General features: G+C 68.7%; 48 protein-coding genes, 1 pseudogene and 1 riboswitch (2 of these 50 only partly in view). Of the genes and pseudogenes, 23 read left to right on the forward strand and 26 right to left on the reverse strand.

Annotation, left to right across the window (positions count from 1 at the left end; genetic code table 11):
- A protein-coding gene (locus tag ACZ6YV_RS13665) for a hypothetical protein (RefSeq protein WP_465509874.1) crosses the window boundary here: on the reverse strand, window positions 1–465 show its 5' portion. 462 nt of this gene lie to the left of the window's left edge; the window shows 465 of its 927 coding nt (coding positions 1–465); the start codon lies at window positions 463–465; the stop codon falls past the left edge of the window.
- 238 nt (window positions 466–703) lie between these two features.
- Between ACZ6YV_RS13665 and ACZ6YV_RS13670 the strand changes: the two genes are divergently transcribed.
- Complete coding sequence (locus ACZ6YV_RS13670; RefSeq protein WP_465509875.1) at window positions 704–8992, forward strand: DUF7927 domain-containing protein; 8289 nt, start codon at window positions 704–706, stop codon at window positions 8990–8992.
- A 6-nt stretch (window positions 8993–8998) separates the two neighbouring features.
- Here the strand turns inward: ACZ6YV_RS13670 and ACZ6YV_RS13675 are convergent, their stop codons facing one another.
- Both ACZ6YV_RS13675 and ACZ6YV_RS13680 read right to left on the reverse strand, forming a co-directional pair.
- Window positions 8999–9178 (reverse strand): hypothetical protein, encoded by a 180-nt coding sequence (locus tag ACZ6YV_RS13675; RefSeq protein WP_465509876.1) that lies wholly within the window; start codon window positions 9176–9178, stop codon window positions 8999–9001.
- Complete coding sequence (locus ACZ6YV_RS13680) at window positions 9175–9591, reverse strand: RidA family protein (RefSeq protein ID WP_465509877.1); 417 nt, start codon at window positions 9589–9591, stop codon at window positions 9175–9177. The genes ACZ6YV_RS13675 and ACZ6YV_RS13680 overlap by 4 nt, the downstream gene beginning before the upstream one ends.
- A gap of 113 nt (window positions 9592–9704) precedes the next feature.
- On the opposite strand from ACZ6YV_RS13680, the gene ACZ6YV_RS13685 reads away from it, so the two are divergent.
- On the forward strand, window positions 9705–10373 hold the full coding sequence (locus tag ACZ6YV_RS13685; protein ID WP_465509878.1) for a maleylpyruvate isomerase family mycothiol-dependent enzyme: 669 nt from the start codon (window positions 9705–9707) through the stop codon (window positions 10371–10373).
- On the opposite strand, the gene ACZ6YV_RS13690 is transcribed toward ACZ6YV_RS13685, so the two are convergent.
- Window positions 10364–10735 carry a nuclear transport factor 2 family protein gene (locus ACZ6YV_RS13690; RefSeq protein WP_465509879.1) on the reverse strand — a complete coding sequence of 124 codons (372 nt, stop codon included), beginning with the start codon at window positions 10733–10735 and terminating at the stop codon, window positions 10364–10366. The genes ACZ6YV_RS13685 and ACZ6YV_RS13690 overlap by 10 nt on opposite strands.
- Window positions 10732–11277 (reverse strand): MarR family winged helix-turn-helix transcriptional regulator, encoded by a 546-nt coding sequence (locus ACZ6YV_RS13695; protein ID WP_465509880.1) that lies wholly within the window; start codon window positions 11275–11277, stop codon window positions 10732–10734. Before ACZ6YV_RS13695 ends, ACZ6YV_RS13690 begins: the two co-directional genes overlap by 4 nt.
- 96 nt (window positions 11278–11373) lie before the next feature.
- Between ACZ6YV_RS13695 and ACZ6YV_RS13700 the strand changes: the two genes are divergently transcribed.
- The 3 genes from ACZ6YV_RS13700 (at window position 11374) to ACZ6YV_RS13710 (ending at window position 15428) form a co-directional block, all read left to right on the forward strand.
- Window positions 11374–11766: a hypothetical protein gene (locus ACZ6YV_RS13700; protein WP_465509881.1), complete on the forward strand. Its 393-nt coding sequence runs from the start codon at window positions 11374–11376 to the stop codon at window positions 11764–11766.
- A gap of 93 nt (window positions 11767–11859) precedes the next feature.
- Window positions 11860–14148, forward strand: a complete 2289-nt coding sequence (secD, locus tag ACZ6YV_RS13705; protein ID WP_465509882.1) for a protein translocase subunit SecD — start codon at window positions 11860–11862, stop codon at window positions 14146–14148.
- A 92-nt stretch (window positions 14149–14240) separates the two neighbouring features.
- The gene (locus ACZ6YV_RS13710) at window positions 14241–15428 is read left to right on the forward strand and encodes a cation:proton antiporter (RefSeq protein ID WP_465509883.1); all 1188 of its coding nucleotides are present in this window, start codon (window positions 14241–14243) and stop codon (window positions 15426–15428) included.
- Window positions 15429–15794: 366 nt separating this feature from the next.
- Here the strand turns inward: ACZ6YV_RS13710 and ACZ6YV_RS13715 are convergent, their stop codons facing one another.
- On the reverse strand, window positions 15795–16109 hold the full coding sequence (locus tag ACZ6YV_RS13715; RefSeq protein WP_465509884.1) for a hypothetical protein: 315 nt from the start codon (window positions 16107–16109) through the stop codon (window positions 15795–15797).
- Window positions 16110–16311: 202 nt separating this feature from the next.
- Between ACZ6YV_RS13715 and fxsT the strand changes: the two genes are divergently transcribed.
- Window positions 16312–19281, forward strand: a complete 2970-nt coding sequence (gene fxsT / locus ACZ6YV_RS13720) for an FxSxx-COOH system tetratricopeptide repeat protein (protein ID WP_465509885.1) — start codon at window positions 16312–16314, stop codon at window positions 19279–19281.
- Here the strand turns inward: fxsT and ACZ6YV_RS13725 are convergent, their stop codons facing one another.
- Window positions 19282–19551 (reverse strand): hypothetical protein, encoded by a 270-nt coding sequence (locus ACZ6YV_RS13725; protein ID WP_465509886.1) that lies wholly within the window; start codon window positions 19549–19551, stop codon window positions 19282–19284.
- 165 nt (window positions 19552–19716) lie between these two features.
- Between ACZ6YV_RS13725 and ACZ6YV_RS13730 the strand changes: the two genes are divergently transcribed.
- Both ACZ6YV_RS13730 and ACZ6YV_RS13735 read left to right on the forward strand, forming a co-directional pair.
- Complete coding sequence (locus ACZ6YV_RS13730) at window positions 19717–20700, forward strand: LysR family transcriptional regulator (RefSeq protein ID WP_465509887.1); 984 nt, start codon at window positions 19717–19719, stop codon at window positions 20698–20700.
- Between the two features lie 133 nt (window positions 20701–20833).
- Window positions 20834–22162, forward strand: a complete 1329-nt coding sequence (locus ACZ6YV_RS13735) for a carbohydrate-binding protein (RefSeq protein ID WP_465509888.1) — start codon at window positions 20834–20836, stop codon at window positions 22160–22162.
- A 91-nt stretch (window positions 22163–22253) separates the two neighbouring features.
- Here the strand turns inward: ACZ6YV_RS13735 and ACZ6YV_RS13740 are convergent, their stop codons facing one another.
- On the reverse strand, window positions 22254–22568 hold the full coding sequence (locus ACZ6YV_RS13740) for a DMT family transporter (RefSeq protein ID WP_465509889.1): 315 nt from the start codon (window positions 22566–22568) through the stop codon (window positions 22254–22256).
- Between the two features lie 11 nt (window positions 22569–22579).
- Window positions 22580–22648: riboswitch (guanidine-III (ykkC-III) riboswitch) on the reverse strand.
- Between the two features lie 79 nt (window positions 22649–22727).
- Window positions 22728–23942, reverse strand: a complete 1215-nt coding sequence (locus ACZ6YV_RS13745) for an MFS transporter (RefSeq protein ID WP_465509890.1) — start codon at window positions 23940–23942, stop codon at window positions 22728–22730.
- Between the two features lie 83 nt (window positions 23943–24025).
- On the opposite strand from ACZ6YV_RS13745, the gene ACZ6YV_RS13750 reads away from it, so the two are divergent.
- On the forward strand, window positions 24026–24928 hold the full coding sequence (locus tag ACZ6YV_RS13750; RefSeq protein WP_465509891.1) for a LysR family transcriptional regulator: 903 nt from the start codon (window positions 24026–24028) through the stop codon (window positions 24926–24928).
- Between the two features lie 2 nt (window positions 24929–24930).
- Here the strand turns inward: ACZ6YV_RS13750 and ACZ6YV_RS13755 are convergent, their stop codons facing one another.
- Window positions 24931–25512 carry a TetR/AcrR family transcriptional regulator gene (locus ACZ6YV_RS13755; RefSeq protein ID WP_465509892.1) on the reverse strand — a complete coding sequence of 194 codons (582 nt, stop codon included), beginning with the start codon at window positions 25510–25512 and terminating at the stop codon, window positions 24931–24933.
- 73 nt (window positions 25513–25585) lie between these two features.
- Here ACZ6YV_RS13755 and ACZ6YV_RS13760 point away from each other — a divergent pair, with 73 nt between their 5' ends.
- On the forward strand, window positions 25586–26128 hold the full coding sequence (locus tag ACZ6YV_RS13760; RefSeq protein WP_465509893.1) for an SRPBCC family protein: 543 nt from the start codon (window positions 25586–25588) through the stop codon (window positions 26126–26128).
- Here the strand turns inward: ACZ6YV_RS13760 and mptB are convergent.
- Window positions 26032–27471, reverse strand: a complete 1440-nt coding sequence (gene mptB, locus ACZ6YV_RS13765) for a polyprenol phosphomannose-dependent alpha 1,6 mannosyltransferase MptB (RefSeq protein WP_465509894.1) — start codon at window positions 27469–27471, stop codon at window positions 26032–26034. The genes ACZ6YV_RS13760 and mptB overlap by 97 nt on opposite strands.
- Window positions 27472–27582: 111 nt before the next feature.
- Here mptB and ACZ6YV_RS13770 point away from each other — a divergent pair, with 111 nt between their 5' ends.
- Both ACZ6YV_RS13770 and ACZ6YV_RS13775 read left to right on the forward strand, forming a co-directional pair.
- Complete coding sequence (locus ACZ6YV_RS13770) at window positions 27583–28218, forward strand: DUF4230 domain-containing protein (protein ID WP_465510186.1); 636 nt, start codon at window positions 27583–27585, stop codon at window positions 28216–28218.
- A 95-nt stretch (window positions 28219–28313) separates the two neighbouring features.
- Entirely contained in the window at window positions 28314–28835 is a 522-nt protein-coding gene (locus ACZ6YV_RS13775) for an SRPBCC family protein (RefSeq protein WP_465509895.1), read from the forward strand.
- Window positions 28836–28856: 21 nt separating this feature from the next.
- On the opposite strand, the gene ACZ6YV_RS13780 is transcribed toward ACZ6YV_RS13775, so the two are convergent.
- Together ACZ6YV_RS13780 and ACZ6YV_RS13785 are read right to left on the reverse strand one after the other, a co-directional pair.
- Window positions 28857–30110 carry a cation:proton antiporter gene (locus ACZ6YV_RS13780; RefSeq protein WP_465509896.1) on the reverse strand — a complete coding sequence of 418 codons (1254 nt, stop codon included), beginning with the start codon at window positions 30108–30110 and terminating at the stop codon, window positions 28857–28859.
- Between the two features lie 45 nt (window positions 30111–30155).
- Entirely contained in the window at window positions 30156–31358 is a 1203-nt protein-coding gene (locus tag ACZ6YV_RS13785) for a sigma-54-dependent transcriptional regulator family protein (protein ID WP_465509897.1), read from the reverse strand.
- Between the two features lie 158 nt (window positions 31359–31516).
- On the opposite strand from ACZ6YV_RS13785, the gene ACZ6YV_RS13790 reads away from it, so the two are divergent.
- Window positions 31517–33334, forward strand: coding sequence for a flavin-containing monooxygenase (locus tag ACZ6YV_RS13790; protein ID WP_465509898.1), 1818 nt, complete (start codon window positions 31517–31519; stop codon window positions 33332–33334).
- Window positions 33335–33338: 4 nt separating this feature from the next.
- Here ACZ6YV_RS13790 and ACZ6YV_RS13795 read toward each other — a convergent pair whose 3' ends face one another.
- On the reverse strand, window positions 33339–34133 hold the full coding sequence (locus tag ACZ6YV_RS13795) for an SDR family NAD(P)-dependent oxidoreductase (protein ID WP_465509899.1): 795 nt from the start codon (window positions 34131–34133) through the stop codon (window positions 33339–33341).
- Window positions 34134–34166: 33 nt separating this feature from the next.
- Window positions 34167–35129, reverse strand: coding sequence for a helix-turn-helix transcriptional regulator (locus tag ACZ6YV_RS13800; protein WP_465509900.1), 963 nt, complete (start codon window positions 35127–35129; stop codon window positions 34167–34169).
- Window positions 35130–35221: 92 nt separating this feature from the next.
- Between ACZ6YV_RS13800 and ACZ6YV_RS13805 the strand changes: the two are divergent.
- From ACZ6YV_RS13805 to ACZ6YV_RS13820, 4 genes and pseudogenes are all read left to right on the forward strand, one after another.
- Window positions 35222–35786 (forward strand): annotated as a pseudogene (locus ACZ6YV_RS13805) (DinB family protein).
- A gap of 263 nt (window positions 35787–36049) precedes the next feature.
- On the forward strand, window positions 36050–38086 hold the full coding sequence (locus ACZ6YV_RS13810; protein ID WP_465509901.1) for an acyltransferase family protein: 2037 nt from the start codon (window positions 36050–36052) through the stop codon (window positions 38084–38086).
- A gap of 117 nt (window positions 38087–38203) precedes the next feature.
- A complete protein-coding gene (locus ACZ6YV_RS13815; RefSeq protein ID WP_465509902.1) occupies window positions 38204–38959 on the forward strand; it encodes a carbon-nitrogen hydrolase family protein in 756 nt (251 codons plus the stop codon).
- Window positions 38956–40647 (forward strand): flavin monoamine oxidase family protein, encoded by a 1692-nt coding sequence (locus tag ACZ6YV_RS13820; protein ID WP_465509903.1) that lies wholly within the window; start codon window positions 38956–38958, stop codon window positions 40645–40647. The genes ACZ6YV_RS13815 and ACZ6YV_RS13820 overlap by 4 nt, the downstream gene beginning before the upstream one ends.
- Here ACZ6YV_RS13820 and ACZ6YV_RS13825 read toward each other — a convergent pair.
- The 4 genes from ACZ6YV_RS13825 to ACZ6YV_RS13840 form a co-directional block, all read right to left on the reverse strand.
- Window positions 40611–41123, reverse strand: a complete 513-nt coding sequence (locus ACZ6YV_RS13825; protein WP_465509904.1) for a VanZ family protein — start codon at window positions 41121–41123, stop codon at window positions 40611–40613. The genes ACZ6YV_RS13820 and ACZ6YV_RS13825 overlap by 37 nt on opposite strands.
- A 49-nt stretch (window positions 41124–41172) precedes the next feature.
- Window positions 41173–42162, reverse strand: a complete 990-nt coding sequence (locus ACZ6YV_RS13830) for a TolB family protein (RefSeq protein WP_465509905.1) — start codon at window positions 42160–42162, stop codon at window positions 41173–41175.
- Window positions 42159–43418: an MFS transporter gene (locus ACZ6YV_RS13835; protein ID WP_465509906.1), complete on the reverse strand. Its 1260-nt coding sequence runs from the start codon at window positions 43416–43418 to the stop codon at window positions 42159–42161. The genes ACZ6YV_RS13830 and ACZ6YV_RS13835 overlap by 4 nt, the downstream gene beginning before the upstream one ends.
- 66 nt (window positions 43419–43484) lie before the next feature.
- Window positions 43485–44348 (reverse strand): alkaline phosphatase family protein, encoded by an 864-nt coding sequence (locus ACZ6YV_RS13840; RefSeq protein ID WP_465509907.1) that lies wholly within the window; start codon window positions 44346–44348, stop codon window positions 43485–43487.
- A 346-nt stretch (window positions 44349–44694) separates the two neighbouring features.
- Here ACZ6YV_RS13840 and ACZ6YV_RS13845 point away from each other — a divergent pair, with 346 nt between their 5' ends.
- The gene (locus tag ACZ6YV_RS13845) at window positions 44695–45330 is read left to right on the forward strand and encodes a MerR family transcriptional regulator (protein WP_465509908.1); all 636 of its coding nucleotides are present in this window, start codon (window positions 44695–44697) and stop codon (window positions 45328–45330) included.
- Here the strand turns inward: ACZ6YV_RS13845 and ACZ6YV_RS13850 are convergent.
- Window positions 45287–46093: a serine hydrolase gene (locus ACZ6YV_RS13850; RefSeq protein WP_465509909.1), complete on the reverse strand. Its 807-nt coding sequence runs from the start codon at window positions 46091–46093 to the stop codon at window positions 45287–45289. The genes ACZ6YV_RS13845 and ACZ6YV_RS13850 overlap by 44 nt on opposite strands.
- 219 nt (window positions 46094–46312) lie before the next feature.
- Window positions 46313–47914, reverse strand: a complete 1602-nt coding sequence (locus ACZ6YV_RS13855) for a purple acid phosphatase family protein (protein ID WP_465509910.1) — start codon at window positions 47912–47914, stop codon at window positions 46313–46315.
- A 194-nt stretch (window positions 47915–48108) separates the two neighbouring features.
- On the opposite strand from ACZ6YV_RS13855, the gene ACZ6YV_RS13860 reads away from it, so the two are divergent.
- On the forward strand, window positions 48109–48324 hold the full coding sequence (locus ACZ6YV_RS13860) for a hypothetical protein (RefSeq protein WP_465509911.1): 216 nt from the start codon (window positions 48109–48111) through the stop codon (window positions 48322–48324).
- Window positions 48325–48714: 390 nt separating this feature from the next.
- On the opposite strand, the gene ACZ6YV_RS13865 is transcribed toward ACZ6YV_RS13860, so the two are convergent.
- From ACZ6YV_RS13865 to ACZ6YV_RS13875, 3 genes are all read right to left on the reverse strand, one after another.
- Complete coding sequence (locus ACZ6YV_RS13865) at window positions 48715–48984, reverse strand: hypothetical protein (protein ID WP_465509912.1); 270 nt, start codon at window positions 48982–48984, stop codon at window positions 48715–48717.
- Window positions 48985–49143: 159 nt separating this feature from the next.
- Window positions 49144–51096, reverse strand: a complete 1953-nt coding sequence (gene glpK, locus ACZ6YV_RS13870) for a glycerol kinase GlpK (RefSeq protein ID WP_465509913.1) — start codon at window positions 51094–51096, stop codon at window positions 49144–49146.
- 13 nt (window positions 51097–51109) lie between these two features.
- Window positions 51110–51877 (reverse strand): IclR family transcriptional regulator, encoded by a 768-nt coding sequence (locus ACZ6YV_RS13875; protein WP_465509914.1) that lies wholly within the window; start codon window positions 51875–51877, stop codon window positions 51110–51112.
- A 151-nt stretch (window positions 51878–52028) separates the two neighbouring features.
- Here ACZ6YV_RS13875 and ACZ6YV_RS13880 point away from each other — a divergent pair, with 151 nt between their 5' ends.
- The 3 genes from ACZ6YV_RS13880 to glpD are packed head-to-tail and all read left to right on the forward strand — an operon-like array spanning window position 52029 to window position 56100.
- A complete protein-coding gene (locus ACZ6YV_RS13880; protein ID WP_465509915.1) occupies window positions 52029–52850 on the forward strand; it encodes an MIP/aquaporin family protein in 822 nt (273 codons plus the stop codon).
- A gap of 11 nt (window positions 52851–52861) precedes the next feature.
- Window positions 52862–54379: a glycerol kinase GlpK gene (glpK, locus tag ACZ6YV_RS13885; protein ID WP_465509916.1), complete on the forward strand. Its 1518-nt coding sequence runs from the start codon at window positions 52862–52864 to the stop codon at window positions 54377–54379.
- A 5-nt stretch (window positions 54380–54384) separates the two neighbouring features.
- Window positions 54385–56100 (forward strand): glycerol-3-phosphate dehydrogenase, encoded by a 1716-nt coding sequence (gene glpD, locus ACZ6YV_RS13890; protein WP_465509917.1) that lies wholly within the window; start codon window positions 54385–54387, stop codon window positions 56098–56100.
- Between the two features lie 43 nt (window positions 56101–56143).
- Here the strand turns inward: glpD and ACZ6YV_RS13895 are convergent, their stop codons facing one another.
- Window positions 56144–56575 carry a cupin domain-containing protein gene (locus tag ACZ6YV_RS13895; RefSeq protein ID WP_465509918.1) on the reverse strand — a complete coding sequence of 144 codons (432 nt, stop codon included), beginning with the start codon at window positions 56573–56575 and terminating at the stop codon, window positions 56144–56146.
- Entirely contained in the window at window positions 56572–57306 is a 735-nt protein-coding gene (locus ACZ6YV_RS13900; RefSeq protein WP_465509919.1) for an SDR family oxidoreductase, read from the reverse strand. Before ACZ6YV_RS13900 ends, ACZ6YV_RS13895 begins: the two co-directional genes overlap by 4 nt.
- A 113-nt stretch (window positions 57307–57419) precedes the next feature.
- Here ACZ6YV_RS13900 and ACZ6YV_RS13905 point away from each other — a divergent pair, with 113 nt between their 5' ends.
- Window positions 57420–57671, forward strand: partial view of an RrF2 family transcriptional regulator gene (locus ACZ6YV_RS13905; RefSeq protein ID WP_465510187.1) — the 5' portion only. It continues 222 nt past the right edge of the window; 252 of the gene's 474 nt are visible here — the first part of the coding sequence; it begins with the start codon at window positions 57420–57422; the stop codon falls past the right edge of the window.

Below are 57671 nucleotides of genomic sequence, written 5' to 3' on the forward strand. Positions count from 1 at the left end.
GGCGGCGGCGAAATCCGTCCTCGGGATCCGCGCGTACGGGTAGCCCTGCGGATCGTGGGCGGTGACGGACTCGCCGTCCGCGGCGAGCGCGACCAGGAAGTGGTCGGCACCGATCGGGCCGGTCATCCCCGGCTGGTGGCGCAGGTACCCCATCTCGACCGGCCCGATCAGGACCGGCCCGTCGGCCAGGCTTTCGGCGAGCCGGGTGAACGCGGTGTCCGGATCCGGTTCGCTCACGGTTTCCGCACGCCAGCCGAGGACGTCGAGCGCTTCGCCGATGCCGATGTCGGGATCCCAGCCGAAGGCGTCGAAGAACGGCATCGAACCGCCGACCAGCTGCATGCCGAAAGGGCTGCCTGTCACTGTTTCGAGCACACCGATTCCCGGTGCTTCGGAGCCCATCATCATCGCGAGGGAATGGGCGTAGCAATAGGGGCCGGAGCCGTCGTAAGGAAGATCGATCACGTGTTCGACGATGGCAGTTTTCGCGCCGAAACGCCACCCTCCCGGTTTCCGTCCGTTGTGGACGGTGCATCACCCGTCCGGGGGTTTCGGGGCCACTCAACGGGTTCTATCCAGGGGACACCGCCGGTACCGGTTGCCGTCGACGATCTTGCCGACACAGGATGACCGTCTATCGGACTCGCTGTCCCCGCCGTCCTGACCTGGGCCGACGGAAGCGAGGGGGTGAGGCGGAGGCGGCATGGCGGAACGTCGTGGGCGAAATCGGTGGCGCCGGGGCACAGCGCTGCTCACGGTGATCTTCGTGGCCCTGCTGATGGGTGCCCCGCTGCCCGCGAACGCCCAGACGCAGCCGCGCGGAGCGGGCACCGAACGGCCGATCGGGCCGGAACCGGTGTACTCCGGGCTGGCGCACGGCGGCATCACCATGGCCGCCAACGCCGTCGTGCAGTGTGGCTTCGGGGTGGTCTGCAACGAGTCCGCGAGCAACGCGAGCCCGGTGTCGTGGATCAAGACCGACCCGGCCGCGCCCGGCAACACCGCCTCCGCGGCGAACCTGTCCGTCCCGGCCGGGGCGAAGGTGCTCAACGCGCGGCTGTACTGGCAGTTCAACCCGGTCGCCTCCAGCGGGACCTCCGGTGACGGCTCCTTGGGCAACCAGGTCTCGCTGAAGACGCCGGGTTCGAGCACCTACCAGCGGATCACCGCCGACACCTACGACTGGTTCCCCGCGCTGGCGACGTCCGGCTTCCCGGTCCCGTACACCTACGGCGGCGCGGCGGACGTCACCGCCGCGGTGACCAAGGCCGGAGTGGGCCAGTACACCGTCGCCGACATCCAGGCCTGCCAGGGCCAGTCGATCAGCGGGAGCAATCTGGGCTGCTGGGGCGGCTGGTCGCTGGTGGTGGCCTACGAACTCCCCAGCGAACCGCTGCGCTACCTGCAGGTGTGGGACGGCCTGCAACGGGTCGCGGGCGGTGGCGCGCCGACCTCGTCGACCATCGCGCTGAGCGGCATCAAGGCTCCGACGTCACGCCAGCCGAACGTCGAACTGGGGATCGTGGCCGGCGACGGCGACGCGCCCATCTCGGGTGACTACCTCCAGGTCGGTCCGAACGCGAGCAGCCTGCAGGACATCTCCCTGCCCGGACCCGCGGGCACGGTGACGAACAACGCGTTCACCAGCCGGATCGACAAGGTCGCGGCCAACGGCTCGGGCGCGAACGTCACCACCCGCAATCCCAATCCGGTGAACAACGTCGGGTACGACGCGCGCAGCATCGACATCACCGGAAAGGTCCCCGCGGGCACCTCCGCGCTCCAGGTGAAGATCGGCACCACCGGCGACGCGCTGTATCCGCAGGTGGTCTGGCTCGTCACCGACGCGCTCGAACCGGACCTGCAGATCACCAAGGCCAACGACCCTGTCGGCAACACGAGCGACGCTCCGCCCGGCTACGTCACCAAGGGCGGCGACGTCACCTACACCTTCGACGTCGCCAACCGGCACGCCGACGGCACCACCACCGACCTCGACACCGCGACGAACGTGGTGCTCACAGACACGCTGCCGGACGGCGTCACCTTCGTGGCCGGGTCCAATCCGGACTGTTCGGCCGCCGGGCAGGTGGTCACCTGCAGACTGCGGAATCTGGCGCCGGGGCAGGCTCAGAAGGTCGCCTTCAAGGTCAAGGTCGGCGCCTCGGTGCCGGACGGCACCAAACTCGACAACACCGGCAAGCTGACCTTCCGCGGTGAGGACACCGGCCGTCCGCAGGACCGCACCTCGAACACGGTGCGGAACACGGTCGCCTCGCCCGGGTACCAGCTCACGAAGACGGTCGACCTCGCCGAGGCGATCCCGGGGGACACCCTGACCTACCAGGTGACCCTGCGGAACACCGGCGTGATCCCCGTACCCGCGCTCACGGTGCGCGACACCCTGCCGCCGGGCACGACTTACGTGTCGTCCGTTCCCTCGAAGGGCACGGCGTCCGGTACGGGGCCGATCGACTGGGCCTTGAACGGCCTCGCCATCGGGGAGACAGCCACGCTGACGGTGCGCGTGAAGGTCGACGAAGCCGCCATCGGCAAGGATCTGGTGAACCGCGCGACCGTCCCGATCGGACCGCCGCCGGTCGTCCCGCCCGACAACCGCTGCCCGGACGATCCCGCCGCGGCGTGCGCGAAGACCAAGGTGCCTCCGCCGTCGTACACGGTGACGAAGACCGCGGACAAGGAGTCCGCCAACCCCGGTGACACCGTGCGTTACACGGTCAAGGTCGCCAACACCGGGAAGGTGACCGCGGCGGACCTCAAGGTCGTCGACGATCTGACCGGCGTGCTGGACGACGCGATCTACCAGAACGACGCCACCGCGTCGCCCGGTGCCGTGGCGTATGCGGAGCCGAAGCTGACGTGGACCGGCTCGCTCGCGGTGGGGAAGAGCGCGGAGTTCACCTACACCGTCAAGGTGAAGAACCCCAACACCGGCGACAACCGGTTGAAGAACGTGGTGACGTCGGAGACGCCGGGTGGGAACTGCCCTCCGGGTTCGACGGATCCGAAGTGCGGCACGACGACGCCGGTCTCGGGTCTGTTGATCGAAAAGACGGTCGACAAAGCGTCCGCGAACCCGGGCGACACGGTGAAGTACACGGTGACCGTGCGCAACACCGGCCAGACGAAGCTGACCGGCGCGACGTTCACCGACGACCTGACGCAGGTCCTCGACGACGCGGACTACCAGAACGACGGTGCCGCGACCATCGGGGCGGTGTCCTTCGCTTCGCCGAAGTTGACGTGGACCGGTGACCTCGGCGTCGGCGCGACGTCCACGGTGACCTACACGGTCAAGGTCAAGAAGCCGAACACGGGCGACAACAAGCTCAAGAACACGGTTTCGTCGGAGACTCCGGGTGGGAACTGTCCGCCGGGATCGACGGACCCCAAGTGCGGCACGACGACTCCGGTGTCGGGTTTCAAGCTTGAGAAGTCGGTCGACAAGCAGTCGGCGAACCCGGGTGACGTCGTGAAGTACACGGTGACCGTCACGAACACGGGGCAGACCAAGATCTCCGGTGCGACCTTCACCGACGACCTCACGCAGGTCTTGGATGATGCGGACTATCAGAATGATGGTGCGGCGACGGTCGGTGCCGTGTCTTTTGCTTCGCCGAAGTTGACGTGGACTGGTGACCTTGAGATCGGTGCGACCTCCACGGTCACGTACACGGTGAAGGTCAAGAACCCCAACCCTGGTGACAAGAAGTTGTCCAATGTGGTCACTTCGGAGACGCCGGGCGGGAACTGTCCGCCGGGATCGACGGATCCGAAGTGCGGCACGACGACTCCGGTCTCGGGCTTGACGATCGAGAAGGTGGTCGACAAGCAGTCGGCGAACCCCGGTGACGTGGTGAAGTACACGGTCACGGTCACCAACTCCGGTCAGACCAAGCTGACGGGTGCGACGTTCACCGACGATCTGACACAGGTTCTCGATGACGCGGACTATCAGAATGATGGTGCGGCGACGTTCGGTGCGGTGTCTTTTGCTTCGCCGAAGTTGACGTGGACTGGTGACCTTGAGATCGGTGCGACCTCCACGGTCACGTACACGGTGAAGGTCAAGAACCCCAACACCGGTGACAACAAGCTGATCAACGTGGTGACGTCGGAGACCCCGGGTGGGAACTGTCCGCAGGGTTCGACAGACCCCAAGTGCGGCACGACCACTCCGGTGTCGGGTTTCAAGATCGAGAAGGTGGTCGACAAAGCCGCGGCGAATCCGGGCGATGTCGTGAAGTACACGGTGACTGTCACGAACACCGGGCAGACGAAGTTGACCGGTGCGACCTTCACCGATGATCTGACCCGGGTCCTGGATGACGCGGACTATCAGAATGATGGTGCGGCGACGATCGGTGCGGTGTCGTATGCGGCGCCGAAGCTGACGTGGACCGGTGATCTTGAGATCGGTGCCATCTCCACGGTGACTTACACGGTGAAGGTGAAGAGCCCGAACTCCGGCGACAACAAGCTCATCAACGCGGTGTCGTCGGAGACTCCGGGCGGCAACTGTCCTCCGGGCTCGACGGACCCGAAGTGCGGCACGACCACTCCGGTCTCGGGGCTGAAGATCGAGAAGGCCGTCGACAAGCAGTCGGCGAATCCCGGTGACGTCGTGAAGTACACGGTGACCGTCACGAACACCGGCCAGACCAAAATCTCCGGTGCGACGTTCACCGACGACCTGACGCAGGTTCTGGACGACGCGGACTATCAGAACGACGGTGCGGCAACGGTGGGTGCGGTGTCGTTCGCGTCGCCGAAGCTGACCTGGAAGGGCGACCTCGATGTCGGCGGGACTTCCACGGTGACCTACACGGTCAAGGTGAAGAGCCCGAACACCGGCGACAACAAGCTCATCAACGTGGTGACGTCGGAGACTCCGGGTGGTAACTGTCCGCCGGGTTCGACGGACCCCAAGTGCGGCACCACGACTCCGGTGTCCGGTTTCAAGATTGAAAAGTCGGTCGACAAGCAGTCGGCGAACCCGGGCGATGTCGTGAAGTACACGGTCACGGTCACGAACACCGGGCAGACGAAGTTGACCGGTGCGATGTTCACCGACGATCTGACCCGGGTCCTCGACGACGCGGACTACCAGAACGACGGCGCGGCAACAGTCGGTGCGGTGGCCTACGCGGCACCGAAGTTGACCTGGACGGGCGACCTCGAAATCGGCCAGGCGTCCACGGTGACCTACACGGTCAAGGTCAAGAACCCCAACCCTGGCGACAAAACGCTGGCCAACACGGTCACCTCGGAGACGCCTGGCGGGAACTGTCCGCCGGGTTCGACGGATCCGAAGTGTGGCACCACGACGCCGGTCTCCGGGCTGTTGATCGAAAAGACGGTCGACAAGCAGTCGGCCAATCCCGGTGATGTCGTCAAGTACACCGTGACCGTCACCAACGTCGGGCAGACGAAGCTTTCCGGCGCGACGTTCACGGATGACCTGACCCAGGTGCTGGACGACGCGGACTATCAGAACGACGGCGCGGCAACAGTCGGTGCGGTGGCCTACGCGGCACCGAAGTTGACCTGGACCGGTGACCTCGAAATCGGTGCCACCTCCACGGTCACGTACACGGTGAAGGTCAAGAACCCCAACACTGGTGACAACAAGCTGTCCAATGTGGTCACTTCGGATACGCCAGGCGGCAACTGTCCGCCGGGTTCGACGGATCCCGATTGCGGGACCAGCACACCGGTTTCGGGTCTGAAGATCGAGAAGGTTGTCGACAAGCAGGCCACGAACCCGGGCGATGTCGTCAAGTACACCGTCACGGTCACCAACACCGGACAGACCAAGCTGGCGGGTGCGACGTTCACCGATGACCTGATCCAGGTCCTCGACGACGCCGATTACCAGAACGACGGTGCGGCGACGATCGGTGCGGTGTCCTTTGCCTCGCCGAAGCTGACGTGGACCGGTGACCTCGAAATCGGTGCCACCTCCACGGTGACCTACACCGTCAAGGTCAAGAACCCGAACTCCGGCGACAACAAGCTCACCAACGTGGTGACTTCGGAAACGCCGGGCGGGAACTGCCCTCCGGGTTCGACGGACCCCAAGTGCGGCACGACCACACCGGTGTCAGGGCTGAAGATCGAGAAGGCGGTCGACAAGGCCTCGGCGAACCCGGGTGACGTCGTGAAGTACACGGTCACCGTGACCAACTCGGGGCAGACCAAGATCGCCGGTGCGACGTTCACGGACGATCTGACGCAGGTTCTCGACGACGCCGACTATCAGAACGACGGCGCGGCGACGATCGGTGCGGTGTCCTATGTGGAGCCCAAGCTGACGTGGACGGGCGACCTCGAGATCGGTGCCGCGTCCACGGTCACCTACACGGTCAAGGTCAAGAACCCCGCTTCCGGCGACAACAAGCTCATCAACACCGTCACATCTGAAACGCCGGGCGGGAACTGTCCACCGGGCTCGACGGATCCGAAGTGCGGCACCACGACCCCAGTGTCCGGCTTGAAGATCGAGAAGTCGGTCGACAAAGCCTCGGCGAACCCGGGTGACGTCGTGAAGTACACGGTCACCGTGACCAACACGGGGCAGACCAAGATCGCCGGAGCGACGTTCACTGATGACCTGACGCAGGTTCTCGACGACGCTGACTATCAGAACGACGGTGCCGCGACGATCGGTGCGGTGTCGTTCGCGTCGCCGAAGCTGACCTGGGCCGGCGATCTCGGCGTCGGTGACACGGCCACGGTGACCTACACCGTCAAGGTCAAGAACCCTAACTCCGGCGACAACAAGCTCACCAACGTGGTGACGTCGGAGACTCCGGGGGGCAACTGCCCGCCGGGTTCGACGGACCCCAAGTGCGGCACCACGACGCCGGTCTCGGGCCTGAAGATCGAGAAGTCGGTCGACAAGCAGTCGGCGAACCCCGGTGATGTCGTGAAGTACACCGTCACGGTCAAGAACACGGGCCAGACCAAGCTGACGGGAGCGACCTTCACAGACGATCTGACGCAGGTTCTCGACGACGCGGACTACCAGAACGACGGTGCCGCGACCATCGGCGCGGTGTCCTACGCGGAGCCGGAACTGACGTGGACCGGCGACCTCGGTATCGGCGAAACAGCCACGGTGACGTACTCGGTCAAGGTGAAGAACCCGAACTCCGGGGACGACAAGCTCATCAACGTGGTGACCTCGGAGACGCCAGGCGGCAACTGCCCGCCGGGTTCGACCGATCCGAAGTGCGGCACGACCACCCCGGTTTCCGGGCTGCTCATCAAGAAGACCGCCGACAAGAAGTCGGTCGATCCCGGTGACACGGTGAAGTACACGATCACCGTCACGAACACCGGGCAGACCGAACAGGACGGTGCGACCTTCACCGACGACATGACCGAGGTCCTGGACGACGCCGACTACCAGAACGACGGCGCGGCGACCATCGGCGGCGTCTCGTACGCGGCACCGAAACTGACGTGGACCGGTGACCTCGGCATCGGGCAGACCTCGACCATCACCTACACGGTCAAGATCAAGAACCCGGACACCGGCGACAAGAAACTGTCCAATGTGGTCACTTCGGAGACGCCGGGCAACAACTGCCCGCCGGGTTCGACCGACCCGAACTGCGTCGCGGACGTGCCGTCCCGCGAACTGACGGTCAAGAAGACCTCGGACAAGCAGACCGCGAACCCGGGCGACGTCGTCACTTACACCGTGACCGTCGCCAACACCGGCAAGGTCGACCTGGTCGGCGAGGACGCCGCACGGGTCACGGACGACCTGTCCGAGGTGCTGGACGACGCCGACTACTCCGGCGACGCCGCGTCGGCCCCGGTCGCCGGGACGTTCGCCTTCACCGCGCCGAACCTGGTGTGGACCGGCGATCTCCCGGTGGGGGCGTCGACCACGCTGAAGTACTCGGTGAAGGTGAAGAACCCGGTCACGGGCGATCACGAACTGCGGAACACCGTCAGCACCAGCACCCCGGGCACCTGCCCGCCGCAGTCCGGCGATCCGGCGTGTTCGACGGTCACCCCGGTGCCCGGGATCTCGCTGGAGAAGAAGGCGGACAAGGCCACGGCGAACCCGGGCGACGTCGTCAAGTACACGGTGACGGTGCGCAACACCGGCAAGACGAAGCTCGCCGGCGCGACGTTCACCGACGACCTCACCGAGGTCCTCGACGACGCCGTGTTCCAGAAGGACGGTGCGGCGACCATCGGTGCGGTGACCTACGAGGAACCGAAGCTGACCTGGACCGGTGACCTGGAGATCGGGCAGACGGCGACGGTCACCTACAGCGTCAAGGTGACCAAGACCGACGGCGACGGCAAGCTCACCAACGTGATCACCACCGACACCCCGGGCGGAAACTGCCCGCCGGGCAGCAAGGATCCGAAGTGCGGCACGACGACACCGTTGTCCAGCCTGAAGATCAAGAAGACGGTCGACAAGACGGAGGCCAAACCGGGCGAGGTCGCCACGTTCACCGTCACGGTGGAGAACACCGGACAGGCCACTGTGGACGATGCGACGTTCACCGACGACCTGAGCCAGGTGCTGGACGACGCCACCTTCGACGGCACCGCGAAGGCCAGTACGGGAACGGTCACCTACTCCGTGCCCAAGCTCACCTGGAAGGGCGAGCTCAAGCCGGGGGAGAAGGCCACCGTCACCTACGCCGTCACAGTGCGGAAGCCGGCGACCGGTGACCACCGTCTTCGCAACGTGGTCACGTCCGACACCCCGGGCGGCAACTGCCCGCCGGGTTCGGCGAACCCCGACTGCGGGACCGACACCCGGGTGCCGCCGACTCCGCAGCCGCCGGACAAGCCGAACCCGCAGCCGCCCACCCCGCGCCCGCCGGGCCTGGCTGTCACCGGTTCGCCGCTGAAGACCATGTCGATCCTGGCGCTGGGCATGCTGGCCATCGGCGCCCTGCTGCTCCTCGCCGGACGGAGGCGCCGGGAGTCCTGATCGGGCTCAGTGCGGATTGCCCATCGACGAGTTGTCGTAGCTGCCGGGTTTGGCGCGGTAGGGGTAGCGACCCTGCTTCCTGCCGCGCCGGACCCGGCTGCCCAGCAGCATCCCGACGGTGAGGAGGAGCAAGACGACCAGGAGCGCCCCGCCACCGATGAAGAGCAACGCCGTCCCCATCGTCATGAGACGAGCTTAGGCACCGCGACCAGCGCCTCGACCTCGACGACGAGTTCCGGGCGCGCCAGCGCGGCCACGACGATCAGCGACTGGGCGGGCCAGTCCGCTTCCGGGTACCAGCGGGTGAAGGTCTCGCGCGTCGCCGTGCGGAAACCGTCGAGGTGCTCGGTGCCGGACAGCATGCTGAAGATCTTGACCAGGTGTTCCGGCCCGGCGCCCGCGGCTTCGAGCAGCCGTTCGAGGTTGGCGAGCAACGCGCGGGTCTGGGACTCGGCGTCGGGCCCGGCCAGTTCGCCGTCGGGCAGCATGCCGACCTGACCGGACACGACGACGAGTTCGTGATCGGCGGGTACACGGACCAGATGGCTGTACGGCCCGATCGGTGCCGCCACGGTCTCCGGATTCCAGCGCTCGATCATCGGTCCCTCTTTCTCGGTGCACGGCGTGCTTCGCCGCCGATTATCGAGGACCGATGATTCCGTACCGCGACGGGAGTCTCCCCTTCGAAGGACGATGACCGAAGGGGCTCCGGATGACGGATTCAGGACAGAAGGCGCGCGATCGCGCCACGACCGGGGTCTGGCCGCTGATCCGCGCCGAGCGGGCGGTGCTGGCGAACGACCTCACGGGGCTCGTCGAAGAACGGTGGGAAACGCCGTCGCTGTGCGCCGGGCTGACGGTGCGCGAGGTGCTGGCGCACCTCACCGCGGGGGCGAGCCTCACGCCGGCTCGGTGGTTCGCCGGGGTGATCCGCTGCCGGTTCGATTTCGACAAGCAGGTCGCCCTGCGGCTGGCCGAACAACTGGGCGAGGACGGCGCCGAGACACTGGAGCGGTTCCGCCGTGTCGTCAGCAGTACGACGAAACCGCCACTGCCGAAGATGGCGATGCTCGGCGAGGCGATCGTGCACGCCGAGGACATCCGCCGCCCGCTCGGCCTCCGCCGGGACTACCCGATCACCGTTCTCACCGCGCTGGCCGGGTACTACCAGGGTGCCGACATGGTGGTGATGGCGAAAGGACGTATCGGCGGGCTGCGGCTCGAAGCGACCGACGGCCCCTTCGCGGTCGGGTCCGGGCCGCTCGTCTCGGGCCCGACCCTGGCGCTGATCATGGCCATGACCGGACGGGCGGCGTACCTGACCGAACTCCGCGGCGACGGCGTCCCGATCCTGCGACGGCGCGTTCCGCCTCAGGACTGAGACCCGGCCGCGGCCAGCACCGGATGCCAAGGTGTCGCGTCGAAGATCAGCGTGATGGACTCGATCCGGCCGTCCCGCAGCCGGAAATGCTCGGCGGTGCGCTGGATTCCCATCGGGAGGACGGTATGGACGTCGTAGACGAGCGTGGCCTCCGTTTCGCCGTAGAGCTCACTGATCAGGTCGACGCCGGTGACCACCTGGAGGAAACCGGGCAGCCCGGCGAGGTGCCCGTCAGCGTCGGAGGTCATCATCGGGCTCCGGAAGACGAAGGCGTCACCGAGCAGGGCGGCCGCCGCGGGCACGTCCCCCGCGAATCTCGCCCGGTGATAGGCCTGGACGGTCTCTCGTGTCGTGCCGGTCATGAACGCTCCTCCAGATAGCGGGCCAAGCGGTCCTGGTTTTCCACCACGCGCAGGCAGAGATGCCGCACCAAGGCCGTCTCGGCGGGAGTGAAGCCGCGGAAGACCGCCGCCATCGCCGCTTGGGACGGCCGCCGGAACTCGTCGAGCCAGGTCCGGCCCGCCGGGGTGATCCGGGCGAGCACGGAACGCCGGTCCTCCGGCGCGGGGACGCGTTCGGCGAGGCCGCCGCGTTCCAGCGTGTCGACCAGACCGGTCACGTTCCTCGAACTCACCCCCGCGGAGCCGGCGAGATCCTTGATGCTGACGCCGGACTCGTTGCCCGCCAAGCGGATCAGGATGTCCAGCGCGCCGGGGCTGAGCCCGCGGCTGTCGGTTCCCGTCGAGCGCAGCTTGTCCAGGCCCCGAGCCGCCGCCCGGATGGCCGCCGCCGCCTCCAAGGCGCCGAGGTCGTCGTCGCCGGCGAACTCGGCGAGCGCTGCCCGCACCCGGGGATCGAACAGCAGGTCGTCCCGATCACGGCCGAAATCATCTACGTGCTTCATAGTGAAGCACTACTTTAATACGTACTTCCGTATCTGTCACCGGCGGGGAGGGGCGTGAGACAAGTAAGGTGTCGGCGAGAACCTGGGAGTGTGTCGATGACGGTGGGGCGCCGGACGTACCGGCCTGCGAGGCAGGCCGTGCTGGTCCTGCTCGCCGCCGTGCTGACCGCACTCGGCCTGTTCCTCGCGCTCCACTCGGGCGATTCCGCTTCGGCGGACGAGTCGCGTGGGGCGAACGCGACGGTCGACTCCTCGGTCTCCAAGGCCGTGACGCCGGTGCGCGCCATGGGCAGGCTCGCCGCCGAACCTTCGCTGCTGGGTGTGCACGGTCACGGTGACCTGCCTCTCTTCGGGACCGTCCCGCACGGGCCCGCGTCCACGACGCTGCTCCGGCTCAGCGAACTCCACGACGACGTCACTCCTCCCTCGCGTACGGCGAACCGCCTCGCGCTGGGGGATCGCGCTCCTCCTCTCCCGGTAGCCGTCTGAAGCTGCCGGGCACGTCTTCGCGTGCCCGGACCGGGAATCCGCGCGCCTGCCTTTCGCTTTCCGCGCGGGTGAATTCATCGAGGAGAAACCGTCGTGCCGCGCGAAACCGCGCGGCGAGGCATGACCGGGCGAGCCGTCGTCTCGCTGGTCATCCTCGCCGCGACCGTGTACTTGTTGCTGACCACCGCCCCGCGCCTGGGGCTCGATCTGCGTGGTGGCACGCAGATCGTGCTGGAGACCAAGGATTCGCCCACCGTCACCGCCGACGCGGGGACCACCGACCGGACGCTCGAGGTGCTGCGCCGCCGGGTCGACGCGCTGGGCGTCGCCGAACCCATGCTGGCCCGCTCCGGGGACAACCGGATCATCGTCGAACTACCCGGCGTGCGCGATCCGCGCGAAGCCGTCGAGGTGATCGGCCGTACCGCGCAACTGTCCTTCCATCCGGTGGTCGGTGTCGGATCCGTCCCCGGCGAAAAACCGGACACCCGCGTCCTTCCCGACGAGAGCGGTCAGCCGATCACGCTCGGGCCCGCCGCGCTGACCGGCGAGGGCGTCGACGGGGCACGCTCGTCGATCGATTCGCAGGGTGGCGGCGGCCGGCTCGTTTCCGTCGACTTCAAAGGGGATTCGGGCCGCGCCTGGGAAGGGCTGACCGGCAAGGCGGCCTGCTCGCCGCCCGGTGACCCGGCCCGCCGGGTGGCGATCGCCCTCGACGACAAGGTGATCTCGTCGCCCCAGGTGAGCCCACAGGTCGCCTGCGGGGTCGGGATCGTCGGCGGGAGCACCCAGATCACCGGGCAGTTCTCCCCGGCCGAAGCGAAGGATCTGGCGTTGCTGATCAACGCCGGCGCGCTGCCGACACCGGTCGAGATCATCGAGCAGCGAACCGTCGGCCCCACGCTCGGCGCCGCCGCGATCGACGCCAGCGCCCGCGCCGCCGTGATCGGCCTGGCGCTGACAGCGCTGTTCCTGCTGGCGGTGTATCGCTTGGCAGGGCTGGTCGCGGTGGGTGCGCTGGTGGCGTACGCCGCCGTGTCCTACGCCGCCCTGCTCGCCGTCGGCGCGACGCTGACCTTGCCGGGGCTCGCCGGGTTCGTCCTGGCCATCGGCATGGCCGTCGACGCCACCGTGCTCGTCTTCGAAAGGGCGAGAGAGGAACACTCGGTCAAACAGGGAGGCTCGCTCCCGCGCTCGGTCAGCCGCGGGTTCAGCGGCGCGTTGTCGGCGATCGTCGATTCGAACGTGACCACCCTGCTCGCCGCGGGACTGCTGTTCTGGCTCGCGTCCGGCCCGGTGCGCGGGTTCGGGGTGACGCTGTCCATCGGTGTCATCGTGGCCCTGTTCATCTCGCTCGTGCTCACCCGCTGGCTGCTGCACCTCACGATGCGGGGCGTGGTCGCGCGCAAACCGCAGCTTTCCGGCCTCACCCACGAGGGACGCGTCCGCCAGTGGGTGAACCGGCGCGACCCGGAGTTCCTCGGCAAGCCGAAACGCTGGCTGATGGTGGCGGGCGCTGTCGTCATCGCCGCGATCGCGGGACTGTTCGTGGCCGGACCGACCCTCGGCGTCGAGTTCACCGGCGGCCGGGTGATCGAATACAGCACTTCGTCGCCCGCCGACGTCGAACAGATCCGCGACGCCGTCTCCGACGCCGGATTCCCCCGCGCCGTCGTGCAGCTGTCCGGTGAGAAGGACATCTCGGTCCGCACCGAGCCGATCGACGAAGCCGCCACCGAGCGGATCCGGACCGCTGTCGCCGGGGTCGCCGGTGACGCGACCGAGATCCGCGACGAGCAGATCGGCCCGAGCCTCGGCGTCGAACTGCGCACCAAGGCGGTGATCGCGCTCTGCCTCGCGGTGCTGGCGCAGCTGATCTACCTCGCTGTGCGGTTCGACTGGCGCCTCGGGCTGGCCACCGTGGCCGCGCTCGCCCAGGACGTCCTGATCATCCTCGGGATCTTCGCCTGGCTGGGCAAGTCCATGGACGGGGTCTTCCTCGCCGCGCTGCTCACGGTGATCGGCTACTCGGTCAACGACTCGGTGGTGGTCTTCGACCGGGTCCGGGAGGTGCGGGGACAGCACCGCAAGGAGCCGTTCGCCCGCGTCGTCGGCACGGCTGTGCTGCAGACGTTGCCGCGGACGATCAACACCGGGATCGGGGTGCTGTTCGTGCTCGGGGCGCTGCTGTTCCTCGGCGACGGTTCGCTGGCCGACTTCGCGCTCGCGCTCTTACTCGGTCTGGTCGCCGGCACAGTGTCCACTGTGGCCACCGCTGGCCCCGTGGCGATCCTGCTCGACAAGCGGTGGCCCGGAGCCGGACGTCCCGTCCGCAAGGCGTCGCGGACACCGACGCGCGAAGACAACGGCGCGGTGGTGTGATCGGCGTTCCTTTGTGGACCGCCTGGCTCCGCCCGGCCTCTATGCTCGTTCCCGGTGGCAGGGGAGTCCACCGGGAACGAGGGGCGGGGTAGATGATCCAGAGCGTGCTCGTCGGCGCTGTCGTCGTGCTGGCTTGGACGATGACGGCGGCACGGCTGGAACGGTGGCAGATCACCGCGCCGATGGCGATGGTCGCGGCGGGGCTGGCGATCGGGTTCACCACCCGCAACGATCTCGGCAACGGCCTCAACACCGAGATCGCCCTCAACGCGGCGGAACTGATCCTCGCGCTGCTGCTGTTCGTGGACGCCACCGCGGTCAAGGGCGGCTATCTCGGTCATGACGCCAAGACCGCGGTGCGGCTGCTGCTGATCGCGCTGCCGCTGACGATCCTGATCGTGATGGGCGTCGGTCTGCTGGTGCTGCCGGGCCTCGGCTGGGTGGTGATCCTGCTGATCGCCTGCATCATCGCGCCCACGGACTTCGCTCCGGCGACCTCGGTGGTGCACGACGTCCGGGTGCCCGAACGCGTGCGGCACCTGCTGAACGTCGAAAGCGGGTACAACGACGGCGTCGTCGCCCCGGTGTTCATCTTCGCGCTCACCCTCGCGGGGAGCAACCACCAGGCGAAGACGCCGGGTGAAGCGCTGCAGGCCGCTGTCCCGGCGGCGCTGCTGGCCGTGCTGGCAGGCTCCGTCATCGGCGCGGTGGCCGCCGTCGCGATGAACGTGACCGGCAGGCACGGCTGGTCGACGCGGCATTCCGCGCGGGTCGCGGCCGTCGCGCTGCCGCTGCTGACCTACACCGCCGCCGTCGCGATCGGCGGCAACGGTTTCGTCGCCGCGTTCATCTGCGGGATCGCCTACAAGACCGCCCGGCACCCCGACGAGGACGAACTCGGGCTCGCCGAGGACGTCAGCTCGCTGTGCGGGTTACTGATGTGGTTCGTCTTCGGCAGCACCGCGGTACTGGTGCTGTCCTTCGGGCTCACCTGGGGCGTGGTGATCGTCAGCGTCGTCGCGCTGACCGTCGCCCGGCTGATCCCGGTGCTGCTCACCTTGCTGCGGACGGATTTCCGGTGGCGGGACCGGATGACCATCGGTCTGTTGGCGCCGCGCGGCGCGGCGTCGATCGTGTTCGGGCTGCTGGCCTACAACTCACTCGACGGGGACGCGGCGGACGCCGCGTTGAGCGTCATGGCGGTGACCGTGCTGGCGAGCGTCGCCGCGCACGGTATCGGGGCGTCGGCTTTCCTGAACCGCAAGTCCAAGACCTCGTGAGCGGTGATTCGGGTTAGCGTGGACCGGTATTTGCCTACCTGCCGCTGACCTGCGCGAAGGTGGCGATCCCGGCGGATGCCCGATCGACGGTGAAGGATTTGGGACGTTCAACGTCCCAAATCCTTCACCGTCGCGAGGTCACCCGGCTCCGGCCACACAACCCTTGCGATCGGCAACCGAGTGGGGAAGGTTCCGGACATTCAACGTCCGAAATCTTCCCCCGTCACCTTCCACGAAGACACCGGAATCCCAGCGGGTAGGCAACTACGAATCCGTTGGAACCCGAATCGCCACTCACGACCCACTGGACCGACTCGGCCCCGCCGCCCTCATCGTCGGACCGGCCGTCCTTTCCGCTCACGAGGGTCAGGCCTTCATCGCTTTCCTGATCGCCGCTTCGAGTGCTTTCACATGCTTCGAATTCATGCCGCCGTAGGTGAAGGTGTTCATGTCCACCTTGTCGGCGTACAAGGGCACGTCCTCGACGACCGTCTTGGAGGCCCCGGGAACTTCGAAGACGAGCCGCCCCGGCTTGAACGCCGTCGGCGGAATGTTCTTGATACCAATGACCTTTTCGACGCTGAACGTATGTCTCCGGTCGCCGAGTCCTTTGACGGCCGCCTTGATCGTGATCGTCCGGCCGCTGAAGCTGATGGATCGACGTCTGGCGTGGATGCGCACGAACCCTCCCCTGGGTGCGAAAGAAGGCACCCTATGGGCAGGGAATCGACCGGACGAGCGCCGTTCCCGAACCGTTATCGCTCCGCTTCGCTCATGGTGAGGGAGAAGGCCGCGGACCTGATCATCGGCTCGTAACGGCGAGCGTCGGGCCACCGACATCCGGTGGTCGCCCGACGCAGCCGCCCCGACCGGAGGTAGGAGATTGCCCGAGATCATCGAGGTCCGGGTCCCGGAGTCGGCCGGACTGGACGTGGTCTTCCTGCACGGGCTGGACGGGGACGCGTGGAAGACGTGGGCGGGCGGTTCGCGGTCTTCGTTCTGGCCGGAGTGGCTGGCCGACGATTTCGACCGGGTGGCCGTGTGGTCGGTGGGTTACGAGGCCTGGTCGACGGGCTGGCGGGGCCGGGCGATGCCCATGCAGGACCGGGCGATCAACCTGATGGCGCGGCTGCAGAACGCCGGTATCGGCGAGCGGCCCCTGTGTTTCGTCACCCACAGCATGGGTGGCTTGCTGGCCAAGGAGATCCTGCTGCACGCGGCCGAGGGCCGCACCGGGTTCGCGACGTTCGCGACGGCCGCGCGCGGGGTGGTCTTCCTGGGGACCCCGCACACCGGATCGGGGCTGGCGGCGGTCGTCAAGGCGCTCGGACTCGTCTATCGGTCCACCGCGGCGGTGAAGGACCTCAAACGCAACGCCGCTCACCTGCGGCATCTCAACGACCGGTATCGCGATTGGGCCGACGAGTCCGGGATCCGGAACCTGGTGTTCTTCGAGGCGTACCCGACCAAAGGCGTCCGGGTGGTCGACGAAGGCTCGGCCAACCCCGGACTGCCTCGTGTCCGGCCGATCTCCGTCGACGCCGATCACGTCGGCATCTGCAAACCGGCCGATCGCGATTCCCTTGTCTACGGCCAGGTTTCGAGGTTCATCGCCGGAATTCTCGCGGAGACCGACGTCTCGCCGCCACCGCAGGCGGCCTGGAAACTGCCCTTGCGCGGCAGGGTCTTCGTCGGCCGGACCGCCGAGCTGGACCGTTTGGAGAGGACGGCCAAGGCCGCCAAGCGGGTCGCGGTGGTGGCGGTGCACGGGCTGGGCGGTATCGGCAAAAGCAGCCTGGCCGCCAGGTTCGCCGAACTGCGCTCGGCGGACTTCTCGGCCGTGTGGTGGATGACGGCGGACTCGGCCTCGGCGATCGACGACGGCTTGGCGGAGCTGGCCGTGGCGCTGTCCCCGGCGGCCGCGGAGCTGCCGTGGGAACAGCGGACCGAACAGGCCGTGAGCTGGCTGGCCTGCCATTCCGGCTGGCTGCTCGTCCTGGACAACCTGAGCGATCTCGCGCACGCGAGCGGCCTGCTGGAGCGGGTGCGGACCGGCACCGTCATCATCACCAGCAGGCGGGGCACCGGCTGGCGTGACATCAGCACCGTGTCACTGGACGTGCTGGAACCGGACGAGGCGGTCGAGCTGCTCGGCAGGACGGTCCGGGCCGAGTGGCCGGAAGCGGTGCTGGCCGACGCGGGTGAACTCTGCGCGGAACTCGGGTGGCTGCCCCTGGCTGTCGAACAGGCCGCGGCCTATCTCGCGCAGAACCGCATGGCCACGGCCCGCTACCTCGGCCTGCTCGCCAGATCCCCGGCGAGAATGTTCGCCTGGACCGCGGAGGCCGAGGACGCGGAGCGTGCCGTCGCCCGGGTCTGGCATGTCACCCTGGACAGGCTCGCGGACACCCCGCTCGCCGCGAAAGTGTTGCGACGGCTGGCCTGGCACGCTCCGGAACGCATCCCGCGATCGCTGCTGGAGTACGACGCCGACGAACCGGAGATGTCCGAAGCCCTGGGGCGGCTGGCCGCCTACAGCATGATCACCCTCGACGCCGACACGATCGAGGTCCACCGGCTCGTGCAGGCAGTGACCCGGACACCCGATCCCGCCGACCCCTACCGCCGCCCCGAGGACATCGACGAGGCGCGTGAAGCCACCTCCGCCGCGCTCGCCCGCTTGCTCGACGCGGCAGACTCCCGGCTGCCCGCGCATTGGCCCGTCTTCCAAGCCGTGCTGCCCCATGCCCGGGCGCTGCTCGACCACACCGACATCGACACCGGTCCGCTCTGTCAGCTCGCCACCAGCCTTAGCCTCTACGTCCTCGGCCAGGGCGACCCCACGACCGCCATCGTGCTCGCGGCCCGGGCGAGCGCCGGTTGCGAACGGCTCTACGGCATCGACGACCCCAACACCCTGCACGCGCGGAGCAACGCGGCATCCGCCTACCAGGCAGCCGGCGACCAGACGCGGGCGATCGCGTTGTTCGAGGCCACCTTGGAAGACTGCGAGCGGAGGCTGGGGCCCGACCACGCGCACACGTTGAGCTACCGGAACAACCTCGCGGCCGCCTGCCATGCCGCCGGTGATCTGCGGCGGGCGATCTCCCTGCACGAGGAGGCGCTGGAGGGGCGCGAACGGCTGCTGGGAAAGGAACACCCGGACACGCTGCTCTCCCGGAACAATCTGGCCATGTCGTACGAAGCGGCGGGTGACGCGGAGCGGGCGATCCCGCTGCACGAAGCCACACTCGCCGATCGCGAGCGCGTGCTGGGTTCCGACCACCCGGAGACCTTGCTCTACCGGAGCAACCTGGCCTACCTCCATTGGTCGACGGGCGATGTGAAGCGGGCGATCACCCTGTTCGAGGCGACGCTGAAGGATCGCGAGCGCGTGCTAGGGCTGGACCATCCGGACACGCTGACCTCGCGGTGCAATCTCGCGGGAGCGTGCGAGACGGCCGGTGACCTCGCCCGCGCGGTCGAACTGCACGAGCGGACACTGGCCGATCGCGAGCGCGTGCTGGGTCCCGATCACCCCGACACGTTGAAGGCGGGGAACAACTTGGCCGGGGCGTACGAATCCTCCGGTGAGCTGGCGCGGGCGATCGAGTTGTACGAAAGCACGTTGGCCGCGCGGGAGCGGCTGTTCGGACACGATCACCAGGACACGCTGAACTCGCGGAACGACCTGGCCTACGCCCGCGGCGTCGCGGGTGATCTGCCGCGCGCGATCCGGCTGTACGAAGAGGCGCATGCCGACGCCGAGCGGGCGCTGGGGCCGGACCATCGCATGACCCGGACGATCCGGGAGAACCTCGAGATCGCGATCCGCCAGCGCGACCGTTCTTGATCAGTCGTCCGAGGTCAGATCGTGCGGTTCGGTACTGTCCCACAACCGTTCCACTGTGAACACCGGTGCTGCTTCACCGTCCAGCCGTCCTTGCCCGTGACTTTGCGATATCCGGTGATCCACGACTTCCACGACGGCTTCGTCAGCCGGATCCAGGACGAGGACCCGGATTCGTCCGCCTGCTTGGAGAACCGACCGGATGTCACGGCGCATGCCCTGCGCGATCCTGGTCATCGAGTGGCCGATGAGGAGGGCGACGTCGCCCGGCACGTACAGATCCAGGTGCCGTCGGTTCCGTGGAGACCGTAGTGGTCGGCCGCCCCGCCGTGTCCGGGATTGCTGACATCGATGGCATACCGCGAACACGACGATACGAAGCCATTTGGCTCAATTGTTTGTCTGGTCCAGTCCAGTTATGTCTACTAACGTAGAGGGATGGAGCTGGAACTGCGCCACTTGCGCATCATGTGCGCGATCGCCGAACTCGGGAGCATCACCAAGGCGGCGAACACGCTCGGGATGGCGCAGCCCGCGTTGACCGCACAGCTGAAACGCATCGAACGGACGCTCGGCGGGAAGCTCTTCCTGCGTGATCACACGGGCACCCGGCCGACGGCGCTCGGTCTCCTTGTCCTTGACAGGGCGAAGATGGTGCTCCCCGCCGTGTCGTCGCTGCACGACGAGGCCGCGCGCCTCGCCCAGCACACCGGCACCGGCGAGCCGATGACCTTGCGGCTCGGCTCGGCGACCGGGCCGATGCTCGGGGCGCTCCTGCAACGCCTCGGCACCACCCATTCCGACATCCATGTCGCCACGCATACGTCGTGGTCGGCCAACAATCTCGCGGACATGACCGCCGAGGGTGCGCTGGACTTCGCCTTCGTCGGCGTCTGCGGAGACGCCGCCCCGCCGCCGGAGCCCGGTGTCCGCTGGCGGACGCTCGCGCATCATCCGGTGTTCGTGCTGATGTCGGCGCGGGACGAGCGCGCGCAGCAGGCCGAGGTCGAACTCAGTGAGCTGGCGGACGAACGGTGGTGCGCGACGCCGGGTGACGGATGTTTCGGCGAATGTTTCGCCTCCGCTTGCGCGCGGTCGGGGTTCACGCCGCGTTCCTTGTACGAGACCGATGTGCTGACCTGCATCGAGATGGTCGAATCGGGACACGCGGTGGTGTTGTGCCAGCCGCTGTTCCACGAGATCCCGGGCATCGTCGCGGTCCCGATCGCCGGGAATCCGTTGAGCTGGCGGAATCTCGTCGGCTGGTCGGAGCGGGGGGAGATGGGCCCCTTCGCCGCGGAGATGATCGCCCTGTCCCGCGCGGTGTACGGCGAACTGATCGACCGGCGGCCGACCTACTCCAAGTATCTCGAGTTGAACCCGGGTTATGGCGTGGACTACACGGACGCCGGCGTGCGCTGACCTGCACGGAAGCCGCCGAAAGGTCCAGTCCACTGGGTGGATATGACCTAAATGGTATGTACCTTTTGCAGCAGGCGCCTCGTACGGTCTGGACGAGATCTTCTTCCGGAACGTCGGTGAGGGAACGCCTGAAATGAAGCGAAAGATCGTAGCGGCCGCCGCGGCGGCCCTGACCGGGGCGGGCTTGGTCACGGCCGTCGCGCTGACCCCGAGCGCCAGCGCCGGCCAGACCGTCACGGCGGCCGACCAGGTCCAGTCGGAGATCGTCGCGGCGTTGTCGCGTGATCTGAAGATCAGCCCGGATCAGGCCAGGACCCGGATCGCCGACGAGCAGAAGGCCTCCTACACCGACAGCGCCCTCAAGACCCGGCTCGGTTCGTCGTACGCCGGCTCGTGGCTTGACGCGGCCGGGACCAAGTTGACCGTCGCGGTCACCGACGCGGCTCTGGAGAGCACCGTCCGTACGGCGGGGGCGACCCCGAAGACCGTCACGCGGAGCGTCGCCCAGCTTGACGCGGCGAAGCTGTCCTTGGACACCAAGGGAAGCACCGCGCCGAAGAACGTGCCGGGCTGGTACGTCGACGTCGTCACCAACTCGATCGTCGTCCTGTCCCACGCCGGTGGCGAGGCCGCCGCGAAGTCGTGGGCGACAGCCTCCGGTGTGCGTGCCGACGCGGTGCGGGTCGAGACCAGCACCGAAAGCCCGGTTCCGCTGATCGACGTCATCGGCGGCAACGCCTACACCTTCGGTTCGGGCCGGTGCTCGATCGGTTTCTCGGTCGAGGGCGGCTTCGTGACCGCCGGGCACTGCGGCACCACCGGTACGCGGACCTCGAACCCGAGCGGTTCCGTCGCGGGCTCCACCTTCCCCGGCAACGACTACGCGTGGGTCCGCGTCGACGCGGGCAACACCCCGCGTGGGCTGGTGAACCGCTACCCGGGCACCGTACCGGTGGCGGGTTCGCAGGAGGCCGCGATCGGCGCCTCGGTCTGCCGTTCCGGTTCCACGACGGGCTGGCACTGCGGCACCATCCAGCAGAAGAACGCCTCGGTGACCTACCCGCAGGGCACCGTTTCCGGCCTCACCCGGACCAACGCCTGCGCCGAACCGGGCGACTCCGGCGGTTCTTGGCTCGCGGGCGACCAGGCCCAGGGCGTCACTTCCGGCGGTTCCGGCAACTGCACCTCGGGCGGCACGTTCTACTTCCAGCCGGTCTCGGTGATCCTGAGCGTCTACGGCCTGCGGTTGGTGACTTCGGGTTCGAACCCGCCGACCAGCACCACCACGACGCCGACCAACACGACGTCGAACCCGCCCACCGGAACCTGGGCGGCCGGTACCACCTACGCCGCGGGTGCGACGGTCACCTACAACGGCGTTTCCTACCGGGCCCTCCAGGGCCACACCGCTCAGGCAGGTTGGGAGCCGCCGAACGTCCCAGCGCTCTGGGCACGCGCCTGACCGCCTAGCCGTCCGGGCCACACGCAGGGGTGCGCCCGGACCTGACCGCCCCCGACGTCGTCCGTGCGTCGGGGGCGGTCCCTTTTTCGGCTCAGTGCAGGACTTTCAGCCCCACCACGCAGGCCACGATCCCCACGATCAGCAGAATTCTGGCCAGCGAAACGGTTTCCGCGCCGGACCACATGCCGTAGGCGACGGTGAGCGATGCGCCGATCCCGACCCAGACCGCGTAGGCGGTCCCGACGGGAAGATCCTTCATCGCGTAGGCGAGACCCACCATGCTCGCCACCAGGGTCACACCGAAGATCACCGACGGCGTCGGCCGGGACAACCCCTCGGACCTGCCGAGGGCAGTGGCCCAAACGGCTTCCAGAACACCCGAAACGACAAGGACAAGCCACGACATGACGCGCTCCCAGAGTGCCGTCTTGTCGCTGGCCGGGTACGGCACCCACTCGTCCGGGGACCTCGATCAGGAGGTTCCACGACCAGGATCGCACACCGGCGGCACGGGCCGCCCGCGGGTTTGACGAGGATCACCACGCGGACAGGCCACTGTGGACGGTCAACGGTTCAGTACCTTGGGTGCCGACCAGGCGAGCAAACCCAGTTCCAGTACCGAGAACCCGATCAGCGCCCACGCGCTCGGCAGCCAGATCAGCGAGATCCCGACGAGGAGGATGGGCAGGACCAGCCCGGCGTAGGCGGCCAGGAACAGGGCCGCGAGCACCTCACCGCGCACTGGCGGTTCGGCGAGGGCGGCGACGGTGGCCACCGAGGCGCGGAAGCCCAGTCCGACGCCGGCGCCCGCCGCGATCCCGCCCGCGAGGAAGAGCCACAGCTGGGCCGTCGTCACCGCGACCGGCAGCGCCACCAGCCCGGCCACCATCAGCGCGAGGCCGAGCCGCAGTTGGGTCCGCCTGGCCAAGCCGGCGAAGATCACCTGCGCGGCGGCCGCCGCGACGAACACGGAGAACGACGCGAGCCCGGCCAGCATCCGGGAACTTTGGTGCATCCCCTGCGCGAGCAACGTCGGCGTCAACGCCATGAACAGTCCCGTGATCGCGAAGGCCGCGAAGGCGCCGATCGCCGCGCCGAAGAACGCGGGCCGCGCGCTCGAAGGCAGCGAGACGCGCTGCGGTCGGTACGCGGGGCGCTCTTCGGCTCGTTCCACCGTTTCCGGGACGAGCGCGACGGCGATGGCCGAGGCGAGCAGCAGGACCAGGAAGAACACGAACGGCGTGCTGAGCGGCTCGGCCGAATAGCTCGCGAAAATACCGCCGAACAACGGTCCGAACGCCAGCCCGCCCATGTTGACCACTGTCGCGATCAGTCCCGCGCGGCCGTGGTCCTCGCGCGGCCGGGCGACCGCGCGCAGTTCCGACAGGTGCGCGGTGGCCGTCGCGGTCAGCGCGCCGATCCCCGCCCCGCCGACGAGCCTGGCCAGGATCAGCCCGGGAACGTCCGGCCACGCCAGGAAGAGCGTCGCGGAAAGCGCCTGGGTCAGGGTCGCGGCGAGGATCACGCGCCGTCGTCCCAGCCAGTCGCTGACATGACCGGCGAGGTACAGGCTGCCCATCACGCCGACCGCGTACGCCGCGAACACGATAGTCACGACGTAGGTCGGGAAGCCGTCACGCTGCTGGTAGAGCACGTAGAGCGGGGTGGGAACGGTGGAGAAGGCCAGCGAGACGGCGTAGGCGGCCGCGATGACCCAGAAGCCGCGACCGTGGCTGAGCCGCAGGAGCGCGGGACGGGGACGGGTGACGGTGTTCAGCATGTCTCCACTGTGAATCCCGGGATCATCCATGTCCAACGAACAATGCTGGTCACAGTTATCCGAAACTGCGATAATTCGCCCTCGTGGAGACCCGTCAGCTCGAATGCTTCGTCGCCGTCGCCGAGGAGCTCAGTTTCACCCGCGCCGCTCGACGGTTGTTCGCGGTGCAGTCCACCGTGTCGGCCACGATCCAGGCGCTCGAAGGCGAGCTGGGCGTCAAGCTGTTCGACCGGTCGACCCGGCGCGTCGCGCTTTCCCCGGCGGGCCTGGTGTTCCTGCCCGAGGCCAAGGCCGCGCTGGAGGCCGTCGACAGGGCACGCGAGGTGGTCGCCGACGCCTCCGCAGGACTGCGCGGCAGTCTCCGCGTCGGCACCCTGACCAGCGTCGGGGACCTCGACCTGCCGGATCTGCTCGGCGCCTTCCATCGGCGGTATCCGCTGGTGGAGCTGCACGTCACGGTGTCGATCACCGGGTCGACAGGCTTGGCCGAGGACCTGCGTCAGGGCAGGCTCGACGTCGCCCTGCTCGGCCTGCCCGAATCCGATCTCGCCGGGCTCGACACCAAGCTGGTCGGTTCGGTGCCGTTCGTCGCGTTGCTGCCCGACGGCCACCGGCTGGGTGACCGGCGGTCGCTGACCTTGCCGGACCTCGCGGGCGAGTCGTTCGTGGACAATCCGCGCGGCTTCGGCAACCGGGTCGCCCTGGACCGTGCTTTCGAGGCGATCGGGGCCCCTCGGCGGGTCGTCGTCGAAGTCGCCGATCTGCGGGCGGTGCCCGCTTACGTGGCGGCGGGGCTCGGCGTCGCCGTCGTGCCCGATCTCCGGCTGCTCTCGGGGGTCCGGACGATCCCGGTCGACGAACCCGGCCTCACTTGGCCGTTGACCATCGCCACGAGGGGGGAGCGGCCGCCCGGTCCGGCTGCCCGCCTGCTGCTCGAGCTGATCGACGGCGGCGAGTTCTCCATCGCGATCCCGGTCCGGGCCTGAGCTCAGCCCGACAGCAGCGTGCGGGTCGTCCTGGCCACCAGGTCGACGGTGCGCGGCGGTGGTGCCTCGCCGCGGTCGAGGTGTCTCCTGACCGCGGCGTACGGGAGGTCCACGAGGGCCAGCATCAGTTCGTCGGTGCTCCGGCCGGTCAGCGGACGCAGCCGTCGCACGACCTTGGTGATCGCCGCGTCGAGGCGCTGGTTGGCGTCTTCGGCGCGGGCGCGGTCTTCGGGGCTCCAGTCTTCGACGCCGAGCATGCGGTCGCCCCCGTAGAGCAGCTTTCCCTCGGCGGGACGGTCGCGGCACCAGCGGACGACCTGGGCGGCGGCTTCGACGGCTGCCTCCGTGGCCGGTTCCTGGTCGAGGGCTTCGAGATAGCCCTGCTGGAACCGGGTCAGGGTGCGGAGCCAGACGGCGGCGAGCAGGGCCGGACGCCCGGGAAAGCGGTGGTAGATCGATCCACTCGGCGCGCCGACCTCGCGGGCGACGGCCGACATGGTGACCCCGGCGGCCCCTTCTGCGGCGAAGATCCGCACGGCGGCGTCGAGGAAGTCGTCGGCGGTGTGCCGCGGTGGCCGTCCCATTTTCAGAGACTATCCTCTACTATGGTTTTAGTGGAAGGTCTCTAGAACTGGTCTCTAGAACTGGGGAGGCGCGATGCGCGTGTGGAACAGGCATTCCCGGATCGTCGGCGTGGCACAAGAACACGTCGGCGCGTTGATCGACACCTTGTCCGCCGACGGCGACAGGCTCTGGCCCGACGCGTGGCCGCCGTTGCGGTTCGACAGGCCGCTCGGCGTGGGCGCAGACGGCGGGCACGGGCCGGTGCGGTACCGCGTCGAGTCCTATGAACCCGGGAAGTCCGTGAGGTTCCGGTTCACCGCACCTCGCGGCTTCGACGGGTTCCACGAATTCACGATGCGTACGACGGAAACCGGGGAGACCGAGCTCGTGCATCTCATGGTGCTGAAGCTCCGGCATCCCGCTTGGTGCACGTACCCGGTGCTGTGGCGGCCGCTGCACGACGCCTTGCTGGAGGACTGCCTGGACCGCGCCGAGCGTGAACTCACCGGCACGGTCCGGGCACCCGCGAGCTGGAGCGCCTACGTCCGGCTCTTGCGGAACCTGATCTCCGGCAACAGGTTCCGGCGCTTGAGGAAGAACAAGGTGCCGCCGATGAGCACGACGGCGATCAGGTAGCCCAGTGCCAGGGACACGGCGCCGCCGTTCGCGGGCGGGAGCAGAACACCGAACACCGCGCTTATCCCGGCGAGGATCCAGCGGCCGCGGTCGGTCGTGAGGCTCACGGCGAGCAGCGCGACCGTCCACAGGAGATACCACGGCTGCACGACGGGCCCGAGCACCAGCATCGCGGCGAAGGTCAGCCCCGCGCCGTACAGCGGGTGCATCTTCTCCCGGTAGGTGAGCCACAGCAGCCTGGCACCGACGGCGAGGCCGAGGATCGCGCCGATGAGCGAGAACACCTTGATCGCGCCGTCGGTCAGGTCCGCGCCGAAGACCTTGCCCACGCCGCCGACGAGGAAGCCGAGTTCGTTGGTGGGCGCCATCCAGCTGTGCACCTGGCCGGAGACCCCGGAGAGCACGCGGACCCAGCCGAAACCGAGCCCGCTGCCGAGTGAGATCGCCGCGGTGACAGCGGCGAATCCCGCGGGCAGCCCGAGCGCCACCGCGACCCGGCCGGTGGGGGTCGCCCGGCGGAACAGGTCGACGCCGACGAACAGCAGGCCCGCGACGGCCACGATCTTGACGTTCGCGGCGGCGCTCACCGCGATCACGCCCGCCGCGATCAGCGCCGGCCGGGCCGCGCCGGTCTTCGCCGCGCCCATGAGGACGAGTTCCAGCCCGGCGACCATCAGTCCGACCATGAGCCCGTCGTTGTGCACGCCCGCCACGATGTGCCACAGCACCAGCGGGTTGAGCAGGGCCAGCCACAGCGCGATCGACGGCGAAACCCCGACGCGTCGGGCGAGCCGGGGTAGCGCCCACGCCATGAGCGCGATACCGGCCAGCCCCAGCAAGCGGTGCAGCAACAAGGTCGGGACGAAGCTGTCGCCCGCGATGTGGGCGATCGTGCGGGCCAGCGCGACGAACGCCGGACCGTACGGCGCGGGCGTGTCCCGCCAGTAGTGACTGACAGCGAGCGTCACCGGCGAATCGGCGCCGAGCGCCTCCGCCGGCCCCACGAGGTAGGTGTCGAAACCCTTGGCCGCGATCAGGCCTTGCGCCAGGTAGCTGTTGATGTCGCCGCTGAACAGCGGGCGGGCGAGAAGCAGCGGCGCGCACCACGAGACCGCGATCCAGTACAGCCGCCGCTCGGGGAGTCCGGCGGCGAGCCGTCCGATGCCCAGCCAGGACAGCACCAGGGTGGCCATACCGGTGACGCCCAGTGCCACCACCAGCACCGAGGGCAGGCCGATCCCGGACGTGACCAGCACCAGCACGGCGATTCCGAGGAAACCCGCCCAGTGCAACGCCGAGATGTTCAGCCCGGTCTTCTCCGGCGCGGGCAAGACGTTTTGCATGCGGCCAAACTACTCCAAGTGCGAAATCCGGTTCCGCCGATCGTCGGAGAAACCGGTTTCGACGCTTCGAGACGACGTCCACCGGGTATCCCTCGCGCTGGAGAGGCGGTGGTGGGCGTGAAGAAACGGTGGGTGCGCCTCGGGGCGTTCGCCCTGGTCGGGCTTCTGATCGTCGGTGCGGCACTGCAGCTCACCGGGCTGTTGCCGAAGCTGGACCCGTTCGGAACGTCCACTGTGGACCGTTCGCGACCCGCGGTGCTGCAGGCGGTCCGTGATCTGAGCGAGTACCACGCGGCGGCCGGTGACTACCAGGTCGTCGTCGACATCGAGAAGGACGTCAAGTGGGTGCCCGCGAGCATCGCCGGGGAGCGGACCCTGTTCGTGGCGGCGGGCTCTGTCGACGCGTACGTCGATTTCGGACCGCTGGTGGAGAATTCGCTCACAGTCTCGGAAGACCGGCGGACGGTCGAGGTGCGGTTGCCCGAACCCCGGCTGGCGAAACCCGCACTGGACAACGAGCGCAGTTATGTCTTCGGCCAGGAGCGCGGCCTGATCGACAGGCTCGGGTCGCTGGTGTCCGTTCCGGACCAACAGCGGTTCCATGTCGCCGCCGAGAAACGGATCGGTGAAGCCGCCCAGCGCTCCGGCCTGCTCGAACGCGCCAAGGCCAACACCAAGGCGATGCTCACCGGGCTGCTGCGGGCGTTGGGTTTCGAGGTCGTTTTTCCTGACGGACCGACGACCTGACCCGCCCGGATTTGCGCGAACGTGCGCCCTTTGCCCGCCGGTCTTGACCGGGTGACCCCGTGCTGGTGGGCTGACGAGGTCGACAGGGAGGCGCGATGGTGACGAAGCCGAGGGAGACCCTGACCTACAGCGAGCCGCTCGCGACCGGTGAGATCGCGATCGACGCCGCGCCCGACAGGGTGTACCGGCTCGTCAGCGACCCGGTCGCGATGGCGGAGTGCGCCGAGGAACTGCGCGAGGCGCGCTGGATCCGCGGCGCGACCGAGGCACGGGTCGGGGCCTGGTTCGCGGGCAGCAACCGCAACGGCTGGCGGCGTTGGGTCACCCACGCCGAGATCGTCGAAGCCGAGCCGGGGCACCGGTTCGCCTACCGGGTGCGCACCCAGTTCCGCGTGCCGATCTCCCGCTGGGAGTACGAGATCCAGCCCGAGGGCGACGGTTGCCGCGTCACCGTGACGAACTGGCTGCGGGTGCCGAAGTGGTTCGTCCCGATCGCCATCTTCATCACCGGTGAGCCCGATCGCGCCGGCACCAACCAGGTCAACATCGCGGCCACCTTGCGGCGGGTGCAGGCCCGTGTCGAGGGCCGGGAGTGGCGCCGCGAACCCCGCGGTTAGTCCTCTGAATGCGTTCTGGTCTCACGGGTTCTCGACGTTCTGCATCCCCCGGTTCTCCAGTCTGCGCATCACCGGACCGGAGAGCAGACCGTGCACGAGGACCGACACCGCGATCGTGAGCGCCGTCACGCGCCAGAGCGAGTCGGCCATCGGGAAGTCGCCGTGCCCCAGCGCGTAGGACAGGTAGTAGAGGCTGCCGATCCCGCGGATGCCGAAGAACGCGATCGCCGTCGCCGCCGGGCGGGTGGTGGTGCCGCCGAGCAAGGCCAGCCTGCCGAACAGCGGGCGCACGACCACCACCGCCGCGACCGCCACCAGGACTTCGGCGAGCTTCAGACCGGCGAGGAGCCCATCGCCCAGCGCGACACCGAGACCCAGCAAGGCCAGCGCCACGAAGAGCCTTTCCAGCTGGTCGCCGAACTCGTGCAGCACGCCGTGGTACTCGTGTGACCGCTCGCTGGCACGGATGGTCGCGGCGGCGGTGAACACCGCGACGAAACCGATGCCGCCCAACCATTCGCACAGCGCGAAGGGGAGGAACGCGATGGCGAGCACCACCAGCCCGTCGGAGTATTCGCCGAGACGCAGCCGCTCGTGCCGCACCCGGAACATGAGCCAGGACAGCAACCGGCCGCAGGCGAGGCCGACCACCACGGCGATCGCGAGGGGAGCGAGGACCTCGGTCAGCGGCCACGGCACGGGAGAAGCGCACGCCGTTCCGGCCAGGACGAGGGCCAACAGGACGAACGGCATCGCCAGGCCGTCGTTGAGTCCGGCTTCCGAGGTCAGCGTGAACCTGATCTCGTTGTCCGAACCGCGTCCGTCCTCGGTATGCGGCGCCGGCACCTGGACATCGCCCGCCAGCACCGGATCGGTCGGCGACAGCACGGCCCCCAGCAGCAGCGCGGCGGCGGGGGACAGGGCGAGTGCCCACCAGCCGAGCAGGGCCACCGCGCAGATCGAAAGCGGCAACGTGATCGCCAGCAGGCGCCAGGTCGAATTCCACGACCGCCAGCCGATCAAGCGGTCGGATTTCAGTCCTGCGCCGACCAGGGACACCAGTACCCCGAGTTCGGTGATCACTTCGACGGCGCCCACATGCGACCGCGGGTCGAGGACACCTTCGCCGTAGGGGTGTCCGAAGGGGAGCAAGCCGAAGATCAGGCCACCCACCAGCAGGATCAATGGCATCGACAGCGCGCGTTCGTGCAACAGGTTGGGCAGTACCGCGGCGCACAGCGCCAGCACGCCCGCACCGGCGAGGAGTATCTCCATCCGGGCGGAGTACCCGGTCCGGACCTTTCGCAACCGGTCGCGGGCTCAGCCGCCGACTTCTAGTCCTTTGTGGATGGACAGGTCGACGCCCGAGGCCAGCCGGTACGGCCGCGTGTCCACAATGGCGCCGAGCAGCCGCCGCAGCCGGGAGACCTCGGCGCGGACGGTGACGAGGTGTTCGGCGTCACCGTAGAGCGCCCGGCTGAGCGCCTCGGACGAAAGCCCGGCCGGGCCAGCCGTGCGGAGATGCACCAGGATCCCGGCGTGCCGGGGCGTCACGGTGCGGACCCAGCCGACGTCGCCCGACCGCATCCGCAGCATCGGCGCGTGGCCGAGTTCGAGATCCAGCCGGACCCGGCGCGCGGTGTCGGCCGGGCGCACGAGCCAGCCTTCGGCCAGCCGCTCGGGCAGGCAGGCGCCCAGTCCGGGAACGGCGAGGATCTGGCCTTCGACGGGGGCGGCGATCCGCGCTCCTGGCGCGATGCCCGCGGAGTGGGCCACCCAGCCGTCGTCGTCCACCAGCAGCGCCGGGCCTCCCGTGCCCGCCACCACCGGTTCGGCGGTCCGGCGGAGCCGGTCCAGGCCCTGCTGGTGATGCCGCCAGAGTTCGGATTCGACCAGCCGCCGCCCGGTCTCCACCAGCGCGGCGATCGCCGGGTGCAGGGTCAGCGCGGGCCCGCTGACGTCGATCACGCCGAGCAGTTCGCCGGTGCGCGGATCGTGCACCGGCGACGCCGTGCAGTACCAGGGATGCTGGCCCTGCTCGAAATGCTCCCCGGCGAGCAGTTCCACCGGTGCGGCCTCGGCGAGAGCGGTGCCGATCGCGTTGGTGCCGACCCTGGCCTCGGTCCAGTCGGCGCCTTCGGTGAAGCCCAGGGTGTCGGCGCGGCGTTTGACGGCGGGGGAGCCCGCCCGCCAGAGGATGACGCCCTCGGCGTCGGTCACCACCAGCAGCATGTTCGCGGTGTCGGAGGTCGTCCCGAGCACCTGCCCGAGATCGTCGACGACATGCCGCAACGGCGACGCGCGGCGACGGCGGGCGACCTCGTCGAGCGGCACGGAGCCGCGGGTGTTCACGCCGTCGGCGGCGAGCCCCAGGCTCAGCGCGCGCGACCACGACCGCGACACCAGGGGGCGCGGCCTCACGCGCGGACGGCCGCCGCCGATCACGGCTTCGTGCATCCGGACCAGGTCGCGGGCGTGCATCGGCAGGTCGGCGCCGGGCGGGACCGAGCTGAACACGCCCATAGGCCACCTCCGCACCATCGCGTCGACGGCTCAGCATAGGTCGGCCGGCGCGAGTGCGCCAAGGAGTCGCGCTGCAACACACTGCAACCCTTGCCGCTCCACCCGCCCCCGGCGTGTGATCGGGGTAACAGCCGAAACGCCGAGGTTTGGGAGTGGCCATGACACAGACGGTGGACCGGATCGAGGCGACGGGCTCGCCGCAGGCTCGGGTCGACGCCTGGCTGAGCCGGTTCGAAGCGGCCCTCGCCGCCCGTGACGCCGAAGCCGCCGCCGCGCTCTTCGCCGTCGACAGTTACTGGCGTGACCTGGTCGCCTTCACCTGGACGATCAAGACGGTCGAAGGCCGCGACGGGGTCGCCGACCTGCTCGGCGCGTGTCTCGACCGGATCGAACCGTCCGGATTCCGTACTACCGAGACGCCGACCGAAGCCGACGGCGTGACCGAAGCGTGGCTGGAGTTCGAAACCGCGACGGGCCGCGCGAAGGGGCACCTGCGGCTGAAGGACGAAGGCGCCTGGACGCTGCTGACGAGCCTGCGCGAGCTCAAAGGCTTCGAGGAGCGGCGCAACGAACAGCGGTCGAAAGGTGTCGAGCACGGCGTCGTCCGCGGCCGGAAGTCGTGGGCCGAGAAGCGCGAGGAGGAACAGACCCGGCTCGGTTACGAGGAGCAGCCGTACGTCGTCGTCATCGGCGGAGGCCAGGGCGGTATCGCGCTCGGTGCCCGGCTGCGGCAGCTCGACGTGCCGGCGCTCGTCCTGGAACGCAACGAACGGCCGGGCGATTCGTGGCGCAAGCGGTACAAGAACCTCTGCCTGCACGACCCGGTCTGGTACGACCACCTGCCCTACCTGCCGTTCCCGGACAACTGGCCGGTGTTCGCGCCCAAGGACAAGATCGCCGACTGGCTCGAGATGTACACGCGGCTCATGGAGGTGCCGTACTGGACCAGTACCGAGGTGACCTCCGCGTCCTGGGACGAGGAGAAGCAGCAGTGGCTGGTGACCGTCGTCCGCGAAGGCGAGGAACTGGTGCTCACGCCGCGGCACGTCGTGTTCGCGACCGGGATGTCCGGCAAGCCGAATCTCCCGTCGTTCCCCGGGATGGACGACTTCGGCGGCGATCAGCACCATTCGTCCCAGCACCCCGGCCCGGACGCCTACGCGGGCAAGAAGGCCGTCGTGGTCGGCTCCAACAACTCGGCGCACGACATCTGCGCGGCGCTGTGGGAACACGGCGCCGACGTCACCATGGTGCAGCGGTCCTCGACGCATATCGTCAAGTCGGATTCCCTGATGGACCTGGGCCTCGGCGACCTGTACTCGGAACGTGCGGTGCAGGCGGGGATCACCACCGACAAGGCGGACATGATCTTCGCGTCGATCCCGTACCGGATCATGCCGCAGTTCCAGATCCCGGTGTACGACGCGATCCGCGAGCGGGACAAGGACTTCTACGCGCGGCTGGAGGCGGCAGGGTTCCGGCACGATTGGGGCGACGACGGATCAGGCCTGTTCCTGAAGTACCTGCGGCGCGGCTCCGGCTACTACATCGACGTCGGCGCGGCGGAACTGGTGGCCGATGGGAAGATCAAGCTGGCCCACGGCCAGGTCGACCACCTGAAACGGGACGCGGTGGTGCTTTCCGACGGCACGGAACTCGAAGCGGACGTCGTCGTCTACGCCACCGGCTACGGCTCGATGAACGGCTGGGTCGCCGACCTGGTCGGGCAGGAGACCGCGGATCTGGTCGGCAAGTGCTGGGGCCTCGGCTCGGACACGACGAAGGACCCCGGCCCGTGGGAAGGGGAGCAGCGCAACATGTGGAAGCCCACCCGTCAGGAAGGGCTGTGGTTCCACGGCGGGAACCTGCACCAGTCGCGGCACTACTCGCTTTACCTGGCGCTGCAACTGAAAGCGCGCTACGAGGGCATCCCGACGCCGGTGTTCGGCCTCCAGGAGGTGCACCACAGGTCGTGAGGGATCACGGCACGATCGAGTCGACGTAGCCGCCGTCGACGCGGACCGCGGCCCCGGTGGTGGCCGAGGAGAGCGGAGAAGCGAGATACACCACCAGGTTGGCGATCTCCTCGGGTTCGATGAGCCGCTGCAGCAGCGATTGCGGCCGGTGCAGGCGCATGAACTCGCGCTGGGCCTCGTCCCACGGGAGATCCTTGTCGACCAGTTCGTAGACGAAGTCCTCGACACCGCCGGTGTGGGTCGGGCCCGCGATCACCGAGTTGACCGTGACGCCCGTCCCCGCCGCGGTCTTGGCGAAGCCGCGGGAGACCCCGAGCAACGCGGTCTTCGACACTCCATAGTGGATCATCTCGGCGGGGATGACGATCGCGGAATCGCTGGCGATGTACTGGATCCGGCCCCAGCCGCGGCCCGTCATCCCCGGCAGGTACGCGCGGGTCAGCCGCACCGCGGCGAGGACGTTGACCTCGAAGTACCGTCGCCACTCGTCGTCGGTGATGTCCAAAGGGGACTGAGTGCCGAAGATGCCGAGGTTGTTGACCAGGACGTCGGCGTCGGGCACCGCCTCCAGGACCCGGGCGGTGCCCTCGTCGGTGGAGACGTCGCCGGGCGCGGCGACGACGTCGGCGTCCGGTACCTCGCCGCGCAGGCGGTCGATCGCGGACGTGACGCCGGCTTCGCCCCGGCCGTTGAGCGCGACCTGGGCACCGGCCCTGGCCAGCCCCGTGGCGATGGCGAAACCGATGCCCTGGGTCGATCCGGTGACCAGGGCCGTCTTCCCACTCAGATCCAGTCGCATGGCTTCAGTCTCGCGCAGACGATCACCGGGCGCTCAGTCTGCTGATCGCGCGGCTTTCGCGTATCGGCGCGCCAGGACGGCGAAGGCTTCCTGCAGCTCAGCGGGTCCGACGACCTCGATGTCCGCGTCGAACCGGCCGATGCTCGCCGCCAGCCCGGCCCACGACCACGACCCCAGCACCAGACGGCACCGATCCGGCCCCGCCTCCTCGACGACGCCGTCGCGGACGTAGTGGGCGACCGTCGCGGCGGGAAGGTCGAGGATCACCTCGCCGCGGCAGGGCCAGTCGCCGGTTTCGGACGAGCCCCGGAACCGGCTCGCGACGAAGGTGGCGACATCGGGGACGGGTAGCTCGCGTGGGGTGAACCGCGGGCCGGTCGGCGTGCGCGGGGTGATCCGGTCGGCCCGGAAGGTGCGCCAGTCCTGGCGGTCCAGGTCCCAGGCGACGAGGTACCAGCGGCCGTGCCAGGTGACCAGGTGATGCGGCTCCGCCCGGCGCGGTGTCGCCGCTCCCGCGTAGTCGAACCGCAGGATCTCGCGGGCGTGCACGGCCGCGCCGAGCGCCGGCAGGACGTCGCCGTCGACGCGGGGATCCGACCGGCTCGCGGGCGACTCGACGGCGGTCACCTGGAGGGTGTCGATCCGGCGCCGCAGCCGCGAGGGCATCACCTGCCGGACGGTGTGCAGCGCCCGCATCGCGGCCTCCTCGATCCCCGCGCCGCTGGTGGTGGCGATCTGGAGCGCGACGGCCAGCGCGACAGCCTGGTCGTCGTCGAACAACAGCGGCGGCAGCTCGGACCCGGCGTCGAGCCGGTACCCGCCGTCGGGACCCTTGACGGTCGCGATGGGGTAGCCGAGCTCGCGGAGCCTGTCGACGTCGCGCCGCACGGTACGCGGGCTGATGTCCAACCGCTCGGCCAGCATCGCTCCCGGCCAGTCGCGGCGGGCCTGCAGCAACGAGAGCATCGACAGCAGACGCGCGGAAGTCTTCGGCATGTTTTCCATGATGGCCCAAGTAGCGGCCATACCCTGTCCTCTACTCCTGCGAGAGTGGTCTTGTGCCAGAAAACGACAACCCGGAGGGCCCGATGACCGCCACCATCCTCGACGCCGAACGCGCCGACCTGCTCGAAGCCCTCGACACCGTCCGCGCCACGCTGACCACCACCGTGCAGGGGCTCACGGACGAGCAACTCGGCGAGCACCCGACGGTCAGCGAGCTGAGCCTCGGCGGCCTGATCAAAGCACGTCGCCTCGATCGAGGCGATGTGGCTGCGCTTCGCGGTCGAAGGCCCGTCCGCGATGACCTACGACCTGCCGGAAGGCGTCACCTGGGCCGACCTCGGCGCCGGGACCGCGCGCGAGTTCCCGCAGTGGGCGATCGACCACCAGAACAACTTCCGGATGCTGCCCGGCGACACCCTCGCGGGGATCCTGGAGCGGTACGAGCAGGTGGCCGCGCGGACGAAGGAGATCGTCTCGTCGATCCCCGACCTGGCCGCGACGCATCCGCTGCCCGAGGCGCCGTGGAACCCACCGGGAGCGGTGCGCAGCGTGCGCCGGGTGCTGTCGCACGTCATCGCCGAGACCGCGCAGCACGCCGGCCACGCCGACATCCTGCGGGAGAGCATCGACGGCCAGAAGTCGACCTGACCCGCGCGGCTCCCCGTGACTCGCGTGACGGGGAGCGGAACTCGCGTGATTGAAGGCGGAACTCGCGTGACTGGAGGCCGCACTCGGGTGTGCGGCGTTTGATCACGCGAGTTCCGTCTCTGATCATGCGTGATCGCCGTCTGATCACGCGAGTGCGGTGTCACGCCACGCGCGAGTCATCCGATCATCCGAACTAAGCTCGTTCACAGCTTCCTGCCGTAGGGTCCCCGCCCGTCGGTGGCCGGTGATCATGGTGGTGGCGTGTGCGGGAGACGGAACGACGGTTTCGCCCGGAGATCCAGGGACTGCGGGCGCTGGCGTGTGTGCTGGTGGTCGTCTACCACGTCTGGCTCGGCCGGATCTCCGGCGGTGTCGACGCCTTCTTCCTGATCTCCGGGTTCCTCGTCACCGGCCAGCTCTACCGCGCGGCGGCGCGCGGGAAGATCGAGTACCGGCCGATGTGGGGCCGGATGATCAAGCGGCTGTTCCCGGCCGCGCTCACCGTGTTGCTGCTGATCATCGCGGTGAGCATGGTGCTGCTGCCGCAGAACCGCTGGTTCCAGACGATCAAGGAGATCGTCGCCTCCGCGCTCTACCTGGAGAACTGGCAGCTGGCGGCGGATTCCACCGACTACTTCGCGCAGCACAACTCGGCCAGCGTCGTCCAGCACTTCTGGTCGCTGTCGATCCAGGGGCAGTTCTACGTGGTCTGGCCGCTGCTGGTCGGCCTGGTGTTGTTGATCGCCAAGAAGGCGGGCCGGAACGTCCTTCCGCTGCTGATCACGGCCCTCGGCACGGTGTTCGCGGCCTCGCTGGCCTACTCGGTGTGGCTCACCGCGGTCGATCAGCCGCTGGCGTACTTCGACTCGCTGACCAGGGCTTGGGAGTTCGCGCTCGGTGGCCTGCTCGCGCTGGTGCTCGACAGGGTTTCGGTGCCCCGCTCCGCGCGGGTCGTGTGCGGCTGGGCAGGCGTCGCCGGCCTCGTTTCCTGCGGGCTGGTGCTCCAGGTCGGGACGGTCTTCCCCGGCTATCTCGCGCTGTGGCCGACGCTTTCGGCGGCGATGGTGATCCTCGCGGGCGACACCGCGTTCAAGGGCGGCGCGGACCGTTTCCTGTCCAGCCGCCCGCTGAAGTACCTCGGCGACCTGAGCTACGCGCTCTACCTCTGGCACTGGCCGGTCCTGGTGTTCTACCTCGTCGCCCGGGACCGGGAGGAGGTCGGCCCGCGCGGTGGCGCGGTGATCATCGCGCTGGCCTTCGGTCTCGCCGTGCTGACCCATCACCTGGTCGAACGGCCGCTGCGGGCGTCGGAGATCGGGACACGGACCCGTTGGGGCGCCTATCGGTTCGGCGTCGCGACGCTCGCGGCCGTGCTCGCCGCGACGGGCGCTTGGCAGTGGGTGAGCGTGAGCCAGGCGGACACCTATTCGATCGCGGTCGACGACCCCGACCACCCCGGCGCGCTCGCGCACACCGAAGGCTTCAAGTACTGGGGCGCGACTGACGCCGCCCTCGTCCCGTCGTTCGTCGCCGTCTCCGAGGACTGGGCGGGCATCGACCCGGCCCGCTGCGACGTGTCCCCGCGCAACGCCGACCTCGAGGTCTGCACCTCGCACCCCACCGGGCACCCCACCCGCCGGATCGTGGTCACCGGCGATTCGCACGCCGGGCAGTTCCTCGGCGCCCTGCTGCCGATCGCCGAGCAGCGGAACTGGGAGGTGACCTCGATCCTCCGCGGCGGCTGCCCGTTCTCCACCGACTCCGACGCCGTGCCGGGCGACCAGTCCTGCATCGACTGGAACACCGCCGTGGTGGACGAGATCGTCACGACCCGGCCCGACGCGGTGATGACGATCGGCACCAGGGACGTGCGAACCGGTGTCGAGGAACGGGTTCCCGGCGGCTACGTCGCCCAGTGGCGCAAGGTCGACGAGGCGGGCATCCCGGTGCTGGCGGTGCGGGACAACCCGCGCTTCGGCCAGTCGCCGTCGGCCTGTGTCGAGAGCCGAGGCGCGGAGGCGCCCGAGTGCTCCACGGCGCGCTACGATCTTTACGCGGCGGAACCGCCGTACGAGACGCTGCCGGATCTACCGCGGAACGTGCGGTTCCTCGACTTCAGCGACTACTTCTGCACGGCCGAGGTCTGCCCGCCGGTGATCGGCAACGTGCTCGTCTACCTCGACGACAACCATGTCAGCGGTACCTACATGTCGACGATGTCGGCCATCGCGGAGAAGGCGATCACCGAGGCGCTCGGCTGGGCGGACGATCACGCGGAGGAGCCCCCACCGGGCGGGTGATCCAGACAACAGATCGCCGCGAAATTGCGCCGAGCTGCATCAGTTCACCGGTCTGCCAACCCCATGCGCAACGATTGGCCCTTATCGGTGCAGTAAAACGGCGGATATCATCGCCGGGTGAAGATCGCTGTCCATCAGGGCTCCTACGCCGAGCTGCCGTCCGTCGTCGCGGCGTCGGACGCCGACCTCGTGATCGCCGCCGAGATGATCACCACCGGCTATCACATCGGCGCCCGCTCCCACGAGCTCGCCGAACCCGCCGACGGTCCGACGGCGGCCCGGATGTCCGCGCTGGCAAGGGAATCCGATGTCGCGCTGGCCTACGGCTACCCCGAGTCCGACGGCGACCGCGTCTACAACAGCGTCCAGCTGATCGGCCCCGGCGGGCAGCGCCTGGCGAACTACCGCAAGACCCATCTGTTCGGCGACATCGACCGCTCCTGGTTCGAGCCGGGCGCCGAAGCGGTCGTGCAGGCGGAACTCGGCGGCCTCCGGATCGGCCTGCTGATCTGCTACGACGTCGAGTTCCCCGAGCTGGTGCGGGCGCACGCGCTGGCCGGGACCGAACTGCTCGTGGTGCCGACGGCGCTGATGAGCCCGTACGAACTGGTCGCCGACACGCTGGTGCCCGCCCGCGCCTACGAAAGCCAGCTCTTCGTCGCCTACGCGAATCGCTGTGACACCGAGCAGGACCTGACCTACTGCGGCCGCTCCTGCGTCGTCGCCCCGACCGGTGAGGTGCTCGCCCGCGCGGGCGCCGGTCCGGAGCTGATCAGCGCCGAAGTCACCCGCGGCGCGCTCTCCGCGTCGCGACTGGAGAACACCCACCTGGCCGACCGGCGGCCCGATCTGTACCGAGGACTCACCGCATGACCTCCGCCCTCCCGACCGCGATCCACCACGACGAATCGGCCGGTCGCCCGATCACCATGTTCGGCCCCGACTTCCCGTTCGCCTACGACGACTTCCTCGCCCACCCCGCCGGACTCGGCTCGCTGCCCGCCGAGCGTCACGGCACCGAGGTGGCGGTGATCGGCGGTGGCCTCTCGGGCATCGTCACCGCGTACGAACTGATGAAACTCGGCCTCCGCCCGGTCGTCTACGAGATCGCCGAGATCGGCGGCCGCCTGCGCACCGTGAACTTCCCCGGCTGCCCCGGCGACGTCGTCGCGGAGATGGGCGCGATGCGCTTCCCTCCGGCGTCGACAGCGCTCTTCCACTACATCGACAAGGTCGGCCTGGACACGACGCCATTCCCGAACCCGCTGGCGCCGGGAACGCCGAGCACCGTCGTCGACCTCAAGGGGGAGAGCCACTACGCGCGCACGGCGGACGAACTGCCCGCTGTCTTCGGCAAGGTCGCCGCCGCCTGGGACAGCACGCTGTCCGAACAAGCCGCGTTCACCGAGATGCAGAAGGCGATCCGCGACCGCGACACGAAGACGATCAAGCGGCTGTGGAACGAACTCGTGCCGCGGCTGGACGACCAGACCTTCTACGGTTTCCTCTGCCGGTCACCCGCGTTCGCGTCCTTCCGCGACCGCGAGATCTTCGGTCAGGTCGGCTTCGGCACCGGCGGCTGGGACACCGACTTCCCGAACTCCATCCTGGAGATCCTGCGGGTGGTCTACACCGGCGCCGACGACGAGCACCGCAGCATCGCCGGCGGCAGCAGGCAGCTTCCGTTGCGGTTGTGGGAACACGCGCCCGAGGACATCGCGTTCTGGCCCGCCGGAACGAGTCTGAGCTCGCTGCACGGCGGCGCCCCGAACCCCGGCGTCGCCCGGCTGCACCGCACCGCGCCGAACAACATCACCGTGACCGACACCGAAGGCCGCATCCGCACCTATCCGGCGGCGGTGTTCACCGCGCAGAGCTGGATGCTGCTGTCGAAGATCGAATGCGACGAGGCGCTGTTCCCGATCGACCACTGGACGGCGATCGAGCGCACGCACTACATGGAGTCCTCGAAGGTCTTCGTCCCGGTGGACCGGCCGTTCTGGCTGGACAAGGACCCGGAGACCGGCCGCGACACGATGAGCATGACGCTGACCGACCGCATGCCGCGCGGCACCTACCTGCTCGGCGACGACCCGGACGCGCCCGCGGTGATCTGCCTGTCCTACACCTGGGCCGACGATTCGCTGAAGTGGCTGCCGCTTTCGGTTTCCGAGCGGGTCGAGGTGATGCTGCAGTCGCTGCGGGAGATCTATCCGGGCGTCGACGTCCGGCGGCACATCATCGGCGACCCGGTGACGGTGTCCTGGGAGGCCGAACCGCATTTCATGGGTGCGTTCAAGGCCAACCTGCCCGGCCACTACCGCTACCAGCACCGGCTGTTCACGCACTTCAAACAGGACAGGCTGGAGGAGCGCCACCGCGGCCTCTTCCTCGCGGGTGACGACGTTTCGTGGACGGCGGGCTGGGCCGAAGGTGCCGTGCAGACGGCGCTGAACGCGGTGTGGGGCGTCCTGAACCACTTCGGCGGCGAGACGGACCCGGCGAACCCGGGGCCGGGTGACGTCTACGACGACATCGCGCCCGTCGAACTGCCGGACTGAGCGCGGCGGCCCACCAGCCACACCGTGCCCGCCGCGAGGAGTACGCCGAGGACGGCGCCGAGAGTGTTCATCAGCCAGTCGTTGGTGTCGCAGGCACGGCCGATCGCGGGAACGAACGCCTGCAGGGTCTCGACCACCGCGGACAGCGCCGAGCCCGCCGCGAGCATCGTCAGCGGGCGCCGCGACGCCAGCGCGGCGAAGTAGACCGGCGGCAGGAACAGCGCGACGTTGGCCAGGAGTTCCACCGCGCCGAGCGTGGGCAGGGAGAACTGGACCGTGCACCCGATCTCGTCGATCGTGCGGCCGGCGGGCACGAGCGTCAGCGCGAAGACCGGCACGAGGGACACCCCGGCGAGGGCCCACAGGACCCGCGGCCTGCCCGCGAGCAGCAGGCCGAGGACGACGCAGACGAGCGCGACCAGCAGGATCGCCACCGGCACGAGGGCGGAATGGTCGAGCAGGAAGTTCGTGATCATGGCGGGCCGATCCTACGAGGACGTCCGCTGAGCCGGTGAACTCGGCCTCTCACGGCAGCGCGGCGGGCGATTCGGCCTCCGGGATGAGCAGACGCGGGGCGCCCGAGCCGTCGGCGGAGACCGCCCAGACGTCCGAGTGTCCCTGTGACCTGGGAAGGGCGTAGGCGACGGTGTGGTCGTCGAGCCACGCGGGCTGGTCGTCGACGGTCCGGGTCTCGGCCAGCGGCGTCACGGTGCCGCTCGCGAGGTCGAGTACCGAGACCCGCCAGCCCTTGGCGGGATCGCCGTCGATGGCGGACTTGTAGGCGATGCGGGTCTCGTCGGGGGAGAGGGACGGGCATTCGATGTTATCTCGCAGCGTCTTCACGGTCCGGGCCTGGGAATCGCCTTCGACGAGATACCGGTGCGAGCCGGTGGACATGGTGGCGAAGAAGCGGTTCGGCTGCCGGGTGAAGGTGACGCCCCAGAAGTTGAAGTCGGCCGCCTTGTAGGGCTTGCCGTCCACGGTCACGGCGAAGTCCTCGAGTGTGCCTTCGACGCTGTCAGTGGTGAGGTCGAGGGTGCCGGCCCTGGTCGAGAACCGGCCGCCGTTGTAGGAGTCGCCGGTGACGAACACCGTCCACGCGAGACGCTTCCCGTCGGCCGAGACCCGGGCCCGGTTGGGCAGCCCGACCAGCGGGATCTCCTGGGTGACCGCGAGCTTGCTGTCGAGCACGGCCAGCTGGTAGGTGGTCAGGCCGCTCTCGGGGCGCAGGCAGATCCCGGTGCCGCCCGCCGCGTAGACCCGGGCGCACGACACCGTCGAGACCGCCCGCGCGCCGCCCGGATCGGCCGCCGCGACGCTGGAAACGTGCCCGCGGTCGGCGTCGGCGGTGCTGCGGAACAGCAACCGGCCGCCTTCGAGGGTGACGGCGCCGCTGGTGCCCGCCGACGCGGTGTCCTGGTTGCGCGCTCCCGCCACCCCGACGTAGATCACGGCGGCCGCGGCCAGCGTGAGTACTCCGGTGACGGCGATCAGGACGCGGGTGCGGGTGTTCACGGTCGTGCCTTCCTGCCGGGAGCCAAGAGAACGAAGGTGGCGGAGACGGCGACCAGCACCGTCCCGGCGGCGATCGCGATCGCCGTGGTCGTCCCCCAGAACTGCCAAGAGAGTCCGAAAAGGACGGACGAGACGAAGTAGGCGAGCGCCTGCCCGCTCTGCACGATCGCGATGCCGGTGGTGCGCAACGCCTCGGGCAGCAGCGGCCCGGCCAGCGCCATCAGCACACCGTCGGTCGACGCGTAGAACACGCCGTACAGGCCGAGGGCGAGCACGAACAGCGCCCAGCCGGTCAGCGGGCTGAGCAGCAGCAGGTAGACGGCGATCAGCGCGCCGTAGCCGGCGAGCATCACCGGCAGCCTGCCGATCCGGTCGGCCAGCGCGCCGAGCGGCGCGGCCAGCAGCAGGTAGCCCAGGTTCGTCCCGACGGCCAGGAGCGGGAACCAGCCGGTGGCGATGTCCTCCTTGGCCTGGAGCAGGAGGTACACGAACCCGTCGCCGATGGTCGCCAGGCCGAGGACGCAGGCGGCGATCAGCAGCCGCCGCACGCCGGTGCCCCGCAGGAGGCCCGCCGCCGCCCGCAAGGACACGGTGCCCGACGGCGGTTTGGGCGAGCGGTGGTCGCGGACGAACAACGCCAGCAGCAGCACCCCGGCGGCGGCGATGCAGAAGCTGGTCACGAAGACCGCGTCGAACCCTTCGAGCCCGGTCGCCGAACCGGCCACGGCCAGTACCGCGACCGCGACGAGCGGGCCGAGGAAAGCGCCGACGCTGTCCATCGCCCGGTGCACCCCGAAAGCGCGGCCCAGCATGTGCTCGGGCGCGGACAGGGTGATCAGCGCGTCGCGGGGCGCGGTCCGCAGGCCCTTGCCCGTCCGGTCCGCGGTCAGCACCACACCGATCGCGGCCGCCGACGAGCCCGCCGCCACCAGGCCCAGTTTGGCCACCGCCGACATCGCGTAGCCCAGCCCGGCGACGGCCTTGCGCCGCCGGACCCGGTCCGCGACGTAGCCGCCGACCAGGCGCAGCAGCGCGGTCGCGCCGGTGTAGAGGCCGTCGACAACGCCGTACGCCGCCGGGCCCAGATGCAGCCCCAGTACCAGGTACACCGGCAGCACGGCCGTCACCATCTCCGAGGAGATGTCCGTGACGAGGCTGACGGTGCCCAGGGCGAAGACGTTCCCGCCCAGCAGGGCGAAGGACTTCTTGGACACGCCGCCGGGATGTTCCCGGCGGCCGATCGTGGACAGGTACACGCGAAGGACCACCTTTCCCCGCTCGCGGGCGCGTCCACAGTGGACGCGCCCGCGAGGTTCACCCGACTACTGCCACACGCTCGTGATCGGCGACTTGTTCGCCGCGTTGGCGATGCCCGGCAGGCCGAACGCCGCCTCCATCGTGCGGAGGATCGAGTAGTGGTTGATGGATTCGCTGTAGCTGCCCGGCTTCACGTGGGCGCCGACGAAGGTGGTGTAGATCTGGTTCACCGACGTCCCGCTGTCCTCGTCGAAATTGACGATCAGCAGGCTGTTGTGCGTCTTGGCCCACTGCGCGTACGCGTCGAGGTTCTTCTTCAGCCACTTGTCGCCCGTGTCGACCGAACAGTCGTGCATGTCGCTGCACAGGTCCGGGGTCACGAAAGCGATGTGCGGCAGCTTGGTGAAGTCGCTCGGGAACGACGAGAACCGTTTGTTCGCCGAAGCCGGGACATTGCCGAAGCTGACCCAGCTGTTGTGCTTGCGGGCGTAGTTGTCCTTCGTGCAGCCGGTGTAGCCGTCCGAGGGCATGCTCTCCGCGTAGCCGACGAACTTCTTGCCGATGCCCGCCAGCTGGGAGGCGATGTTCTCCTTGTTACCCAGGTCCTGGCATTTGTTGCTGTCGACACCGTGCGTCGAGCCCGCGAACTGGGCGATGTAGTTCGGCTGGCTCGGGTGCGTCGTCCCGTAGGCCTTGGTGAACTTGGCTCCCTGCGAGGCGAGTTTGTTGAAGTACGGTGCCTTGGAGCTGCCGTTGATCTCCTTGTAGTCCTTGTTCTCGAACATCACGAGGACGATGTGGTCGAACGCGGGCACCTTCGCCGCGGCGGGCTCTATCGCGGCGGCGGGAGTGTCCGGATGGGACACCACCAGCGCCGCGGCCAAACCGGTCGCGGCCACGGCCGCGACCGCGATCCGTTTCCAGAACATTGAAACCTCCCGGTGAAAAGGTTGAAACTTTGACGAACAACCATCGGGTTCAGCGGCGCTCCGCAGGCGTCGACAGAGTCGAGACATCGGATGTCTCAGCTGCATTTAAACGGCAAGGAAGTCATCGGCCCACCAAGATCGCCTGACTGGAGTAATCGGCGGGCGGAGAACACCCCAAAACCGACATCTTCTGGCACGAAACCATGTAACCCTGCGGTTCACCTTGCGTTCCCGGGCGTGAATCGATGGACTTATGGCAACTCGCTGATTCAGCCGGTGGACAGTGGTGCCCCCATTGCACCGGCTTCACGGCGTACTCATCCGACCATTGGTTAAGCTGGTCGGCGTGAAGCCCTTTTCGCCGAAACCGGCCGGATACCCGATCGAAGAACTTTCCACGATCGTCGGCATGTCGGCGCGCAATATCCGGGCGCATCAGACGAGAGGTTTGCTGCCCCCGCCGGTCCGCCACGGCCGGTGCGCCTACTACGGTCCGGTTCATCTGCGGCGCCTGCGGCGCATCACGGTGCTGCAGAAACAGGGCTTCAACCTGGTGTCCATCGCCGCGATGCTCGGAACGACCACAGTGGACGGCGCCGAACGGCTGGACGAGGCGATGGCCGAAATCGCCCGCGACCAGCCCGCCGTCGCCCGGTGCCTGGAACGGCACGGCGTCCTCGGCAAGGACGACGCGGGGGAGCCCGCCGTCGTGCGCCCGTCCGTTTCGCGAGCGGTGGCGGACCTCGCCGGGGCAGGGATCCCGCCCCTCGCGGCGCTGCGGTTCCTCGGGCAGTTCCTGGATCGGGTCGCGCCGCTGGCCGGCGAGCAGCTGGCCGTGCTGAAAGCCCAGACCGGAGGTGTCTCGGCCGCCCCGCGGGCCTGTCTTGCCGAGCTTCTTGTAAGCGCTTTCAGAACGACGGTCGAGAACGCCGCCGAAGCTACTTTTCCAGACGGGGGACCAGGGACACGGCGGCCGAGGTAGCCGCGGCCGTCGCCACCGCGAGGTCCGTGCCCTCGGCGTGGCTGGACAGGATGACCACGATGTAGCGGTCGCCCTCGCCGACGAGGCCGGTCGTGTGCGCGTCCACGGCGCCGTGTCCGGCCGCCCAGCCCTGCTTGATCGCCCATGGCCGGTCGGTGAAGGCCGACGGGATGCCGAAGTACTGGTCGAACCCGTCCGCGGCCGTCCTTGGCGCCTCCCGCAGCGGTTTCAGGATCAGATTCCGCTTGGATTTCGGCAGTTCGAGGATGTGCCGGTAGAGCGCGGCGATATCGTCCGCGGTGGTCAGCGTGTCGCCCCAGCGGCCGGGGTCGGCGGGCGGGGTGGTGTTCTTCAGGCCGACGGCGGCCACCGTCCGCGTGACGATCGCGGACGCCCCGTTCCGGCTCCACAGGGTGTTGGCGATCGCGTCGTCGCTTTTCGACAGCATCCGGTGGATCTGGGCTTGGTCGGACTTCCGCGGGCCGTGGGTGATGGCGTCCAGCGCGATGAACAATTTCACCACCGAAGCGGCGCGAAATCTCTCGGTGACCTGCTCGCCGATCACTTCCTTGTCCAACGTACGGTCGAAGACGACGGTGGCGGTCCGCTTTTCCGGCGCGGTGCGACTTTCCGCGTTGGCCTGGAAAATGACGTAACCGAGGATACCGGTGACGACCAGGAAAGCGATCAGGATCGTCGCGGGAAGGCGGAGCCGCCGGTTCGCCCCGGGAACGGTGATCGGCCTGGTTCGTTCGTCGAACATGGTTGCGATCTTCAGAGACGATCATCGTTGTCCCGTCTCGTTTTTGTCATGAATCCGTAACAGCGGCGGACCGCACGGAAACAGTTTTCGCGCTTCGGGAACCGGGCCGGACATCGTGTCAGGGATACCGGCCGATCGGCCGATGTGGACTGACTTTCCGGTCGATGCGAGGGAAGACGGCGGCCCCCGTGCTCGGCGGTGCCGGGGGCCGCCGCCGGGTCAGGAACGCTGCACGATGATCTGATCGACCAGCGTGCCGTCGGCGCTGATCGCGCGGACGTCCATTTTGGCCGGTGTGGTGCCCGTGCCCGCGATGACGTCGACCGCGACCAGGCTGTAGCCGCGGAATCGGACGCGGGACCAGGTGACCTTCTTGGTGCGGTCCTTGCCGTCCCGTTCGGAGTACTTCATCGGGACCGGGGCGTCGTTGCTGGTCTCGTGGCCCAGGTAGGTGTCGGGTGCCGGGAACTCGGAGACACTGCCGCCGCCACCACCCGCGGTGATGTAGGTCGTGCCGTCCTTGACCGGGTTGGTGGTCCCTCGCGACGGCACCTTCTTGGCCGCCTTGCCGGCCCGGATGGGGTCGGTGCGCTCGTAGATGTGGTTGTGCCCGTTGAGCACCAGGTCGACCTGGTACTTGTCGAACAGCGGGGCCCAGTCCGTCTGCGCGCCGAGTTCGGCGCCGTTGGAATGGCAGGTGGAGTACGTGCACTGGTGGCAGTAGACGACGATGAAGTCGATCGTCGGGTCGGCACGGAAGGCGGCGAGCGTCTTCCCGAGCCACTTGAGCTGCTTGCCCTTGGTGTAGTCCAGGTTCGACGGGCTGTTGTAGCAGACGTCGTTGCCGTCGAGACTGATCATGCCGACGTTCTGGTAGCGCCACGAGTAGATGCACGTGGAGCCCGTCCAGGCGTTGTCCGGCATGGTGAACCGGGCGCGGACGCCGCCGTAGCCGTCCGCGGAGTACCAGCCCTCCATCTCGTGGTTGCCGAGCGCCATCATCCAGGGGATCCCCGCGGTGACGGGTTCGTTCTGCACGAAGAAGGAGTCCCACAGCCGGGCGTCGTACTGGTCTTCCTCCGGATGCCCGCCCTCGCCTTCGAGCGCGTAACTCAGGTCGCCCATGGCGAGGTGGAAGGCCGGGTCGAGGCCCGCGATCAGGCTGCTGGTCGCGAGGGCGTTGTAGCCGACGCCCTGGTCGCCGAAAGCGGTGAAGGTGAACGTGCCGTCGCCGCCGGGCGCGGGGGCGGTGCGGAAGCTCGCCATCTCGCCGAGCCTGGCGGCGGGGTCGTAGCCCTCGTGGCCGACGACGTAGTAGTAGGTGGTGCCGGGCAGGAGGCGGTCGATCCGGGCGTGGAGGTAGTACTGGGTGATCGACTTCGGGCTGTTCGGCGGCACTTCCTCGACCGGATGCTGCCAGGACATCTGGCTGGTCAGCGCCCGGACCTCGGCCTGGATGGGCGGGCTGAAGTCGCCGGGGGTCGTGCCGATCCGGATGAACGGCGCGGTCACCGCCGCGGGAACCTGCCAGGAGACCACGACCTGCTGGGACGGGTCGGCCCCGTAGGCGATGTGCCGCCCGAACGGCCGCAGCGCCGAGCCCGCGGTTCTGTCGGTGTTGAGCAGGACTGTCGGGCCTGTCGGGGACGCGGCCGCGGTACCGGGCAGCAGGACGCCACCGGCGGCGAGCGCCGCGCCACCCACCGCGCCCACCCGGAACAGGGTCCGCCGGGAGTACTGGTTGACGAAGTTGTCGTGCTTCTCGGCCAGGCTGAGCCGGCGATAGGCTTGAGACCTGTGGTTTCGGGGAGTCTCAGACATGAAATTGAAGTTAAGAAGGCTTCCTAACTAAGTCAAGAGGTGGGTGCCGCTTTGGGGATCGGCTGCATGGAATCGTGCAAGTGGGGCTTGGGTCTCGTGAGCGGCAAGTGGGGTTAGAACCGTCCCTGCCACTCACGAGGACGTCGTACCTGCGGGCCCGGTCCGTGAAGGCCTCCTTGCCTACCCTGAAGGTAGTGAAGGAGGCCTTCACGCGCTATGAGACAGAAGCGCGGCGGGTCCAGAGCCTCGTGAGTGGTGAGGGCGGTTCGGGCGGACCGGTATTTGCCTACCTGCCGCTGACCTGCGCGAAGGTGGCGATCCCGGCGGATGCCCGATCGACGGTGAAGGATTTGGGACGTTCAACGTCCCAAATCCTTCACCGTCGCGAGGTCACCCGGTCCGGACCTTGATCAACGGAAGATCAGAGACGTTGAGTGTCCCGGATCCTCCGTTGATCAAGGCCCTGCCACAGAAAGCTTGCATCCGACAACCGCGTGGTAAGTGCCGTTAGAACGGACCGGTTTGTGCCTACCTACACCCGACCTGCGCGAAGGTGGCGATTCAAGAGAGCGCCGGGCCGACGATGGAGGAATCGGGACACTCAACGTCCCAAATCCTCCACCGTCACGAGGACGCCCCAGCCGACAGCCGAGCAGGGAAGATTCCGGACATTCAACGTCCGAAATCTTCCCCCGTCACCCCTTCCATCCACCACGACGACACCGGATCCCAGTGGGAAGGCAAATACCGGTCCGCCAGAACCTGCCTTGCCACTCACGAGGCCCGAGGCGCAAGTGGGGTCACAGCAGTTCGGAGGACATGACCGCGTCCAGGCGCCGCAGCCGGTCCAGCAGCGGTTCGACCTCGTCCGCCGAGATCAGGACGGCGCAGGTCATCGTGCTTTCCCGGACGCCGTCGCGCACGTCGACCGACAGGTCGTGGACGAGGCAGCCGAGCGCGTCGACGAGGCCGGGGATCTGGTCGACGCCGCCGACGAAGTAGGTGGCGATCCGGCGGCGGACCAGCATGGACGAACGAGGGGCGGGAACCTGGAAAGTGGTGAGCGACATCGTGGTCTCCAAAGGCGGGAAGCGAACAGGCCATGGAGGGCCAGGTCCCGGGAGATACCCCGTGCCGAGGGGTCGCCGGACTGCGCGCCGGCGACCTGGTTCAGCCGGCGCGCTTGAGTACGAGTCGAGTCCAGCGGCGCACGGCGACAGGCTAGCACGTCACGAGAGCCGCAGCCGGTTCCCTTGTTCGCGGACGTGTGCGACGGACCCGCAGTCGAGGTCCAGCTGTCGCTGCCGTTCGGCGACGAAAGCGCGGCCGAGGCCGGTGCGGTCCGAAGTGGACAGTGTGCGCCGGAGTTCGTTCAGCAACCCGCGTTCCTCCGCGCGGATATGCGCGTCCACCGAATTCTCCAGTGATTCCAACGCCTTCTCGAAGTCTTCCGATTCCAGTACCGCGAGCAACTCGGAAGCGAAGCCGTTCTCTGTCGCATCAGGACGGACGATCCGTTCCGTCGCGGTGGCGTGCGCGACCAAGGCCGCGGACAGTTCCGCGAGCAGCGCCGGCCGGTCGGCCTCGTCGTTGCGGAGGTCCCGGAAGAGCTGTTCGATCCGGCGGTGGTCGGCCAGGACGACCTCGACCAGGTCGGAGCCCGGGGGAGCGGCCGTGGGTCCCGGGCGCATCCAGCCGAACGTCAGTTCCACGGCTTGGCGCCAGTGCGCGTACTCGCTGTCCCGGCGGGCGGGGTTCATCGACGGCAGCCATTGCCCGGCGCGGTGCCAATTCCGGCGCAGGCCCTCCAGATCCGGCCAGTACCCGACCGACAATCCGGCCGCGTACGCCGCGCCCAGCGACACCGTCTCGGCGACCATCGGGCGGACCACCGGCACGTCGAGGACGTCGGCGACGAACTGCATCAGCAGGTTGTCCGCGGTCATCCCGCCGTCCACTTTGAGCGTCGAGAGCGCGAGCCCCGAATCGGCGTTCATGGCGTCGACGACCTCGCGGGTCTGCCAACCCGTTGCCTCCAGCACCGCCCTGGCGAGGTGACCCTTGGTGATGTACGACGTCAGCCCGGCGATCACGCCGCGCGCCTCGCTGTGCCAATGCGGCGCGAACAGGCCCGAGAAGGCGGGCACGATGTAGCAGCCGCCGTTGTCCTCGACCGTGCGCGCCAGTGTCTCGATCTCGGGTGCGCTGCCGATCAGTTCCAGCCCGTCCCGGAACCACTGCACCAGCGACCCGGTGACCGCGATCGACCCTTCGAGGGCGTACACGGCGGGCTCGTCACCGATCTTGAACCCGACGGTGGTCAGCATGCCGTGGGTCGAGAGCACCGGCGTCGGACCGGTGTTGAGCAGCAGGAAACTGCCCGTACCGTACGTGCATTTCGCCTCGCCGGGCGCGAAGCAGGTCTGGCCGAACAGCGCCGCCTGCTGATCGCCGAGCGCCGCCGCGATCCGGATCCCCGGCACCACCCGCGACGTCGTCCCGTACACCTCTGTCGACGGCCGGATCTCCGGCAGCATCGCGCGCGGGACGTCGAAGAACTCCAGCAGTTCGTCGTCCCAGGACAGCGTCCGCAGGTTCATCAGCATGGTGCGCGAGGCGTTGGTGACGTCGGTGATGTGGACGCCGCCGTCCGGACCGCCGGTCAGGTTCCAGATCAGCCAGCTCTCCACCGTCCCGAACAGGACGTCGCCGCGCTCGGCGCGTTCCCGCAGGCCAGGGGTTCTTTCGAGCATCCACCGGATGCGGGGCGCGGAGAAGTACGTGGCCAGCGGTAGTCCGCACAGCCGCCGGACGCGGTCGGCGCCCGGCTCGCGGGCGAGTTGTTCGAGCATCGCGTCGGTGCGGGTGTCCTGCCAGACGATCGCGCGCCCGACCGGGTTGCCGGTGTGGCGGTCCCAGAGCACCGTCGTCTCGCGCTGGTTCGCGATGCCGAGGCCGACCACCTGCGCCGGTTCGGCACCGGCGTCGGCCAGCGCCTGCGGCACGATCCGGGCGACGTTGCGCCAGATCTCCGTCGCGTCGTGTTCGACCCAGCCGGGCCGGGGGAAGTGCTGCTGGTGTTCGCGCTGCGCGACCGACACCAGCCTGCCGCGCGCGTCGAACAGGATGCACCGCGTCGAGGTGGTGCCCTGGTCGATCGACATCACGTAGCGCTGGACCACACGAGCACCTCCATCACCATCGGGACGCGCCGAGATCGCGGGAGACCGCCCGTGCCGCGTCGCGCACGTGGCCGAGCAGCCGGGGGATCGGGCTGCCGTCGGCTTCGCAGATCCGTTCCGTCGCGCCGGACACGCCGATCGCGCCGACCACGATGCCGCCGTGCCCGCGGATCGGCGCCGCTATCCCGGCCTCGCCGGTGATCATCTCGCCGTTCTCGCTCGCCCAGCCCACCTCGCGCACCTTGCCGCAGGCGCGTTTGATCGCGGTCTGGGTAACCAGGGTCCGGCGTGTGTAGGACTCCGGCCCGCCGGTGCGCAACGATGCCACGAGACCGGTGTCATAGGCCAGAAGTACTTTTCCGAGCGCCGTCGCGTGCAACGGCAGAAGCGTGCCGACGTCGAGCGTCTGCAGGCTGTCATCGGGCCGGAACACGTGGTGTACCACCAGGACCCGGCCTTCCAGCGGCGCGCCGATCCGGACGGCCTCGCCGCTGCGCGCGGCCAGCGCGTCGGCCCAGTTGATGGCGCGTGACCGGAGTTCGTTGACGTCGAGGTAGCTCGTGCCGAGGTGCAGCAGCGCCGCGCCCAGTTGGTATTTCCCGGTGTCACGGTCTTGTTCGACAAAGCCGACCCCTTGCAGGGTGCGCAGGATCCCGTGCGCCGTTCCCTTGGCCAGTTCGAGGGAATCGGCGATCTCGCCGACCCCGAGACGGCCGGAACCGCGCGCCAGCAACCGCAGGATCGCGGCGGCGCGCTCGATGGACTGGATCGGACCGGGCACGGCCCAACCGTAGCCCGACCGGCCCTGATTCGACAATGTCGAACATCGTCTTCGGACGTTCGACAATGCCGACCGGTGTCCGTTGACCCCGCGTTTCCGCGAACTTAACTTCGGCCTCAACAGGGCAACGGTGTCCTTTGTGGAGGAAGCAATGGTGCGAAACCTCAAGGCTCGTGGACTCGCGGGCGAACTGGCGGCGGAGTTCGTCGGGACGATGATCCTCATCCTGTTCGGCTGCGGGGTGGTGGCACAGGTCGTCGCCGCGGGCATCGGGGATCACGACAGCATCGCGTGGGCCTGGGGCATCGGTGTCACGCTCGGTATCTACGTGGCTTCACGGATCAGCGGCGCGCATCTGAACCCCGCCATCACCGTGGCGCTCGCGGTGTTCAAGGGCTTCTCGTGGCGCAAGGTCGCGCCGTACGCCTTGGCGCAGACCGCCGGTGCGTTCGTCGCGGCGCTGCTGGTGCGCTGGAACTACACCGAGGTGCTCAACGCCGCCGACCCCGGTCTGACGATCAAGACCCAGGGTGTCTTCTCCACCCTTCCGGGTAACGGAACCCTTCCGGTGGGTGACTGGGGCGCCTTCCGCGACCAGATCATCGGCACCGCCATCCTCGCCTTGGTGATCTTCGCCATCACCGACCTCCGCAACACCGCGCCCGCCGCGAACCTCGCGCCGGTCGTCGTCGGCTTCCTCGTGGTCGCGATCGGCATGGCCTGGGGCACCAACGCCGGCTACGCGATCAACCCCGCCCGCGACTTCGGCCCGCGGCTGATGTCCTGGCTCACCGGCTACGACACCGCGTTCACCGACCAGTACGGCTATCCGTACTGGTGGATCCCGATCGCGGCACCGATCATCGGCGCGGTCATCGGCGGCGCGATCTACAAGTACTTCATCGAGCGCTACCTCCCCAGCGATCCCGCACCGGAAGCTTTGCCCGCCAAGGACATCGAGCGCGTTTCCTAAGGAGCGAAACCATGCCTGACTACATCGGCGCCGTCGACCAGGGCACCACCAGCACGCGGTTCATGATCTTCGACCACGGCGGCAACGAGATCGCCCGCCACCAGCTCGAGCACGAACAGATCCTGCCGAAGCCGGGCTGGGTCGAACACGACGCGACCGAGATCTGGGAGCGGACCCGTTCGGTCATCGCCACCGCGCTCAACAAGGCGAAGCTGACCGCCGCCGACCTCGCGTCGCTCGGCATCACCAACCAGCGTGAGACCACCGTCGTGTGGAACCGCCGGACCGGGCGCCCGTACTGCAACGCCATCGTGTGGCAGGACACCCGCACCGACCGGATCGCCTCGGCGCTGGAACGCGCGGGCAAGGGTGACGTCATCCGCCGCAAGGCCGGTCTGCCGCCCGCCACCTACTTCTCCGGCGGCAAGCTGCAGTGGATCCTGGAGAACGTCGACGGCGTCCGCGAAGACGCCGAGAAGGGCGACGCGCTCTTCGGCACCACGGACTCCTGGCTGATCTGGAACCTCACCGGCGGGCCCGACGGCGGCGTCCACGTGACGGACCCGACCAACGCCTCGCGCACCATGCTCATGGATCTCGAAACGCTGCAGTGGGACGACGAACTGCTGTCGTTCTTCGGTGTCCCCAAGCAGATGCTGCCGTCGATCCGGCCGTCGTCGAACAACGGTCACTTCGGCGTCACCCGCGCGGACGGCCCCCTCGGCGGCGAGGTCGCCATCACCGGCGTGCTCGGCGACCAGCAGGCGGCGACCGTCGGCCAGGTGTGCTTCCGGCCCGGCGAGGCCAAGAACACCTACGGCACCGGCAACTTCCTGCTGCTCAACACCGGGCACGAGGTCGTGCGCTCGAAGCACGGCCTGCTCACGACGCTGGCCTACCAGTTCGGCGACGAGAAGCCGGTGTACGCGCTGGAAGGTTCCATCGCCGTCACCGGTTCCGCCGTGCAGTGGCTGCGCGACCAGCTGGGCATTATCAGCGGCGCGTCGCAGAGCGAGAGCCTCGCCCGCCAGGTCGAGGACAACGGCGGCGTCTACTTCGTCCCCGCGTTCTCCGGCCTTTTCGCGCCGTACTGGCGTTCGGACGCGCGCGGCGCGATCGTCGGCCTCACCCGCGCCACCACCAACGCGCATCTGGCGCGAGCGACGCTCGAAGCGATCTGCTACCAGACCCGCGACGTCGTCGACGCCATGCAGAACGACTCCGGCGTCACCCTCGACGTGTTGCGGGTGGACGGTGGCGTGACCGCGAACGAACTCTGCATGCAGCTGCAGGCCGACATCCTCGGCGTGCCGGTGTCGAAGCCGGTCGTCGCCGAGACCACCGCGCTCGGAGCCGCCTACGCGGCGGGACTGGCCGTCGGGTTCTGGAAGTCCACCGACGAGCTGGAACAGAACTGGAACGAGGACAAGCGCTGGGAGCCGTCCTGGACGGACGAACAGCGCGCCGTGGGCTACGCGGGCTGGCAGAAGGCCGTCGGCCGCACGCTCGACTGGGTCGAGGTCGAGTGAGCCCGATGAACAGGAGGAGGAACACCGTGACACCCGTACCGCTTTCCCCGGTCTACCGTGCCGAGACGCTGCGCAAGCTCGCCCGCGAAGAGATCGACGTGCTGGTCGTCGGCGGGGGAGTGACCGGTGCCGGCGTCGCACTCGACGCGGCGTCGCGCGGGCTCTCCGTCGCGCTCGTCGAGGCCCGGGACTTCGCCGCCGGGACGTCCAGCCGGTCCAGCAAGCTGATCCACGGCGGGCTGCGCTACCTGGAGAACCTGGACTTCAAGCTGGTCCGCGAGGCGCTGAAGGAACGCGGCCTGCTGCTGCAGACCCTCGCCCCGCATCTGGTGCGACCGGTGAAGTTCCTGGTGCCGCTCAAGCACCGTGTCTGGGAGCGCGGGTACATCGGCGCGGGTGTCACGCTTTACGACACCCTCGGCGGGGCTCGCGCGCTGCCGAGGCATCGGCATCTGTCCAAGCGTGGCGCGGGCAAGGTCGCGCCCGGGCTGGCCGACGACGCCCTGATCGGCGCGATCCAGTACTACGACGCGCAGGTCGACGATGCCCGCCACACGATGACGATCGCGCGGACCGCGGCCGAGCAAGGCGCTTCGGTGCTCACCCGGGCCCGCGTCACGTCCCTGATCCGTGACGGCGAACGTGTCGTCGGCGCCAAGGTCGTCGACCGCGAGAGCGGCGCGGAGATCGAGGTCCGGGCGAAGACGGTCGTCGCGGCGACCGGCGTGTGGAGCGACGACATGGCGGAAGCGGCGGGCATCCCCGCGCCGTTCACCGTGCGCGCGTCGAAGGGCGTCCACCTGGTGGTGCCGCGCGAGAAGATCGACCTGGACACCGGGCTGATCCTGCGCACCGAGAAGAGCGTCCTGTTCGTCATCCCGTGGGGACGGCACTGGATCGTCGGCACCACCGACACCGAATGGGATCTCGACCGCGAGCACCCGGCGGCCAGCCAGGCGGACGTCGACTACGTGCTCGGGCACCTCAACGCGGTCCTGCGCACGCCGATCACCGCCGACGACATCGAAGGCGTGTACGCCGGGCTTCGGCCGCTGCTGGCCGCGAAGGCGACGTCGACGACGAAGCTGTCGCGGGAGCACGCCGTGGCGCATCCGGTGCCGGGTCTGGTGATCGTGGCGGGCGGCAAGTACACGACGTACCGGGTGATGGCCGCCGACGCTGTCGACGTCGCGGTGGAGGACCTCGGACGGCCGGCACCGTCGTCGTGGACCGAGCGGCTCCCGATCGTCGGTGCGGCGGGCTACCACGAACTGTGGGGCACGCGGCACTCGCTCGCCCAGCGCGCGGGCCTGCCGATCGGCCGGATCGAGCACCTGCTGCAGCGCTACGGCACCGCGATCGAGGACATCCTGGAGTCGATTTCGGAGCGTCCCGAACTGGGCGAGCCGATCCCGGGGACGGCGGAGTACCTCAAGGCGGAGGTCGTCTACGCCGTCTCGCACGAAGGCGCGCTGCACCTGGAAGACGTCCTGACGCGCCGCACCCGGATCTCGATCGAGGAGCGGGACCGCGGTGTGACGGCGGCGCCGGTGGTGGCCGGGCTGATGGCGCCGCTGCTGGGCTGGGACTCGCACAAGCAGGAGCGCGAGGTCACCAACTACCTCGCGCGGGTCGAGGCGGAACGTTCCGCGCAGGCCGCACCGGACGACGAAGCGGCGAACGCCAGCCGTCTCGCCGCTCCGGCGCTGCTGCCGAGCTGAACCACGAGGGCCGCACCCGCTGGCGGGTGCGGCCCTCTCCGCGTCACGGCCTCGGCGCTCGACGGCCTTTCCGCTCTTGGAGCTCTTCCGCGGACACCGGGATGAGCATCGGCTGCCCCGGCTCGCCGAACATCGTGACGACGAACTGGCTCTCGGCGTCGGCGAAGTGGTTGCCGTCCTGGTAGTGGATGACGTCACCACCCGGCTCCCAGAACGCTTCGCCGGCCTTCACGACCCTTTCCGGTTCGCCCTCCAGCTCGAAGACGATCGCGCCCTTGACGACATAGCCGAACGCGGGCCCGGTGTGCCGATGCGGGGGCGCGCCTTCGCAGCCGGGCGGCAAGGTGACCAGGATCGTCATCGCCTCCGCGTCGGTCGGCATCGGCGGCGCCGGTACCGACGAGATCATCTCGATCTTCGGCGGCGGCGTGGTCGCGTTGGGGTTTTCCAGGTGATGCGCGTGGTCCGTGGTCATGACTTGATCCAGTCGAGGTAGTGGGTCTCGGCGAGGCGGGCGCCGTCCTTGGTGGTGAGGACGTCACCGTGGACGGCGGAGAACATGCCCGCGGTCTCGTCGACGGTCACCGAACGGTTGTCTCCCTTGGCGGACAAGGTGATCCGGCCCAGTTCGTCCAGCGGGTAGACGTCCGGGCCGCCCACGTCGAGGGTCCCGTTCAGCGGCTTGCCCGCCGAGACCTCGGAAACGGCCGCGGCGACCTCCGCCGCGGTGATCGGCTGGATCGGCGTGCTGGGCAGGCGGACCGTGTTCTCGTCGGCGGTCCAGGACAGGACCGCGCCGACGAACTCCATGAACTGGGTGGCGCGGACGATCGAGTAGGGGAGACCGCTGTTCTTGAGGATGTCCTCCTGCAGCGTCTTCGCCCGGTAGTAGTCGAGCTCGGGGACCTGGTCGACGCCGACGATCGACAGGATCACGAAGTGCCCGGTGCCCGCCTTCTTGGCCGCCGCGACGAGGTTGTCCATCGAAGTCTGGAAGAACACGGGGGAGGCGTCGTCGAAGGTCGGGGAGTTCGTGAGGTTGACGACCACGTCGGCGCCGTCGAGCGCGGCGTCCAGGCCCTGGCCGGTGAGGAGGTCGACCCCGGTGGACGGCGAATGCGGCACCGCCTCGTGCCCGGCGTCGTTCAGGTTCCGCACGACCTGCGAACCGATCAGCCCGGTTCCGCCGATGACCGCGAATTTCATGGCCCAGTGCCCTTCGTCGTGGGCGTCCGCTAACCCGGACACCTCATGTCCGAGATAATACTCAGACACATTGTGTCCGAGTCAAGGGGCGGGTTAGAGTAATCCGGGTGAAGATGTCCGGTGGGGTCGAGTGGGCCCTGCACTGCTGTGTCGTGCTGACGTCGCTCGACGAGCCCGCGCCCGCCGCGCGCCTGGCGCAGCTTCACGACGTCTCCCCGAGCTACCTCGCGAAGCAGCTCCAGTCCCTTGCCCGGGCCGGTCTCATCCGCTCGGTGCAGGGGAAGGCCGGCGGCTACGTCCTCACCCGGCCGCCTTCGGAGATCACGGTGCTCGACATCGTCGAGGCCATCGAAGGGCCCGGTCCG

The sequence above is a fragment of the Amycolatopsis sp. NPDC102522 genome, from assembly GCF_055584485.1.

What these genes read in the sequence shown, in the direction of transcription:
- ACZ6YV_RS13825 (WP_465509904.1), bottom strand. Translation starts at nt 41,123, where the DNA reads ATGATCACGAACTTCCTGCTCGACCATTCCGCCCTCGTGCCGGTGGCG.
- ACZ6YV_RS13685 (WP_465509878.1), top strand. Translation starts at nt 9,705, where the DNA reads ATGACGGATTCAGGACAGAAGGCGCGCGATCGCGCCACGACCGGGGTC.
- ACZ6YV_RS13865 (WP_465509912.1), bottom strand. Translation starts at nt 48,984, where the DNA reads ATGTCGCTCACCACTTTCCAGGTTCCCGCCCCTCGTTCGTCCATGCTG.
- ACZ6YV_RS13760 (WP_465509893.1), top strand. Translation starts at nt 25,586, where the DNA reads ATGCGCGTGTGGAACAGGCATTCCCGGATCGTCGGCGTGGCACAAGAA.
- ACZ6YV_RS13850 (WP_465509909.1), bottom strand. Translation starts at nt 46,093, where the DNA reads ATGTTCGACGAACGAACCAGGCCGATCACCGTTCCCGGGGCGAACCGG.
- ACZ6YV_RS13670 (WP_465509875.1), top strand. Translation starts at nt 704, where the DNA reads ATGGCGGAACGTCGTGGGCGAAATCGGTGGCGCCGGGGCACAGCGCTG.
- ACZ6YV_RS13700 (WP_465509881.1), top strand. Translation starts at nt 11,374, where the DNA reads ATGACGGTGGGGCGCCGGACGTACCGGCCTGCGAGGCAGGCCGTGCTG.
- ACZ6YV_RS13900 (WP_465509919.1), bottom strand. Translation starts at nt 57,306, where the DNA reads ATGAAATTCGCGGTCATCGGCGGAACCGGGCTGATCGGTTCGCAGGTC.
- ACZ6YV_RS13790 (WP_465509898.1), top strand. Translation starts at nt 31,517, where the DNA reads ATGACACAGACGGTGGACCGGATCGAGGCGACGGGCTCGCCGCAGGCT.
- ACZ6YV_RS13745 (WP_465509890.1), bottom strand. Translation starts at nt 23,942, where the DNA reads ATGCTGAACACCGTCACCCGTCCCCGTCCCGCGCTCCTGCGGCTCAGC.
- ACZ6YV_RS13800 (WP_465509900.1), bottom strand. Translation starts at nt 35,129, where the DNA reads ATGCCGAAGACTTCCGCGCGTCTGCTGTCGATGCTCTCGTTGCTGCAG.
- ACZ6YV_RS13775 (WP_465509895.1), top strand. Translation starts at nt 28,314, where the DNA reads ATGGTGACGAAGCCGAGGGAGACCCTGACCTACAGCGAGCCGCTCGCG.
- glpD (WP_465509917.1), top strand. Translation starts at nt 54,385, where the DNA reads ATGAACAGGAGGAGGAACACCGTGACACCCGTACCGCTTTCCCCGGTC.
- ACZ6YV_RS13840 (WP_465509907.1), bottom strand. Translation starts at nt 44,348, where the DNA reads ATGTTCTGGAAACGGATCGCGGTCGCGGCCGTGGCCGCGACCGGTTTG.
- ACZ6YV_RS13820 (WP_465509903.1), top strand. Translation starts at nt 38,956, where the DNA reads ATGACCTCCGCCCTCCCGACCGCGATCCACCACGACGAATCGGCCGGT.
- ACZ6YV_RS13740 (WP_465509889.1), bottom strand. Translation starts at nt 22,568, where the DNA reads ATGTCGTGGCTTGTCCTTGTCGTTTCGGGTGTTCTGGAAGCCGTTTGG.
- ACZ6YV_RS13880 (WP_465509915.1), top strand. Translation starts at nt 52,029, where the DNA reads ATGGTGCGAAACCTCAAGGCTCGTGGACTCGCGGGCGAACTGGCGGCG.
- ACZ6YV_RS13695 (WP_465509880.1), bottom strand. Translation starts at nt 11,277, where the DNA reads ATGAAGCACGTAGATGATTTCGGCCGTGATCGGGACGACCTGCTGTTC.
- ACZ6YV_RS13780 (WP_465509896.1), bottom strand. Translation starts at nt 30,110, where the DNA reads ATGGAGATACTCCTCGCCGGTGCGGGCGTGCTGGCGCTGTGCGCCGCG.
- ACZ6YV_RS13755 (WP_465509892.1), bottom strand. Translation starts at nt 25,512, where the DNA reads ATGGGACGGCCACCGCGGCACACCGCCGACGACTTCCTCGACGCCGCC.
- ACZ6YV_RS13730 (WP_465509887.1), top strand. Translation starts at nt 19,717, where the DNA reads ATGGAGCTGGAACTGCGCCACTTGCGCATCATGTGCGCGATCGCCGAA.
- glpK (WP_465509916.1), top strand. Translation starts at nt 52,862, where the DNA reads ATGCCTGACTACATCGGCGCCGTCGACCAGGGCACCACCAGCACGCGG.
- ACZ6YV_RS13675 (WP_465509876.1), bottom strand. Translation starts at nt 9,178, where the DNA reads ATGACGATGGGGACGGCGTTGCTCTTCATCGGTGGCGGGGCGCTCCTG.
- ACZ6YV_RS13735 (WP_465509888.1), top strand. Translation starts at nt 20,834, where the DNA reads ATGAAGCGAAAGATCGTAGCGGCCGCCGCGGCGGCCCTGACCGGGGCG.
- ACZ6YV_RS13895 (WP_465509918.1), bottom strand. Translation starts at nt 56,575, where the DNA reads ATGACCACGGACCACGCGCATCACCTGGAAAACCCCAACGCGACCACG.
- ACZ6YV_RS13855 (WP_465509910.1), bottom strand. Translation starts at nt 47,914, where the DNA reads ATGTCTGAGACTCCCCGAAACCACAGGTCTCAAGCCTATCGCCGGCTC.
- ACZ6YV_RS13680 (WP_465509877.1), bottom strand. Translation starts at nt 9,591, where the DNA reads ATGATCGAGCGCTGGAATCCGGAGACCGTGGCGGCACCGATCGGGCCG.
- ACZ6YV_RS13710 (WP_465509883.1), top strand. Translation starts at nt 14,241, where the DNA reads ATGATCCAGAGCGTGCTCGTCGGCGCTGTCGTCGTGCTGGCTTGGACG.
- ACZ6YV_RS13785 (WP_465509897.1), bottom strand. Translation starts at nt 31,358, where the DNA reads ATGGGCGTGTTCAGCTCGGTCCCGCCCGGCGCCGACCTGCCGATGCAC.
- mptB (WP_465509894.1), bottom strand. Translation starts at nt 27,471, where the DNA reads ATGCAAAACGTCTTGCCCGCGCCGGAGAAGACCGGGCTGAACATCTCG.
- ACZ6YV_RS13690 (WP_465509879.1), bottom strand. Translation starts at nt 10,735, where the DNA reads ATGACCGGCACGACACGAGAGACCGTCCAGGCCTATCACCGGGCGAGA.
- ACZ6YV_RS13795 (WP_465509899.1), bottom strand. Translation starts at nt 34,133, where the DNA reads ATGCGACTGGATCTGAGTGGGAAGACGGCCCTGGTCACCGGATCGACC.